This is a genomic window from Flavivirga algicola, assembly GCF_012910715.1.
Classification (GTDB): Bacteria; Bacteroidota; Bacteroidia; order Flavobacteriales; family Flavobacteriaceae; genus Flavivirga; species Flavivirga algicola.
In genome coordinates this window covers 581,714-633,157 of the sequence record NZ_JABBHF010000002.1, presented here as the reverse complement: position 1 = coordinate 633,157, position 51,444 = coordinate 581,714, and the positions used below count along the sequence as shown (strand labels likewise).

The window sequence follows — 51,444 nt, the reverse complement described above, 5'->3', positions numbered from 1 at the left end:
CCTACCGACCCCGATGCCAGGATCAGTGTCAAACCTGGTAAGGCGAGAAAACTAAATTACCTGAGCCAGCTTAGTGTGGATACAGCTCACCATGTAATCACGGATATTCAGGCCTATCATGCCGAGGGAAAGGACAATCAATATTTAGAAGATATTAGTAACCGATTAAAAAAACGATTGCATGGCCAAGGGCTGATATGGCGAAATTGTTTAGCAGATACAGGTTATAGCAGTGGCGAGAACTATGCTTTTTTAGAGTCAGAGGGTTTACGAAGTTTTATACCTCCCCATGGGACTTACAAGGGTGGTCCAGATGGATTTACATATGATAAGTCACAAGATTATTACACCTGTCCACAAGGCAAAATCATTCCCTTTAAAAAAGAGTTTATAGAGAAAAAGAACAATACTAGGAAAAAGGAATATAGGGCATCAAAGCGGGTTTGTATAGGTTGTCCCATTCGCTCCGAATGTTTAGGTAAATCGGCACAGGAAAAGAAATTTACAGTGACGTTTTATCGAGCGGAGTATGAGCGTAACAATGTTCGTGTAAACAGCTCGGAGGGGCGTTATATGAAAAGTAAACGTCAAAGTACGGTAGAACCGGTATTTGGTACCCTTACCCAATTTATGGGGCTTAGAAAGATAAATACCATTGGTATTGCACAGGCCAATAAGGTGATGCATCTATCGGCTATGGCATATAACCTTAAAAAATATTTGAAATTTATTGGTAAAACCGTGAAAAGTGATGCCCAAGGGATGCATCATTTTGTTTTAGAGTTAAAAGCCTCAATATCACTTCAGATAAGACCTTTAACAGCTTTGAATATTTAGTGGAAAAAAATGCCTTTAAAAACAAAAGCCCTTTAGAAAGGAGCTTTTGGATTCAATTCTACGATTTTTTAATGCTTTGTGCAACGATTACCAATGTTAGCAAAAGTAATTTTCCATTAATATTCAGCCGTAACACTAAATCCGATTCCAACGCTACCTAATTTTTTCCATTCCGCTTGACTGGTCAAACGTGTCACAGTAGCATTTCCTAAAAGTCCTGCTGAAAAGAAAACCTCATTTTCTTTATTTCCTTTGTTTTCCACCAATTCTATGGTCAAAAAGAAATCATCTTCAACGATAATGTTATATTCGGAAAGGTTTAAGGTGAATCCACCTTCTTTGGCATCAACGCTGAAAATAATATTTTGATTTGTTAATTTATTGTTCGGCAATCCCTTTTCTATATCGTACAAATTAAGTCGAAATTTCATTTTCTCTCCTGTATTTGATGTAACGTTTGCGTGAAATTTTGTTAAGTGAATTGGACTCTTTTTTACTTTAATCTTAATTCCAAGTTCATTTCCAAGTTCAGCATTTCTAAAACCGCCTCTCATCATTTTTGACTTGGTTTTATTACCTATAACCTTTTCTTTCAGTTTTTTATTTGAAACTACAACTTCATTCAATTCAATTACTTTTTCTAAAAGCGAAATATTCTTGTTTTCTTTTAATGTTTTGATAAATTCGTTTGCAATAAAAATCCTTGATTCATATCCAATAGATGAAATTTTTATTGTGTCATTTATGAATTCGTTTGGTATTTTGAGAGTAAATTCCCCATTTTCATTAGAAACAGTTCCTTTGTCTCTATTTAGAATTCCAATATTAATATATGGAATTGGTTCATTAGTTTGAGCATTTTTGACTACTCCGTCTGCTGTATTTTGTCCAAATGTAACTAATGTAGTAAATAAGAATAATGCAACAAGTAATACTTTTTTCATCGTTTTAAAATTATCGTCTATGATAATCGTTTTAAAAAATTTAGTATGTTAAAAGTTATTTAATTAATAAACAATTATGAATAATTCTTAAAATTTTCAAAAGATTAATTTAATTCTGAATATTGTCGTTTTTTATGTTCGTTAAGATACATAGTTTACACAAGTTAAAGCTTATGTGTTTACACTAAATTAGTTTCTAACCTTGTCGATTGTTGTTTGTTTCTTAATTGTTTTTCATTAAAGTATCCTAAAAGTACATTTCTGTAATATACTTTCCAAATCCCCTGACCTAGTTCATGAATTCCTACATGTTTTCCTTTTAATGCAGCTGTTAAATATACCCAATAATATGATTTCCATCTAATGGATCCACTTTTAGTTACTTTAAGTACTTTATAGCTACTATCATAATCAAAATGAGGTATTCTTTCAGGGAAGGGTCTACATGAAAAATCATGTATATCAGCAGGTGTTCGCATATCCAAAGCTTCGTGTGGGCGTATATGATTATATTCCTTTACAAAGTGATTTAAACGTCTTTGCTGGGCTTTTAAATCATAGGTAGCAGGTTTAGCACAAGCGGCTTTTAAATCGCGATGCATGCGTTCATGTCTACCGTTTTATTCAGGATGAGCTGGGTCAGAAAATACAGGGGTAATTCCTAGTTCTATAAACCAGTAAGAGAGTTGAGTATAACGTTGTATAGCTCGTACCGATCCAAAAGGACTTCCATTATCAGTATGTATTTGTTTAGGGATGCCATAGACTCTAAAAACCTTTGTAAACTCAGCCTTTGCAGCTTTTAAGGTTTCTTTATAATGCCCTTTGGCAGTGAATAAAAATCGACTTTTAGAGTCTGCGATTGTAAGCGGATGACAGTATATTTTATTGCCCATAAGGAACTTACCTTTATAGTCCGCACTCCACACTTCATTACACGATTTGGGGTCAAAAATAGGATATACAGGTTTTACTCTACGCATTCGTTTTTGAGGGCATACTAAACCGTTTTTTCGAAGAATATTATGAACAGTCACCACCGAGGGTATTTGATCTTTAGTAAACTCTTTAAACAATAAAATTCTTATTTTTTTTGCTCCCCAGAGCTTATGTTTTTCTTTTAACCTTAGAATACTTTTTATAATTTTTTCATTTGTGGTTTTGGGATGTTTTCCAGGTTTTCTAGATTGCTCTTTTAGTCCCTCATAGCCTTGATTTTCGAAGCGATCAATCAATTTATAAGCGGTGGGTCTAGAAATTCCAAAACTCTTGCATAATTCTGTAATGGTATATTTTCCTGTTCGCCATTCACAGATAAATTCAATTTTTTGTTCCATAGTTGTTGTCGTTTTCCAAGGCATGATAATTTGATTTTTCCTTCAAATTATACCTTAAAAAGTGTAAACTATGTTTCTTTAACTTTGTTAAAGGATGTTTGTTTAACGTACCAATTCTGATACCTCGTCAGCTTGCTGCGGGGTAGTTCATTAATCGATTGATTTATTAGCTACAGTTTTAATAGAACTAATCCTCGTACGTCAATTCCTTCCAAAGTTCTAACCCAGAAGCAGTAGGTTGTTTTTTTATAAGATCCATAATTAATTCTTTATTCTCTTTACTAGAAACGTATTCTTTTACTATCTTTTTTAGAATTTTAGAGTTTGGAGTATACCTGCCAAAGTAATTACCATGAAATGTAGGTTTTTGATTAGTCTCATCTATATTCATACCAATTTTCAAATTTTCAGAAAAATAAGCACTTAATTTCACATCTTTTTTCAGGTTAATTACGACTTTTGCCATTACTATAGATAACATTAAATATCCTATATCATTTACCGTTTGATCCTCATCATCAAACGGTATACTAATATAATAATCTATAGCTGCTTCTTCATAAGATTTATTAATCCATTCCTCTATATTATGCAAAGAAAGGCTTTCATTTTCTTTGTAATCACACCAACATGTCAACGCATCTTGACTATAAAAAAGAATTAGTCCATGTACTTTATTCTCCTTAGTCATTATGAAATCCTTGCAACTATTGGTAAGTTTATATTCCATTAACTCCATCCATCCCATTTTGGAAGTGTCAATTTTATTAGATTCTAACATTCCTAATTTTTCTAGTAATATATTACCTAGCTCTGCATATGCATATGCATCTGATTTAGAAAGTCTTTTTGCCCATTTTACAATAGGATGGCTTTTCGATAAATTAGGCTTAAAATCATTATGATGTAACAACCAATTTGTTACTTTGGTATAGAACTCTAGATAATCGGTTTCTTCAGGGTCATCAATAAAGTGATTAGCATCAGGACTTAATTCTCCTTCATAGCTCATCCAGTAACTTATAAATGGCTTTATAGGGATGTCATTATAATTTTCTACGTGTTCGATGTTAATATCTTCATTAAGCACTATTAGATGTTGTGTTTTTTTCTTGAAATTTTTGAAATCTTCGTATTCGTAAAGTTCACAAGCAAAATCAGAAATCTCCGTATATAAGTACGTATTTGTTTTCTTTTTAAGAATTTCTACAAATTCTTTTTCAGTACAATTTTCTGCTAATGCTATATCCAAAAACGATAGGTTTTTATATCTAGAATTGGATTTTTCCGAAAACATTTGCAGACATTTTTTTACTTTATTCATGATATTTATAATTATAATGACCTAATACATTGCTTATAACGTTTAGTATAACCGTCAGTTACGGGTTAATATGCGTTAATTTTCGGTTTGACACAGACTTTAGCAATTCCGAGTGGATTCGGACGTAGTCGAATCCGCCGTAATTGTGGTTATACATTGTTACCACACGTTTTTTATGTTAGTAAGTTTTTTCCAAATTCAATAATTTGAGAAACACTTTCCTTTACTATTTGCTTGTTTCCCTCGTTCACAAAATCTTTCATAAGTTTAGGGCCAAGTTTAGTCATTTTAGCCCATATCCAAGAAACTTTATTAGCAATCCATAATTTTGTCTTACTGGATAAATTATCTCTTAATTCAGTAATGTCATTTTTAATTTCGTCAATTTCTGCTGAATTAGATTCTGTTATATGTTTATCAAGTTTCTTAGTGACTTTTTCAAAATAGTCATCTAGTAAAAGAATATGCTTAGGTTTTAATGGTTTATCTTTTTCTTCATCAACAATTTCAAACTCCGTATAATAGTCATCTCTAAATGATTCTATAATTGGGTCTTCAAATATAGATTTTACAGTATCATACATTTTTAAATACTTAATCCAAGCATTGAAATATTTGCTGATTTCCGTCCCTTGTATCCATAATTCTCTTTTGTCAGTTGTTAATTCAGAATGCGGTGTGTATTCTATTAAAACCTGAAATTGACCTTTAACTCTATATTCTTTAATATAAAAATGGAAATCAGATTCGGTGTCAATATCTGAGAATCGAATTAAATCTTTTCCAGAATCAACATTGATGAAATTTTCTCCGACTTTATTGATGTATGGCTCAAGTGCTTTGAGAACGATTAAAGGTGTTTGTTTTGTTTTATTCACTTTATTTGTCAAATGTGTGGTAACGGTCTAGTATAAGAATAGTAGCGGATTTTTATGCGCTTATTTTTCTGTTTGTTACTGACGTTTGATTTATAATATTCATTTCGTTTAAGCACTTAGACCGCTATTATTTTTATACAATGTTGTGGTTAGTGCTTTTTTCATTTGCTTAATTTCAAAATCCGAAATGCACCTTGGATTACCAACGCAAAAACGATTATTCCGATAATCAAATCAGGTTTATTCGAACTCAACCAATTTACCAAAACTCCTGCTGTTATAACTCCCAAATTGATAATCACGTCATTCGAGGTAAAAATCATACTCGCTTTCATATGAGCCTCGTTTTTGCTCTTTGATTTTTGTAAAATGTAAAGGCAAATTCCGTTTGCAATAAGTGCAAAAATCGAAACGATTATCATTGTCGAAAAGTCGGGAAGTTTCTCGGCTCCGAAAAATCTTCTTAATACTTCCACGAATCCGATTATCGCAAGTGTTATTTGAAAATATCCCGCAATTTTGGCAATTCGTTTTTTTCTAATCAACGTTCCGCCAACTGCAAACAGACTTATTCCGTAAACGAAACTGTCTGCAAGCATATCCAAACTGTCGGCAACCAATCCTATTGATTTTGAAATCAGTCCTGTTGTCATTTCGATAATGAAAAAGGCAAAATTTATGGAAAGTACAGACCAAAGTAGCTTTTTTTGGTTTGCGTTTTCTTTAAATTCCGTTTGGTCGGTTTGTTCGGTCGAGATTTTCTTTCCACCTAAATTCAGTTCGAGAACGGACTTTTCAATTTGGTCAATTTGTCCGCTGTGGAAAACGGTCAGTTTTCGGTTCTGAATGTCGAAGTCCAAATTCGCGATACTTGAAATTCCGTCCAATTTCATTCGGATTAGGTTTTCCTCGGAAGGACAATCCATTTTGGTAATTTCAAATATCGTTTTGTTCATTCAATTTTGTTGGTTTTTCGCATTAACCACAACGTTAAGTATAAGAAATGTAGGGCAGGTGATAAGCACTTTCGTTTCGTTTTATTACTTAGCTAAATATAAATATTTTGCTTTTATCTTTTCTACTATAAACGCCAAATTTTATATTTAGCGGACTTCATTAATATACACAGACCTTTCGGTTTAGCACAAACGCCCTATGTTTTTTATACATTGTTGTGCTTTAGTGCTTTTCTACAATGTTTAAATCTAATGCCATTTTTATAAAATCAGAAATGCTTTTTCCTAAAATAGCCATTCCAGCATCGTGTGGATTTTCTAATTTATATCTTCCTTTAGCAGAACCATTCAGAGCGTAATCAAATCCATCAATTGTTACTATGCACCAATGTTTTTGTCTACATTCAATAATTATTTCGTCAGCGTAAAAAGGCCATCCTCCATCATATTCCGATTTCTTTATTTTTTTTGATTTAAAATCTGGATTTACATTTCGTTGAACTTCATCAATTATTGTTCGTTTATGTACTTTCTTAGGCGTTTCTTGATATTTTGTTGTTTGATTTCTGTAGTCTTTTTTTCCAAAATCCTTTTCGTAAAGCATACCAAAATCATAAGCAGTTGTTGCTGATAATTGCAAACCTTTTTGACCTAAACATTTAAAAATAAACTGTCTTGATAATGCGGAGATAAACTTTTCAAAAACAATAATAATTTGATGACTTATTTTTTGATAAACTTCGTGACTTAAATCGAAGTCCATTAATTTTTCATAATCGTTTTTGTTGAGAATTGTGTTTTCAAACTCCTCCCAAAGTTTTTTAGTGTCAACTCCAATTTTGGTATTGTCAGTAATTAAATCAAAGTTGTGATATCTTGATAATTTACCAAACTCTGAAAGAATAAAGAGTAGTCTCTTTAAATCCGAGTCAGATTGAATAAAATCGTTATCTAAATCAAATTGTGGTCTATTAAAATTTGTATAATAATTTTGAATTATTTCGTTAAGTAATTTTTCTAAATCGTGCCCAAGTTTTCTTAGGTATTTGAAGTTTGGAAGTTTTCCGTGTTTATGAAAATGAGCTGTACAAATGTAGGCTTTCATAAATCTCTCAAATCCTTGTGACAAAAGTTGAAAAGGGAGAAAGTAAAAATCGTTATTGAGATTTATATTTTGTAGTTCGCCAAAACCTAATTTAATAAGCTTGTCAGAGGTTTCAAATTCCTCTAAAAGCGCGAAATATTTTATATTCTCAATTTCTGGCATTCTGTTTTTTATTTCGAATTCAATTCTTTAATACCAAAGTAACATCTTTCACAGACTAACTTAATTTGAGCAAACTCCATAGAATAATCATTCCAACCATCAGTTTTAAGTCTTTCTTTTTCGCATTCAGAACACCAAGCTTGAAAATCGTCATCTTCATCCAATTCCATTCCACGATATGTTTCGAAAGCTTCTTCAAATCCAGTTTTGGATTCTGTATTCAAGTGTTGACAGATAAAAGCTTTTCTTATTTTTCCGTGAATGCTACATTCAATTAATTCGCTCTCAATTTTTTCGGCTTCTTCTTTTGTTATCTGTTCAGTTAAAAGAAAATATTTTTCCAAATGTTCAGAAATTACTCGATAAGTTCCAATTCCACCAATTATGTCAAATGCAATAGAAGTTAATTCCCAACCTGTGTATTTGTCTCCGTCAAAATGTGCATTAGTCAGATTGTCGTATTTCTTTTTTTCTCCGAATTCCTTGACTTTTAAAGTTCGAAATTTTCTCGGTTCAACAGAATCTTTATTAGCCCAAGCCCACATCCAAGTATTTGTCTTTTGCGAAAATGTGCCGACAGGAATGTATTTGAAATAAACCTCTTTATCGTCCGAGTAAAGTCTTAATGTTTCACTCGATTGATTGTAGAACCAATTGGCATAATTGTCAATATCATATTCTTTCTTGAAGCCGTCTTGAAATTCAGTTAATTTTCGACAAATTTTGTCAGCGTATTTTTCGTATTTCAGAGGTTTAAATATCAATTCAGTTCTTTTTTTGCATTAAGCACAACAATAATATAAAGGATATATGTCCTTTATATTCCATGTATGTTTATTTACAAATCTAGGGGATTTCGTATTAACTTAAAATTATTTACGGTAACTTGCGTGTATATTTCTGTCCTAGAAGATTTTGTATATATCTTAGATCTGCCCCATTTTATAAAAGATGAGTTGCAAAGGAATGGCTTAGCATATGAGGAGTCCAATGATGCAACGATGTTTTATATTGTTGGTATTGACTAAGGTATAATTAAAATATCATTGTCGCTTTAAAGTTCCGAATTGATGTTCAATGATTTATTCTTTTCATTTTTTTCAACTCCAATTTTCTTTAATGTTTATTAATAGTAGGCGGTTTTAAGATTTCATCCTTATCAAATATTACAAATTTTGATGCAGAGCAGAAAAACTTAATTTAACACCATTTTGCTATTAGTTATATGGCGTATTTGCAAATGTTGTTGCTTTAGTGCTTAACGAGTTTAATATTACGATTTCCGATTTTTAAAATATAAATTCCGCTTGAAAAATGACCTATATTTATCTTATTATCACTACCATTATATAATATATTCCCCTTAATATCATATATTGTCTTTTCTAAATTGTTATTCAAATCTTCGTTTTTTATGTAAATTATATCTTTCGTAGGATTTGGATAGATACTAGTGTCATTCAATATTGCTTCGGTTTCAGAAATACTTAGTGATGTATCAGTAATTCCTGTTCTTGAATAGTTAGTTACAATTTCCCAAATTATATTTTGTAAATAAGCTGAAAGTTCAGGAGATGGCGTTTGAAAACCTGAAGGAGGGTTGGCCATCAAATCGTTAGGTAAGCCAACAGGGCTTTGATTATAAACACAAGCATAATGAATCATAGTAATAGCATAGGCTCCCAATGAGTTTGGATGTATATTATCACTAAATAATTGGTTGATGTTAGTAATCCCAGGAACTAAATTGAGCTGAATATCATCGTAAATACGAGCCATCATTCTATGACCAGGAATTAAATAAACGGGAGTCGATCCATTTGGTCTGTTTGCATTTGCATAATCCTGCATTTCTTCCCAAAGTGATTCATAATCATCAAGCGTTTGTCTCCACGGTCCATCGCTATCGTCAATATTGGTCCAGGTTGTCCATAAAAGAGTGGCGGCTCCATTACCATTATTGCCATTATTCCATGCGTTATTCACATATAGAGAAAGGTGTTCGTTTGAATTTGTAATTTGTGTAAGAGGAACTGCTTCTGTAATGACTAGTAATTCAAAGTCATCGATATTATATCTTGCAGAAGGAGAAAGGTCATTTTCATGATCCCAGCGCCAAAACATACCTGATCCAGGAATCGTAGCTTTTACAATTTCATCACCAGCCCAAGTACTCCTCAATTCACTTATTAGCTCCACGTATTGGCCAGGCCAAGGTCCAAACAAAGGATCGGTTAAACTATGCCCGCTATGTATCTGTTTAACATCGAGAGGATAGGCCTGTTTTGGTGGAAGTGTTTGTCCGTATGCACTCCCAAAACTAAAAATTAATAAAATAATTGCTTTAATTTTCGTCATATTATTTATGGTTATCATATTTATTGTTTATAATTAAAGTTATGTTTTCAATGGTTTGCTAACACTTGAAATAAAAAGCCGTTTTAATGCTTCATCTTTTTGTGTTAACCATTGTTTTCTGGTTAAAAGATTCTTTATTCTATTAAATTTAATTGTTTATTACATTTAATCTACCTGACAAAGTAAAGTAATCTCTAATACTTTCATTACACTGTTTTCAGTGAAATTAGCTAGGTTATTTATCATGATTTTGATTATATAGCAGCAACGATTTATAATTTAAAGAAGCACCTAAAGTTTACCCTGGATTATGTATTAGAATATACAAAAGGCGGACTTAGATTTTTGATTTGCCTAAATAATCCGTCCATCCAAGGTCTTTTTTTAACGGGTAAAGCTATCTTCAAAACTTTTCTGTTGGTGTTTTCATTGTATCAATTTTTATAGATTAATAAAGTCCAACTCCATAAAAATTAAAAGGTTTTAACACTTATAAATCCTGTCATTCAAACGAAATAAGATTTAATCAAATGGTTATTTTAAAATCTTATGGTCAATCTCGGTTTAAAGTATTGTCATAAATCCCAAATAACATAAATAAGGAGATATCAACTCTTTCTCCTAAATTTTTACGAAGTGTAGAAAAAGCCTTTGTGATATGAGCTTCTACACTTTTAATAGACAAGTTTAAATAATTAGAAATTTCAATATTAGTAAGGCCTTCTTTTCTACTTAAAATAAAAACTTCTCTGCATTTAGGAGGCAACCTCTGAATTTCCTCAGTAATATGTTCTATGATTTTTGCAAATGAATTTTCATCCTTAATTTCAATTGCATTATCTAAGGCTTTAAAATAGGAATGCTCTAAGCGCATTGTTGCCCTTTTTTTATTGTATTGATTTACAAACTCGTTGTAAATTGACCTAAACAAATAATTTTGTAACGAAGTTGAAATATTGATTTTGTTCCTCTTTTCCCAAGTTTTTAAAAATACATTTTGAAGGATGTCTTGAGAAATGTCTTTGTCGTTTGTTAGAGTAAGAGCATAAGCAAATAACCTTTGACTGAATTTATCAACTAAATAAATAAAAGCTTTTTCTTCTCCTTTTTTAAGTGAATGGATTAATGTTTTATTATCAGAATAATTCATGAGTATTTTTGATATATTCTTAAAATTGAGAGATTATAATGCAAATATCAAAAAAAAATAGTTAAAAACTTAGGGTATTTTAAAATTGCTTTGTCTATTAAAAAAAGAAAAACGATTAATGAAACCCAAAGACATAGAAAAAATCATAGTAAAATACCTTACTAATGAGGCAGATTCAAATGATTTGGATGATCTATCTGATTGGATTTCGGATTCAAAAAATGAAAAATATTTCGAGTCATATGTCAAAACACATTATCAATTAAGGGTAGCTATGAATGAACCAGATATTGAAACTATAAAGAAGAATTTGTCTAAAAAGATAAAAAAAGATAAAAATCCATTTCATAAATATAAAAACAAATCTGTTCTTAAATACGCAGCTTTAGTTGCTGTTCTTTTAAGTGTTGGCTATTGGTATAAATGGAGTAACACTATAAATACTAATGAAAATGAAATTCCAACCTCAAATATTTTGATTTCAAAAGAAGCGTCAATTACTATAAAACTAGATGATGGAACTTTAAAAGTAATAAACCCAAAAGAAGTTAAGCAGATAAAAGATAAAAATGGGAATCTAATTGGAAATCAAAGCCAAACAGAACTTAGTTATTTGGAAACTTCTAACCCTGAAAAATTAGTTTATAATACTCTAAACATACCTTATGGAAAGAAGTTTAATCTTATTTTATCAGATGGAACAAATGTTTACTTAAATTCTGGAACTTCTATAAGATATCCAGTAAAATTTCTTAAAGGTCTTAATAGAGAAGTTTTCATAAGAGGAGAAGCCTATTTTGATGTTACTAAAGATAAAGAGCATCCTTTCATTGTTCATGCAGATGATATAAATGTAAGAGTTTTAGGTACGAAGTTCAATATCTCACATTATGCAGAAAATAATAATAGCAACACAGTTTTGGTTGAAGGCTCAGTTGAACTTTATAATAAAGGTGAAGACAATGAGAAAACAAATAACTCAACTATGCTAAAGCCTGGCTATAAAGCAGAATGGGATAAATCCAGTAATGATATATCCATTGAGAATGTAGACACAAGAATTTATACCGCTTGGATAGACGGTAAGTTGATATTTAGAAATACCACATTTAAACAAATAAGGCAGACTTTAGAAAGACAATACAATGTTGTAATTAAAAATAGCAATAAAGAATTAGAAGTACAATTATTTGATGCCACTTTTGATGTGGAAAATATTAATGAAATAATAGAAACCTTCAGTAGAAGCTATGCTATTCAATACGAAATTGTTAATAATGAAGTCTTGATTCACTAACTAATAAAAACGAGAAGTATATGAAAAAAACTAACTAAAAAATTAACCACAATTGATTTGCTTTTAAAAGAAAATCGGAAAATGTTGGCCCATTTCCCGATTTATAAAAAGTGATTTAAAACGAATTTTAAACCAAATACAAAACTAAATTATGAAAAAAATCTTTAACTCATGGAGTATAGATAATCCTGTTCTGAAATTTGATCTTAAAATGAAACTAACATTGTTTTTATTGGTATGCTCTCTATTCCAATTAAGTGCAAATAATTCGTATTCTCAGAATACTAAATTAACGCTGGATATGAATGAAGTTACTGTAAATGATGTTATTAGAGAAATAGAATCATTGTCTAAGTTTAAATTTTTATATAATCGAAGAGAAATTGACTTAAATAGAGTTGTTTCAGTTAAAGTAAAGAAAAAAAGAATCTCAAAAATACTGAAGACTCTTTTTTTTGAAACAAGCACAAGCTTTGAAGTTTTCAAAGAACAGATTATACTAAAAAGAGATATAGCTAAGGAACTGCCTAATGTATCTAACGAGGCTATAATACTTCAATCTTCGGTATCTGGTACTGTTACAGATGCAGCAGGTGTTCCTCTTCCTGGAGCAAGTATTCTAGAAAAAGGAACAGCTAATGGAACATCAACAGACTTTGATGGAAAATACGATATTGAAGGTGTAAAACCAGATGGTGTGCTAGTATTTAGTTACCTAGGCTATAAAAGTCAAGAGGTGTTAGTGGACAACCAATCCATTATTAATGTAGTGATGGAAGAAGATGCATCCTCTTTAAGTGAAGTCGTAGTGATAGGTTATGGGGTGCAGAGAAAATCAGATCTTACGGGAGCTATAACATCAGTAAAAGCTGAAGATTTCACCCAAGGAGCCAATTACGATGCTTCACAGTTATTAAACGGAGCCGCTTCTGGTGTAAATGTAAGTCAAGTAAGTTCTGCACCTGGAGCCGCTTTAAAGATACAAGTGCGTGGTGCTGGTTCAATAAATAGTGATAATTCAGTACTCTTTGTAGTTGATGGCTTGCCAGGAGTAGATCCTCAATCTTTGAGTCCAGGAGACATAGAATCAATAGATATCTTAAAAGATGCATCTTCTGCAGCAATTTATGGAACAAGGGCAGCTAATGGGGTTGTTTTGATTACTACCAAAAAAGGGAAGGCAGGAAAAACCTCTTTAACTTATAGTGTATATACAGGTTTTCAGTCCGTTGCAAAAGATTTGGACGTCTTAAGAGCCCAAGACTATGCCGATTTGGTCAATTTTAGAGCACCAGGCACCTATACAGCAGAACAGATTGCAGGGTTTGGGCAAGGTACTAATTGGCAAGATCAAATCTTTCAAAATGCTACAGTACAGAATCATCAAATCTCATTATCAGGGGGGAGTGAAAAAGGGAATTACTACTTAGGTCTAAATTATTTCGATCAAGGAGGTATTGTAAAAAGTTCTTCGAGTAAAAAATATAATATACGCCTTAACCTACAATCAAGACCCGTTGATAAACTCTTACTTTCTGTCAATGCAAATTTTACAAGGCAAACAAACAACGATATTCTTTTTTCCAATGGAGCCAATGAGGGAGCAGGCCCTATCAATTCCGCCATTCAATTTGACCCGACTCTATCTTCAGGTTTAGATGAAAACGGTAAGTACTTTTTAAACCCAGCCATTGCTTTAGATAACCCTTTGGCATTAATTAATGGAATAGATAATCAAACGGTTTTCAGTAGATTTTATGCTTCATTAAATGTAGATTATGAAGTTGTTGATAACGTTACAGCAACACTTCGTTTAGGAGGTGAATCTAACTCAGCACGAACAGATTTATATAAAAACCGATTAACCATAGAAGGTCTTGGTAATGGAGGCTCAGCAGAAGTAAGCACTAATGAGTACACACATTGGCTGGTAGAAGCTTTGTTAAAGTATAGTAATACATGGAATGATAAACATAATTTTTCAATTTTAGGAGGTATTACTTTAGAGGAGTTTTTAACACGAGGTTTACGAGCGGAGGCTGGAGGTTTTCTTACCGATGGTACAGGAACTAATCTGTTACAAGCTGGTAATGGCGAACTAAATGATAATGTGTTTAGTAGTAAATTTAAAAATCAACTTAACGGTTTTATTGCCAGAGCGACCTATGACTATGAGGGAAAATATTTTTTAACAGCCTCATTTAGAGTAGATGGTTCTTCAAGATTTGCACCCGATAATAAATATGCCTTTTTCCCTTCTGGCGCTATTGGTTGGAGATTGAGTAAGGAAAGTTTTCTAGAAGACAACAAAGTTATAAATGATTTAAAACTGCGTATTGGCTATGGTGAATTAGGAAATCAGGGAATCAATAATTTTGAAACACGACAAACGCTGGTGTCCTCTGGCAGTAATTCTGTTTTTGGAGGCGCAGTAGCCCAAGGGGTTGTTGCAGCACGTTTACCAAATCCCGATTTGAAGTGGGAAACTACGAAAGAGATAAACGTGGGTATCGATTATGCTCTAGTGAACAATAGAATTTCTGGTTCAATAGATTATTTCAACAGAAAGACCTCAGATCAACTTTTTATTAAACCGCTACCAGCAGTAGTTGGTTTTAGTGAAGTTCGTACTAATATTGGAGAAGTGCGTAACACAGGGATTGATTTTAGTTTAAGAACTTACAATATTGATAAGGAAGATTTTAAATGGAACTCAAACCTTACATTATCCTTCTTAAAGAACGAAGTTACTGAATTACCTGATTTCACCCAAGAGATCGTAGGAGGTAGAATAGGAACTTTTATTAGCCAGTATTCTTTGGTACGAGAAGGAGAGGCTTTACAATCGTTCTACGGTTATGAGATTGACGGAATTTTTCAAACAGGCGATGACATAGCAGGGTCGGCTACACCTACTTTTTCTCCTGGGATGCCTCGTTTTGTAGATCAAGATGGTGATGGTGATGTAGATGGAGATGATCGTGTAGTCTTAGGAGACCCTTTCCCTGATTTTACGTTTGGATTCAACAATTCATTTAAATATAAAAACTTTTCATTAGAAATATTTCTACAAGGAGTTCAAGGTATTGAGACCTTAGATGCAAACGTTACAGAAGCATTATACCCTACCAACGATTTTAGAAACTCAATTTCTAAATATTATACAGAACGCTGGACAGCTTCTAATCCATCAAATACATTCCCTTCTGGAGAAAACCCAAGTTTGTACGGAGGAGCAAGGGCTATTAATTCCCTAACCATAGTAGATGCTTCCTTTATAAGGCTAAAAAACATTACTCTAGGATATAATGTGCCTGTAAAAGATACATGGGGAATTTCATCACTGGGGCTATTTATTGCTGCCGATAACTTATTTACTATTACTGATTTTGATGGGTATGATCCCGATGCAAGTTCTGAAGGTTTAGACCCCAATGAGGGTTCTGGTGGAGGAACTTTTGCTGTTGCCCGAGCTTCATTTAACAGCTATCCATTGGCAAGAACAATTCGTCTAGGTTTTGATATTAAATTTTAAAAGAAATAGCAATGAAAAAATATATAATAATAACACTAACAATTTTTCTGTTTTTTAATTGTGAAGACTTTCTGGAAGAAGAGGTTTTTACAGAAAATGATCCTTCTGTTTTCTTAACAAATAAAGAGGGGGTAGATGCACTCTTAACAGGAGCATATAGCAAATTTGTACTTACTAATTTTCCAGGTAATGATTATTTCTGGTTACAAGAAGTAAACACAGATATTACATGGGAGACTGGTGGAGGTATCAACAGGGTATTATTCCCTTTGATAGAATTCACTTGGGATCCCAATCAACCTTATTTCGAATGGCAGTATGTGAAATTTTATGAAGCTATCGCTGCTTCTAATAATGTTCTTTCGGTTATAAAAGGGCTTGATAATCTCGATGATGCAACAACACGTCAAATAGAAGCCGAAGCCAGATTTATAAGGGGAACATCATATTACATACTTCATGATTTTTTTGGCCCAACACCAATTATTGAAGTGCCAGAGGGAGCTAGCTTAGATGAAATTGAAGCCATTGGTAAAGAAACACCAAAGGCAACTGAAGAGCAATATCGTACTTATGTACAAGGAGACTTAATGTTTGCCGCCGAAAATTTGGAATTTGGAGGCGTTTCAAGTAGAGCAAATCGAGGAAGTGCGCTTGCTGTATTAACGAAATTCTACTTAAACAATAAACAATGGACTGAAGCTGCAACTAATGCGCAATTAGTGATTCAAGGAGGAGGCTATGAACTTTATGATGATTTTGTAAATCTTTTCTCGGTTGCAGGAGAAGGTAATAATGAGTACATATACCGTTTCGAAAATTTGGTTGGGTCAAATCAACAGCATCCGTATATGCCGTTGGCCTTTCCTCCTAATTATCCGATTCAGAGTAATTGGGCAAATTTTGGAGCACAAGCACGAACTTATACAGCATTTTATGAGACTTTTGATTTAAATGATGTTAGAAGAAATAGTTTTATACGTGAGTATACACCAACTACTACAGGAGTACTAACTCCTTTAGATAGAGACACCAATGGTAATGCCCTAGATGACGTTAGGAGTTTTAAATATGTACCAGACCCCAATGCAGCAGGTCTTTGGAATGGGAATGATGTTCCTTTTGTTCGATTGGCTGATATTATACTCTCTAGGGCTGAGGCATTGAATGAGCTGGATGGACCGACCCAAGAAAGTATTGATTTAATTAATGAGATTCGTAATCGTGCTCAGGCCAATGAGGTTCTTTTAACCGATTTTGCAGACAAAGAGGCTTTGCGTGATTTTATACTTGCTGAACGGGGTAGAGAATTCTTTACTGAAAGTTTGCGAAGACAAGATTTGATACGTCATGGAAAGTTTATAGAAAGAGCAATTGCAAGAGGGAAACCAGCTCAGGCTTTTCATGTGCTTTATCCTTTTTCACAAGCTCAGGTTGACAACAACCCAAATTTGGAACAGAACCCAGGATATTAGTATAAATGGTAGTACTTAAAATAAAACTACATCCAATCAAGTGAGAAAGAATATTGGAGTATTGAAAATTATGCTCCAATATTCTATTCACGTAATGATTTTCACATAACCGTGCATGGAAGCACACTTAAATGATATCACGAATGCATTTGCAATTCATCAAAATCTAGATAAAATGAATAGGACAACACGAAGTATTATATTTTTATGCCTCTTCATATGGGGATGTAAACATAAAGAAAAGGAAAAAGAGACTCATGTTATTCCATCTCAAGGAAAAACAAATGTCGTTTTCATTTTGGTAGATGATTTAGGGTGGAAAGATTTGGGTTGCTATGGCAGTACATTTTATGAAACACCGAATATAGATAAATTAGCATCAAAAAGTGCCGTTTTTGTAAATGCATATACTCCAAATCCAGTGTGTTCGCCAACACGAGCTGCTATTATGACAGGTAAATATCCTTCGCGAGTTGGTATTACAGATTGGCTTCCTGGTCATGATCCTAAGGATAAACCTTTATTAGGTCCGCAAGACCTAAACCAATTACCTTTAGAAGAAGTAACATTTGCAGAAGTATTAAAAGAAGCAGAATATAAAACCTTTTTTGCAGGGAAATGGCATTTGGGTGATGTTGGCTTTTTTCCAGAAGATCAAGGTTTTGATATTAATAAAGGAGGTCATCACATGGGGCATCCCTCAGGGGGTTATTATTCACCATATAATAACCCAAAACTAACTGATGGTCCTGAAGGAGAATATCTTACAGATAGATTAACCATTGAAGCAATGTCTTTTATAGATACTAATAAGGATAACCCATTTTTAGTCTATTTGGCATATTATACTGTTCACACACCTATAGAAGCCAATAAAAAATATCTTAAAAAGTTTGAGGACAAAAGAAAAAACTTAAAGGACACGCTTATCATCAAACAAAAAGAAGGGCCTAGTAAAACCATTATGAATCAATATAATGCAGAGTATGCTTCAATGATATATGCTTTAGATGTTAATGTTGGAAAACTTATTAAAAAGTTGGAAGATTTAGATTTAATGGATAATACGTTAATTGTATTTACATCTGATAATGGAGGATTAACAACTACGGAGAAAAATTATAATCCCCCAACGAGTGTACGTCCTTTAAGGGCAGGAAAAGGTTGGGTATATGAAGGAGGTATAAAAGTCCCGCTAATTATTAAAAAACCAGGAAAAACAGAGATGAAAAAAATAGAAAGTGATGTGATAAGTATGGACTTATTCCCGACAATTTTGGATGTTTTAGAGCTACCACAACGCCCAGATTTGCATATAGACGGTTTAAATTTAAATGTTATCATGGGGGACGAAGATTTTGATATACATGATGCGCTGTTTTGGGATTATCCTCATTACCATTCTAGTGGTTGGACACCAGGTCAGGCCATAAAAAAAGGAGATTGGAAACTCATTTATTTTTTTGAAACGAATACCTGTGAACTTTATAATGTAAAGGAAGATATTTCTGAAAGTAATAATCTAATTAATCAATATCCTATGAAACTAGAAGAGTTGAAACAAAAATTGGAGACTTTCAATAAGAGAATGAAAACAAAATCACCAAAAGAAAATAGTGTAAAATAAGCTCTTTGAGAAGTTTATATAACCATTTAAGTAGTTAGTTTAATTTTAGTTTAACAGGAAAGGGTAGTCATTATAGGAGTTTTGGCTACCCTTACCTTAAAATACTTAGCCAAGAACAATCATGAAATTAGCGGATAATTATATGAAATGTTTACAGGGTATTTTCCTTCTTATAATAAGTGTATTTGGATTATTTTGCAATGATAGCTATTCTCAAAGTGTCCCCAAATACTATCAAAACCCAATATTATCAGGGTTTTATCCAGACCCCAGTATTTGCAGAGTTGGAGATGACTACTATATGGTAAATTCTTCTTTTGAGTGGTTTCCAGCCATTCCAATTCACCATAGTAAAGATTTGGTAAATTGGAAACTAATTGGTCATGGTCTCACAAATAAAACCCAGATAAATATTCATTCTAACGTCAATAATTCTCGAGGTATTTATGCCCCAACAATTCGATATCATTCAGGAATTTTCTATATTATTTCTACTTGTGTAGAATGTGGTGGTAATTTTTATATCACCTCTAAATCTCCAACAGGACCTTGGTCTCATCCAATTTGGTTAGAAGAAGCACCTGGGATAGACCCTTCTCTTTTTTGGGATGATGATGGACAATGTTATTACATAGGAAATGAAAACGTAAGTGAGAATACCAGAAGATGGATTGGAGAATCATTCATTTGGATGCAAGAAATTGATTTGGAAAAAGGGAAACTTATTGGAGAAAGAAAAACACTAACCTATGGTCACGCTATAAATGCACGTTGGACAGAGGCACCACACTTATACAAAATCAATGGTAAATATTTGCTTATGGTTGCAGAAGGAGGATCTTCACATAATCATGCTACTACAGTTTTTCATAGCGATAATTTATGGGGGCCATACATAGCAGATCAAGCAAACCCTGTGTTTACACATCGACATTTAGGAAAAAACTACCCTCTTTGGGCTGTAGGTCATACAGATTTGGTGCAAACTCAAAAAGGAGATTGGTGGGCGGTGTTACATGCTAAACATAGAGTTGATGGGTATTCTATTTTAGCAAGAGAAACTTATTTGGTATCAGTTACTTTTCAAGAGCAAACCCCTTTATTCAATCCAGAAATCGGCATTTTAGAAAGTAAAAATATGTGCCCTGATTTACCATGGTCTCCGAATAAATTAAATAACACTATTGATAATTTTCAATCTAATGAGTTAAATTCTGAATGGAACTTTTTAAGAACGCCCCAATATAAATGGTATAGTTTCAAGGAAGACGAATTAGTTTTAGATGTTCGACCCAAAAAAATAGAGCGTTTATCTAATCCAAGTTTCATAGCTAAACGTGTTACTAATCATGAATTTATTGCAAAAACAACAATGAAGTTTAAGCCCAAAAATAAACATGAAAAAGCTGGAATTGTGTTGTACAGAAATGCAAATTCTAACTTCCAGTTTTTAAAGCAAAAAGATTCCATAGTATTAATAAAAAATACAATTGAAGGAAAAAAGACTATTGCTAAAATAAAATTTAAAAGTACACGTGTTATCCTTAAAATAGAAGCGTATAAACCTAACCTAGCTACATTTAGTTTTAGTGAAGATGGTTTGAAATTTGAGCAGGTAGGAGAATCCCAAGACCTTTCAAACCTAGCTGATGAAATAGGAGTAAGGTTTAATGGTTTATATATTGGAATGTATGCAACTAGCTCAAATAAACTGTCAAAAAATAAAGCTTATTTTGATTGGTTTGTGTACAAATAAGAGAACAATCAAAATGATTATTATGTAATTATCACTAATAATATTAGATGACGGGCTATAGATTTAGTTCTGTCACCCCGTCTAAATCAGGTAAAATAAAAATTTCGATAATTATTTGATTGTCAGTTTTTTTAATATTTATTCATGTCATTTTGTTTGATGTCAAACAATAGTTTTTTAAAACACGATTTGTACATTTTGCTTTTAGAAAAAAACACTCATTTTCTAATTAGGTAAAGATACGGTTTGATCTTGAGCGTAATAATCATGAGCACTTGTAACACTCACCCACCAGTAGTAAATTTATAGATTCAACTTTATAGCCATTAATAGGTGATAAAGAGGTGTTTATGGGTAAGTGTTCAACTTCTCCACAAGTTCAGAAAGTAATGCTTCAACAGCTTGTATTTTCCTAATAATACCCATAGAACAAATTTATTACAACTTTGTTGCAATAACAAATGTTATATTTATATTTGCAACTAAGTTGCGTTAAAAAGCATTTAATGAGATTAATTACTAAAAAACCCGATACCTTAGGAGCAATAGCAAGTACTTTATGTATGGTACATTGTATAGCCACCCCATTACTATTTATAGCACATACTTGTGCCGAACATGGTTGCTCTACAACTCCTACTTGGTGGAAAAGTTTAGATTATTTTTTCTTATTCATTTCTTTCTTTGCAGTATATAGATCTACCAAAACCACCTCTAAAAACTTTATGAAACCTTTATTGTGGTTGAGCTGGAGTGCTTTATTTCTAGTTATTTTAAATGAAATGTTAGGCATTTATCACGTACCAGAGGGTCTTACATATACACCTGCACTAGCATTAGTAGCTCTGCATTTGTACAACTTGAAGTATTGTCAATGTAAAACAGAAAATTGTTGTATAAATCATGGATAAAGAACACATAGAAATAATAGGCAATAATCATATGGCTTCGAGTGTTGAAACGCCTTTACGCTTAGACGCTTTTGATAAATCTGATAATGAAAAAATTAAAAATATTGAACATCATTTTGAAATAATAATGAAAGAGTTGGGCCTTGATTTAACAGATGATAGTTTATCAGGCACACCTTATAGAGTAGCCAAAATGTATGTTAAGGAATTATTCTATGGCTTAGATCCTAAAAATAAACCCAAACTATCAACTTTTGAAAACAAATATGGTTATAATAAGATGTTGGTGGAACAAAATATAACCATAGACTCTGCTTGCGAACATCATTTTTTACCAATAACTGGTCATGCTCACATTGCTTATTTACCTAAAGACAAAGTTGTGGGACTTTCAAAAATAAACAGGTTGGTAGATTATTATGCGCATCGTCCTCAAGTTCAGGAACGCTTATCATTACAAATCTTAAGAGACCTTCAAAATGTTTTAGAAACTAAAGATGTGATGGTCATGATTTCAGCAAAACACTTATGTGTGTCTTCAAGAGGTATAAAAGACAAAGATAGCTTTACTACCACTGTAGAATATGGAGGTTGCTTTGAAAACAAAGTATATCGTGATGAATTTTTAAATGTTATTAATAATCAAACACTATAATAATGATAACAAAAAAACAGGTAATAGATGCCCAAATTACTTGAGGAGAAGGCGTTGTTAAAATTGGTTCACTTAAAGAAACTAGGTTAGAATGTGAAGTATTCACCAATGTATTTTTAGATAAACTTTATGCTTTTAAAGAAGGAGCTATATCGTTTAAACTTGAATGCTCAGGTAAGGAAAACAATAAACTAAAATAAAAGTAAAGACAAATAATTATGTCAACAATAAAAATAGGAATCATTACCGTAAGCGATAGAGCAAGTGCCGGGGTTTACGAAGATGTAAGCGGAAAAGCCATCATAAATACGTTAAACGATTATTTGATTTCAGATTGGGACGATGTTTATAAAATAGTTCCTGATGAACAAGACATTATTGAAAAGGCGATTATCAATATGGCCGATAATGAAAAATGTTGCTTGATAGTTACAACAGGAGGCACTGGACCTGCAAAAAGAGGTGTGACACCAGAGGCTACCGAAGCTGTATGCGATCGCATGATACCAGGGTTTGGTGAGCTTATGAGAGTTGAATCTTTAAAGTACGTACCTACGGCTATTCTATCTAGACAAACCGCTGGACTAAGAGGAAGTAGTCTAATTATCAATTTACCAGGAAAACCAAAGTCAATTAGAGAATGTTTAGATGCTGTTTTTCCTGCTGTTCCTTATTGCATTGACCTTATGGATGGGCCATTTCTAAAATGCGATGAAAACGTCATAAAGCCATTTAGACCAAAGAAAAAATAAAAGACCCAAACCAAAATTATGGAAGCAATCATTACCATTGTAGGTTTTTTAGGAGCTGGAAAAACGACACTTTTAAAGTACTTAATTGATGATTTTAGTGATAAAGGTTGGCATCCATTTATTATTCTCAATGATTATGAAAATGCCAATATGGATACGCAACAGTTTACCAAACAAATTGAGCAAAAGACTATTAAGGCCTTAAGTGGTAGTTGTATTTGTTGTAGTGGCATTATGGAGCTTAGAAATATAGTGAATAGAATTCCTGAACGAAAAAAAGGCATCACCCTTATTGAAGCCAATGGTACCTTTGATGCGTGCTCACTTATTGAATTTCTTGGTGTTGGTCTTAACGATAGGTTTCTTCCTCCTATTCAAATATCTGTAGTTGATGTAAAAAATTGGCAACAACGTGGAAAGCATAACGAACTTGAATCTAATCAAATTCAAGTATCATCACTTATTGTTTTAACGCATCTAGAAAATATACCATTAGATAGGAAATCTAAAGTTATTCAAGAACTTAAAGTACTCAATCCAACATCTAAAATCATTGAAATAGATGACATCGAAGTAGAGCTGCTTCCTAAGCTTTTACCATCTACCAATACCGCTAAAGAATTCGAACATTTAAAAGCACATTGGGCTTCTTGTTCAACAGATTTACCCAATCTACCTCATAGAGACAGTATTTATAAAATTTGTGCTTCGCTACCAAAAAGTATACTTCGAGTTAAAGGTTGTACCAAAATTGGGCACGATGAAAATTATACTTATTTTGAACGAAAGCCTGATGGAGAAATACATATTAGGCCATTCAATGGTATTCCTGTAACTGGTGCAAAACTTTTAACCATTGGTCCAGGAAGTACACCTTTTATACTTAAAAAGGCTATAAAAGTAAGTTTAGTATAAGGAAATCAAGAAGTAGATTCTTGTGCTTTTTCCGCATTTTTAGAAAAAATGAGCTTTGGTTTAAACCACTGAAGCTAAATTAAAGACAACGAATTTATTTTAATAAGGAAGAACTCCAATGTGCTAATCTTTATTAAGTCGTATTATCGATTTTGTAGCTATTACAAATAGTATTTGCACTGCTTGTAGTTAACGAGTATTTACAAATAGAGACTTAAAATTTACAAAACAAAACACCTTTTTTTTTAATAATCATTTACTTGCCATCAAACTTTAAGCTTCAATTTTTAATTTAAAATGAATATTAAGATTTGTTTATCGGAATTTTAGAACAAAAATTAACATGCTTTTTAATAATATATAGACAAATATCAGCTTATAAATTGAAGCGTTAATTATAGAAAAAAGAATTTTATGAGAAAAAGAATTACGCTAATACTTGGAATTTTATTGCTTTTTTTGGCAAGCCAATTAAGTATGGGCCAAGTTAGGATACCAAAAATTGACATAGAAGATTTTACAGGTACCGAAGAACAAGCCATGGAAAAGATGGCAACCTTACAAGAACTAATAACCCAAGCAGAGAATGAAGGGTTTGATGCTACTAAGGAAAAAATGGCAATAAGTTTAGCAGAGGTATTCCTCTTTTATGCCAAATGGGATGAAGATAACAAATCTTCATTAGTATCAATGTTTGATGGTTTACATAACTTTCATGAAACGACTCCAGAAAAGTTAGCCGAGAATTTAGCAACTTATGAGAGAAGTGCAGTAATCACAGTTTTAGATGAATCGATTGCTACGTTAACTGGTATTATTAATGGAGATATAGTCAGAAACCCTATTCCTAATATCGATTGGTCACAAATATCTTATAATGGAAATCAAATGATATTTGATGGTAAACCTATTTATCTGGCTGATTATAGTGGAAAGCAAGGGACAGCAGGACCACATAAACTTACAGATTTTTTTGGATCTTACGGAGGAGATTACGTAGACCCTAGACATGTCTCAAAAGAAGACGGAACCATTGTACCATGGTTAAGAAACGAACTAACAACCAAGCCAAGCGGTAATTTTGGAACTTTCTTTTTTGGTCATAGAAGAACGCCAGATTGGTTGCTTCAAAAATATCCAGAGATAGAAACAGGACGTGCATATTATACTGCTTATGATATAAGCCATCCAGGAGCAAGAGAAGTTGTAGGAAAACTTTGCGCGGGCATTGTGCCTCTTACAAAAGGTAAAAATTACACCAAGCAAGGTTATATGTTAACTAACGAGCCACATTGGAATTTATCTGGTACTTGGCAAGTGGTTGAATTTTCAGAACATGCTAAAGATAGTTTGAGGAATTGGTTAGAAAATAAACATACAGATATTGCTAACCTAAATACATTATGGGGCAAAAACTTCGCAAGTTTTGATGCTGTAGAAATAGATGATTTTCCAATGCCAACCAGCGAAAGAGGAAAGCCCATCTGGTACGATATCATGAAATTTAACCAAGATAGAGTTACAAGTTGGTTCAAATTTTTTAATAATGAAGTATTAAAACATGACCCAGATGCAAAAACACATATTAAGCTAATACCTGGTATGTGGTCTGGAAATGGTAGACACAATGGTTTAGATTTTGAGGCATTGACAGATATGACTGTAAATATTGGTAATGATGCTGGTGCCAAAAATTCATTAAGATGGGGAGCGCCAAAGCCTTGGCAAGATCGTTATCATTATTCATGGAGTGATTTTGCAATGTCTTATGACTTCTTTAGATCCGTATCCCCTAACAAAGTTAATTATAACTCTGAAAGTCATTTTATACAGTCAGGAGGTTTTACAGACCTGTTTTTAGACCCGTCATATGTGCGCTCTGTAAATTGGCATGCTATACTTCAAGGTATGAATTCAGCTAAAACATGGTACTGGCCAAGAACCACAGATGGTGGGTATAATAGCAATGAATTTGAAGTGGCAGGTTCTATAGTTCAGCAACCAAGAGCCGTCTTTGAATTGCATTCAACATTTATGGATCTCAATGCAAATTCAGAGCATATATCAGCCTTACAACATATAAAACAACACATTCGCTTATTTTACTCAGAAACCTCGGCTATAAATAAGTCCGATCATATGAGTGGTTTGTTCGAACTTTATGAGTCCTTATATTTTGAAGGACAATCTATAGGATTTGCTACAGAGAACATTATTAAAAAACAACCAAATTCAAATTGGGATGTGATTGCTGTATTCCAAACAGAATATGTTACCGAAACAGAACTCGATGCATTACAATTGTATTTGGATAATGGAGGTACAGTAATTATAGATGCCATAAGTTTAAAAAAGGACGAATACGGAAGGAGTTTGACTAAGACCCTAAATACAAACAATGGAGGTGTTTTACTCTCTGCATCGTCAACGGAAGATTTTACAACAAAAACATTAAACTTAGTAAATGATAAGGGACATTCACCAATTTTTACATTGGCAGAAACCAATGATATTGGCAAAAAAGGGTGTGTATGGAGAAGTTATGTTAGTAATGAAGGCGAAAACATTATAAATATTATTAACATAGGAAAAACAGAAGCTACATTAGAATTAGGTTTAAAAGGAAATAGTAATACTTTGATCTGTACTAACTTATTAACAGGGGAGAAATTGGATGATAATTTCACCATGCAACCAGAAGTGGTCTACTTGTTTTCAGTAAGAGAGCGCACGGTAGAGGACAATCGATTTACTATTACCACAGCAGGTGAAACCTGTCCAGATCAAGATAATGGTAAGATAAATATAGTTGCAGATATAGAGCAGGATTACGTAGTAACCTTTGATGGCACAGATACAAGTTTTACAAAAGATATTGCTCTAGAAGGGATACAACCAGGGACATACGAATTATGCATCAAGGTAGAAGGGTCTGCAGTTATTAAATGTTATAATTTAGAGATAAAAGCCGCTACATCTGTATCGGGTACTTCAAAAGTTGATAATAAGTCTGGAACCATGTCTGTTGAAGTAGAGGAAGGTACGGCACCTTACACAGTTTTAATAAACGATGCGGTTGCTTACCAAACCAGTGCAACATCATTTAGTGTGCAGGTAAGCCAAGGTGACGAAGTACAAATAAAAACAGACGTAGAATGCGAGGGGCTTATGCTAAAACGTGTAGACTTTCTAGATAATATAAAAGCATACCCTAATCCAACAACAGGAGTTATCGAGTTAGATATACCCGTATTGGTAGAAAGTGTTTCAATAAATATTTATGGGTTGCAATCCCAGATTATTTCGTCTCAGGTATATCCTGTAGTTTCAGGAAAGGTACAAATAAATTTAGAAGACAAACCAGATGGTATTTACTTTGCAGAATTACTACTGGATAGACCTGTTAATGTAAAAATTGTAAAAAAATAAATTGACAAAGATGAAAAAGATAAGCATAATAAAAACCGTAGCATTAATATTTACCGTAGCACTTATATTTTCATGTAGCGGAGGAGGAGATGATGCATCACAAGACGATCAGGCACCAGGAAAGGTAACAACGTTAACTTACCCAACCAATAACTTACTGTGCATAGATAATACCATTGAATTTGAGTGGGGTGCATCTACCGATCCAAATGGAGATGTTGTATTTTATGTACTAGAGATAGCCACAAAGAATGATTTTTCAGATGCAGAGACATTTACGCTTAAAGAGGAAACAATAAAATCCGTAACGCTTGAAAGGGGCAGAGCTTATTTTTGGCGTGTATTGGCTAGAGATAGTAAAAACTTTAAAAGTGATTACTCAGAGGTTTATCAATTTTATACAGAAGGTGATGCAGAGGAGAATCACTTGCCTTTTTCGCCAGTATTGGTAGCGCCAGCGAAAGGGTCTGGTGTATCAGTGGCTTCAATAGATTTAGAGTGGAAAGCAACAGATGTAGATGATGATGATTTAACATTTGACGTGTATTTCGACACTGCAAATCCACCAGTTTCTAAAGTGGGAGATAATCAATCTGATAACAAAAAAAATGTTTCCCTAAGTGCGTCAACTACATATTATTGGAAAGTTGTCGCAAAAGATGGAAAAGGAGGTGAATCCATAGGACAAATATGGAGTTTTAATACCGATTGATTAGTAGTATTTTGTTAATTATTTAGTAGTTGCAGTAAGATAGGTGCTTTTTTAAGCACCTATTTTAATTAACAAAGCAGTAAATATTGCAGATTATCTTTTGTTAAGTTTTTTTAACGATTCATAGAGTTCTTGCCTAGTTTGAGGTTTAATCTTATTTGCTTTTATAGATACAAGTATTACCTCACTATCTTTTGCCTTTTTTATCTTTTTTAAAATGTCCTCCTCAGAATCTTCGGGATTGCGATACCATTTTGAAGCCACATGTTCTTTTTTGAATATTTTGAGAGCCTTTTTTACCATTTCAGGTTTAAAATGAGCAATATTTATAGAACAGCCGATATCTTTTGATAGATCATAAATTTTAACAGGTTTATCATAACCTTCTCTATAGGCAAAAATATCACCTATTCTTGTAGATTGCATTTCTCGGGACGAAGATCCATTTTCCCAATAAAGGTATTTGTGGATGGTTCTATTCTTTCCTTTAAGAATAGGTAAAAAACTTTTTCCATCAGTTTTTGGAGGCCTGATATTGGCAATGTCACAATAAGTAGCAAAAATATCATATAATGCTATTATTTCATTGCTTTTAGTTCCAGGTTCTATCTCATCTGGCCAATTAGCAAAAAACTGTATTCTAGAACCTCCATCGGAAGCTGTAGATTTACCTCTGTCCCAAGGCCCTTTGTGCTTAAATAATTTATCATCAGTGTATTGGGCTCTTCCTGTGTACCCATGTTGAGAATAGCCATTGTCTGTACTAAACATAATTAATGTATTATCTCTTATGTTGTTTTCTTCTAAATATTTGACTATCTGTCCAACGTGTTTGTCTAGAAGTTCTACCATTGCTGCCCATTCTTTTTGCTGTATACTCCAGTTTTTATCTTTGAATTTTGAAATGTCCGGAATAATTAGTGGACCATGGGGTAGCTGTGTTGGGTAATAAAGAAAGAACGGTTTTGATTTGTTCTCTTGAATAAAAGATAGCACTTTCTCTTGAATAAGATCTTGAGAGTAGGTCGCGTTTGGCAGCGTTTTATTATTGTCTCTTTTGGGTTTAAGTTTACCGTATTTATCATATATATGGATGCCTTTTTCACCTTGCCCATTATAAAACCGATGAGCATATGTGTTGGTCATATCAAATCCATAATTCTGTGTTAGTGGAACAACATTTCCATTCTCCATTAAGTAATTTGGGAAATATCCATGAGCTCTTGTTTGGTCATAATAACCAAATGAATAATCGAATCCTTGTTTGTCGGGAGTTCCTGGAGTTCCTGGTAAGCCAATCCCCCATTTACCAAACATGCCAGTCGTGTATCCTGCTTTTTTTAACATTTCTGCTATGGTTATATCATCTTTTTCAAGATATTCTTGACCACGATAAGATTCGTTCCTCCTTATACGGCAGTGTCCCATGTGCATACCCGTGAGAAGACTTGCTCGAGATGGAGCACATTCTGATGAGCCAGAATAAGCTTGACTAAAAAACATACCTTGATTCATAAGGCTGTCTAAATTAGGTGTGTCAAAATGCTTTTGACCAAGGCCACTTAAATCAAAATAGCTCATGTCGTCAGCAAGTATGTAGATAATATTTGGTAGCTTTCTCTTTTTTGATATAGATTGAGAAATTATGTGGTTGCTTGATACAAATATTAAAACTAAAATCAGTAATAATCTTTTCATGGTTTTCTTGTATAGGTTTAAAAGTTTACAACTTTCTACTTAAAAAACAGTAATAATTAAGGATAACACCCTATAGGAATCATTTTCAATTATACCTACCTGGTTTCACTAGATTACTTCTAGTTTTTAGTAAACAATTAAAATTTAATAAAGTAGCTCCTGTTTTTATAAATTTAACATTTATTAAAGTGATAGGATGGTTTAATAAAATCTAAATTACTTTAAGAGACTTATTATTTATTAGCACAGACAATGGAGAGATTTTGTTTTGATAATTTGGTGATCTAAAATCCTTATATTTTAGATAAATCGTTTATATCTAAGTGTATTAAATATAATGTCAATATTAAAAATAAAGTTTCAGATTTGATAATCAACTAAGCATGGTAAAATATATTTCGTTTTTTTTTCTCTTGTTTCTTAGCTGTTCAGATGTAAATAAAAGTAATAGCGTTGTTATTGTACAAGATACTTCAATTCCACCCAATATCATATTATTTGTAGCAGACGACCATGGTACAGATGCTTTGGGTTCGTATGGGAATCCCATAATTAAAACACCCAATTTAGACAAATTAGCTTCGAACGGTGTTAGATTTACCAATGCGTATTGTACCAGCGCAAGTTGTGCAGCCAGTAGATCTGTAATCCTTTCAGGACTCTATGGCCATGCCACAGGCTCTTATGGTCATGTACATGATTACCATCATTTTAGTACTTATAATGAAGTAAAATCGCTTTCAAACAGACTTTCAGAAGCTGGTTATGTGACAGCAAGAATTGGTAAGTATCATGTAGCACCAGAAAGTGTTTATAAATTTGATGAGGTTTTAAAGGCTAACCCAAGAAATACGGTTGAAATGGCTAATGTCAGCTCGGGTATTTTAAATTCAGATAAACCATTCTTTCTATACTTCTGTACAGATGATCCTCATCGTGGTCAACCTTTTAGTCCAGAACCTTGGGATACGCCAAATTCCTTTGGAAATAAAGCTCAAGGTTATGATGATGTTAATCAGGTTATATATGCTCCTGATGATGTTTTAGTGCCAGAATTTTTACCAGATACGAAACAAACGAGAGAAGAAATTGCACAGTATTATCAAAGTGTATCTAGAATAGATCAAGGTTTTGGGAAGTTAATGAGCCATTTAAAGAGCTCTGGAAAAATGGACAACACCATTATATTCTATATTTCAGATAATGGTATGGCTTTTCCAGGAGCTAAGACTACTGTTTATGAACCAGGAATTAAATTGCCATGCATAATTAAAGACCCAAAATCTTCAAAAAAGGGAATCGTGAACCAGTCAAGGATTTCTTGGGTAGATCTCGCTCCTACAATTTTAGATATGGCGGATGTAGATTATGATACAAAGGATTTTCATGGTAAATCATTCAAAGGAATATTACACCAAGAAGAAGCGAGTGAATGGCAGACTATTTATGCATCACATACCTTTCATGAAATAACAATGTATTACCCAATGCGTGTGATAATTGACGGTGATTATAAATTGATATGGAATATAGCGTATCCATTAGATTATCCCTTTGCTTCAGATTTATGGGCAGCTTCAACGTGGCAGGCTATTTATAGAAATGATGAGAAATATTTTGGAAAACGTACTGTAGCAGATTATATGCAAAGACCAGAATTTGAATTGTATAATGTATCAAAAGACCCTTCAGAAACAAATAATTTAACCCATCAAAATGAATATAAAGCTATTTTAGAATCTCTAAAATTGAAGTTAAAGACCTTTCAAATTAATACTAAAGACCCTTGGTTGATTATGTGGGATCATGATACTTCTTTGCAGGGATCTGGAGTTAATTTATGATTTTAATGACAAAAAAATTATTGTAAAGGTGTTTTCAATATAATATCAATAAACCTAAATGTGCCACACGGTACGTCTACTTTTATCTTTTTTTTATCAGATAGATCAAAAGATTTACCATCTAAAATATCAGTCATTTTTAAAGGATAGACGGTATTAAAAGATATTATTGCCTCTCTGTCATTTTGATTTAAGTAACCTCCATCAATGACTGTCAATCGTAATCTGATTGGGGAAATTTGAGACACTACCCAAGCTACCTTACCAGTGACGGTTAGTGGAATTAGTTTAGAACGTTCTTCGATGTCTTTTTCTATATTCATATAATAAGTACTGGCATCATATTTTTTAGTTCCATCTGCTGAATAATAGTATCTCCCATCAGAGTAATACTCTTTTAAAATATCTTTATACAAAGGATGTAAGTGATCTTGTAGCTTCCCTCTTGGTGCAGAAAGATCGGCACCAAAACCTAATTGTGGAGGTGTTATTAAAACAAGTCCATTAGAGTAATTAGGTAAATAGTTTTGCCTTCTATCTTTGGTTTTTGAAGTATAGCTTGAAAAGTCCCATTTATTAACTTTTGCTCCTAACCAATTAGCATTTTGTCTGCTAAAAACAAATGCATTGTTATTAAGAAAATCTTCATCATAATGTGTAGACCATTTTAAGCTACTACCTTCTTCAAGAAAAGCCTTATCTGGTTCAAGCATACTTAGATGCACAGGCGAAAAACTTACAATTTCATTTGGCTTAGGAACAAACAATACGCCTTTGGCGGTTAATTCCCAAACTAAACTCATATAATCTGGGTCTATAGGAAAGTTGTTTAAATAGCTGGCGCCATTAGCCATATGGTATATTAAGTGTCTTAGAAAGTGATTTGGTAATCTTTGATGGCTAAATTGTCTAGATCTATCAAAACTTGGGTTGTCTGGTACGGTGCGCGTTCCCCAGTTGTTCACCGCACCACTGGCCCAAATACCAACTCTACTGGCAATACTAATATCCATGGCCTTGTCTGATGTTTCTTCCATGGAAGGAACAAAAACATTGGAATACTCACCTGATGCCAAAGGTTTCCACATAGGCATATACGCATTGGCTTGCCAAAAATTATGCTTGGTTCTCACATAAATATTAGCATTTCTGGATTTAGCATATTCTGCTAATGGCAGAAATAAATCTTTCATGACCCAGGCAAAATCATCGGAATGGTCTTCTAACTCTGGATATATCAACACCGTTTTTTTCCCATTAGCCTTGTTTAGCACTTGTTTTGTTGTGCTTAACTGAAACATATAGGGGTCGTTACCATGTCCTCCCCAATAAGCTATACCAGTGTCACCGTCGGGTTTTTCATCATACCACTTCGTTATAAAATCTTGCGCTTGCTGTTGCGTTAAACTGTATTTTTTTCTCCGATCTCTTCTTTTTTTGTAAACGTTATTTTTCATTACAGATCTATCCCAATTTTCAACTTGTCGCATAAAACCTCCTCCTAGAAAAAGCGGAGAATCATAATTGGCTCTTATAGTATTAGCTAGGGTTTTAGCACTACCAGAATTGGTGTTCTCTGTCATAAAATATATGGGATATTGAGACCTCTGTTCTTTTGGTGCTTTGTAAGACTTTAATTTTTTTCTAATTCTTTCGGTATTTTCAATAATTTTTTGGAGTTTCCCTTTAGGTTTAAGATTTACATACTCTTCTTTCCATTTTGGGTTGCCAGTATCAATGATATGTATTTGACTTCCTCCACTTTGACAACTTGCCAATATAATTTTATTAGTTCCTGACACTTTCCTCATATCATAGTAAGCGTATTTTGAAACTAATTTCTTTTCACTTTTAGGATTTAAATCTGTGTTTACTAGTACAATATGGTTACCCACTAGAAACAAGTATTTTTGCTCTCCCTCATCTAAAATTAGTTCAGGTTGAGTTACAGAATATCCAAAACCTAATCGTTTTATATGGTATTGGTTTGTAGTGTTATCTTTTAAATTTAGACGTGAAACACCGCAATTATTTTGATGGTTTGAAACACCTTGTAAGATTTCAGGGAAGCCATCCTTGTTATAGTCTGAAATCTTTAATTCTCCTATGGGGCCTCTGCTTTTGGTTTCAACTCTAAGGTAAGGTTGCTCTGCTAAAGCTTCAAATAGGTAAATAGCGCCTCTGTCTTGTATATTATTATTGCTAGCATGCATCACCAAAACATCGTTGTTCGCATCTTTTTTTATATTTCTTAAGAAATTGGAGTAATGCATATAACTTTTTGCAGAGGTAGTGCCCCATGTTTTTTCTTGAGAGTAACTTGCAGATTTTAATTCTTTTACGAGCTTACCAGTAGCAGAAAGGTAATACACGTTAAGGTCTAAACTACCTGCTACAATGTAAGGGATACCATTTTTTTTAACGACACAAACCGAATACATTGGTGCTTCATTTTTAGTGTACTCCCAAAGTGTTTTGCCATGTTGATTCAAACAGTAGATGTTGCCATCGGCATTAGCCACCAAGACTTCTTCGTTACCATTACCAGTAATGTCTGCGCACCATATATCATGAATCATATACCCTGAAAGTTTGTTTTTCCATAGTATTGAACCATCAAATGATATTGCCATTACTGTTCCTTCATAAGACCCTCCTATTATATTGGTTTTTCCTTCAAATTGACAAGTTCTTACTTTTTGAATAGTATACCCAGTTTCAATACTGTATAGACCTTTATTGTTTATAGCAGAAGTGTTTTTTGTATTAGAGTCATTCGAATCTATAATGGTTAAATTCTTAACAGGGCTTTCAAAACTATATAGTTTTGATATTTGTGAAAAATATATGAAGCAGGTGAGAAATAGTGTTACTAACGATGATTTGTTCATGAATGCTTAGTTGTCAAGCTTTATTGTATAAGGAAATCCGTTAAATTGCTTTGCTTCTTTAGTAGTAACATCTACGTCTCTAGGCCAGCATTCAAAAGTTACTTCGCTATCTTTCTTGTTAAATCTAATTAATCCATAACCAGCACCATTAGATGGATTATCTGGGTTCACATACGCATGCATGGTGATTTTATTATTGAAGCCGTCTAAAAATTGTCCGTTCCATGGTAAACGCCCATTTGAATTTGCGCCTGGTTTTTCATCCTCAGGCCACCACCATCTGCTGTAATAATTATTAACGATTGCAGGAACAACAAATGCCCAGGGTCCATCATCAAATTCATCAATACCATGCTGAATCAAGGTCGCTAAATGTTGATCTCCAGCAATATGGATAGCATTTGCATTTTTAATGGCTTTAAGTGCTCTATTTCGTCCTTTTTGTGGCCAACCATTGGAATCCATATCGGCGTGAAGGCGATTGTCTTTTTTTCCATGAATATGGGCTCCGCCACAAAATCCAGTTTGGGATAAAACTACTTTTATATGATCGTTATTTTCTGTTCCCCACTGGTTTAAAAAATCCAGCTGCCTTTTTCCTAATAATTCAAGTCCGTCTAAATCCACACTAGAAGGGGCGTAATTGGGATCTCGAATATGGTCAGGTCTAGGACCTATTTGAGGAATTTTTCCTTTTGGGCCAGATTTGAATTTTCTGTCTTCTATGATGGAAAAATCAATATCTCCTAATGTCAGATTAGTATAGTAAACACCTATGCCTTGTTGGATAGGTGTAGCATCATAAGGGTCAGGTAAATGAGCGGTTTGGCATCTTTCAACCATTTTTACATATTCAGGATGGTAGAAGTAACCACCATCATCTCCAGCAATACTAGACGCTTTTTTTCCGTACTCTCCCCAAAGATTTCCTTGTCCTATGTCATGATCATCAGGAATGGTGATGCATGGCCTGTTCCTAAATACCTCTCTAAATTGCATTCCAAATTTTAACCATGCAGCGGTATGTTCTGAATGATCATAGGATTGATCTCCAGCAAAAAATATAATATCAGGATTCTGATGATTAATATTCTTTACATATTTATTTCTATCACCTCTATCCTTATTACTGTTACAGGATAAAGCTGCCATTACAATCTCTTCTTTGTGTTTTGGGTCTTTTCTAATCAATCCTTCAAAAGATGCTTTTTCACCATACAAAACCCTATAAGAAACATTTTTAGAATCATCCCAATTTTCTACTCTAAATAAAGCTGACCAACCCAAATCATTAACTTTTCTTTTTTGGATTAATTCCCATCCATTACCGTTTTTAATTTCTAATCGTACTTCTCTAGTCTCTTTTGGATAAAGCGGAAAAAGTTGAGCTGATAATTTTAGCGTTTTATCTTGAACAGTATATAAAGCAAAAGCTATCACGTTTTCTCGGTCTACGTTTACATCTATTATCTTATTAGGTTTTCTGTTCCACCAATCGTTTGTTGCAATCGTATCAATTCCATTAAATGGAGCAACAACAGGTTTAATTTGTGATAATTCTTTATTACCATCAGATTCTTTTTTGCAACTAAAGTATGTACAAAAAATTAGGGCAGTCATAAAAAAGTATGAGAGATGTTTCATAAGGCTGAATATTTGATTTTAGTTGTAATGGTTAACGTAATATTAGTTAAAAAAGTTGATTAAATCTCTGCTTTAAACGGTTTAAATCAATATAATATACTATGAGAAACATATAGTTAACTAGAAGATACATAAAGCTGCTTGCTATATAGTTATTTTGATCAAATACACTATAAATTATGGAATTTAACTATAAAATAATGCTAGCTAAAACATTAAAAAAAAGACTGCTTTTCGTTTTTTTACTATCAGTTACTATGATTAACGCTCAGTCATTAGGGAAACAGGCAAAAGAAAAAATCAAAACTCTTGAAAAACTAATTAAAGTAGCAGAGAAAAAGAGAATTAATGTTTTAAAAGAAAAAACTACTATAAGAACTGCAGAAATATTTTTAACCTATGCAGATTGGGATGAGAAGCATATTGATAAAAATGTGAGTTTTTTTGAAAAAGCACCTATATATAAAAAGGAGGCTTTAAAAATGGCAAAACACCTTCCAGAATTTGAGCGTAAAGATGTTTTTATAATGCTGGAAGAAGCGATAAAACATTTACAGTTAGTAATAGATGAAAAAGTATTTAGGCAATATGCACCTATGGTTGATTGGGGGGATGTTTCTTTAGTTGATGACCAGTTGATGTTTGAGGGTAAACCTGTTTTTTTAGCTGGTTATGTTTGGAAACCTAACACAAAAAAGCTAACAGAATATCATGGTAATTTAGATGGGTTTTTTATGACCCCCTCATATGTTGAAGAAAACGGAAATTTAATACCTAAAATTCATAATAAGTTAATTAACAAAGAAGACAAATCTGTAGGTTTTGTATTTATGAATCATAAATCGGTGCCTAAATGGGCTCTTGATGAATATGGAGATTCACTGGTTTTACCAACCGATAGATATACAGTTTATGATATTGATAACCCTGGAGCAAAAGCTTTTCAAAAAAAATTAATCAAAGCAACAGTACCATATACAGCAAACAAAAAGTTTTCTGAATTGGGATATATGTTATGTAATGAACCGCATTTCTATACTCAAAAAACAGGAGATAAATTGGCTTGGGCATCAGGACCTGTAACAGAATATACAAAAGCTAAATTTAGAGATTGGTTAAAGGAAAAGCATCAAGATATTGAAAAACTAAACAAGTTATGGAGCACCGATTTTTCAGATTTTAAAAGCGTAAAAATTGAAATTCCGATAGATACCAAGAATATGGGAACGCCTATGTGGTATGATTGGTCTGTATTTAATATGGATCGTGTGACAGCATGGTATCAATTTTTAAAATCTGAAATTTTAAAACACGATGAAGAGGCAAAAGTACACCTGAAGATAATGCCTAATCTTTGGACAGAGAACCAAAGAGTACACGGTATAGATTTAGAAGCCCTTACAGAATTAAGTGGTATAGTTGGAAACGATTCTGGAGCTACACATTCAAGAATGTGGGGGGCTCCGAAAGAATGGGAAGAACATTATGCATTTGAGTGGCGGGAATTATGTATGGGGTTTGATTTCATGAAATCTGTGAGTCCCAAAAAAATTAATTTTAATTCTGAGTTACATTATTTGTCTACAGGAAGTTCGAGAAATTTATATCTAGACCCACAATATGCCAGAGCCACCTTTTGGTTGGCTCATATTTATGGAATGACAGCAAGTCAGATATGGTTTTGGCCCAGACAGGAGGATGGATCAATACGCTATACGGGTAAAGGATATGCGGCCTCAAATAGTCAACAACCACGAGTAACTAATGAGGTAGCCACTACAATGATAGATTTAAATGCCAATGCAGATGTGATTATGGCCATGCAACGCCAAAGAAAACCAATCCGCATATATTATTCTAAAGCATCAGCAATTAATAAAAAAGAACATATGGACAATATATATCATTTATATGAATCCATGCATTTTGAAGGAGTGCCTTTAGGTTTCGCTACTAAAAGTATTTTACAAAAGCAAGATCATGATAATTGGGATGTGTTAATAATATATAAAACACCTTTTGTTACTCAAGAAGAGTTTGGTGAAATCCAAAAATATATCGATAGAGGCGGAATGGTAATTATAGATTCGGAGAGTCTAAAGTACAACGAATATGGAATTCCATTTGCTAAAACTTTAAAATCTGAAAAAAAGAACTTGATAATAATTGATTCACATAATGATATAAAAGATAAGGCATTAAGCTTGATAGAGGAAAAAGGATTAACCTCAGGCATAGTGGTTGAAGAAAAAAGTGCTATGGATAAAAAAGGATGTGTATGGAGAGTTGTGAAAAATAAAGACGGAAATGATGTTTTGTCTGTAGTAAATATTGGCAAATCAAATGCTGAGATATCTGTATTATCGAAACGTAAAAAGAGATTTATATGTAAGGATATCATTAATGGTATAGAAGTAAGCACTAACCCTAAATTAAAACCTCTTGAAGTATTTTTTGTTGAGATTGTTTATAAGTAAGTCCTCATTCAAGACTTTTTTAGGTAACCTACAGATTTTAAATGCTTTATTTTATAAATAGAGACATATTGTTTACATATTGAAACACTTCTAGACTTGATATATCATAGCTTTATCGGACATTAATTAAATAATCAAAATTTATAAGTTATGAAAAAAATTACTTTTTTATTTACCCTTTGTTTTGCGGTATTACAAATGCAAGCCCAAGTGGTTTCTACCGTTTTTGGTAGTACTGCTAATGAGGCAAAAGCAGAATGGACAGGTGCTGATTTTAACCAATTTGAACCAGAAACAAGCGCAACTGATGGTAAAATTCAAACTAAGACTAGTAGCATCCTAGGAGTGGCTTCTTATACAGGTGCGTACGCGAGAACTTTATTATCTACAGATGTCATTAGTTTTAAAATTAGGCATATAGATGCAACTGCTAGTGCTAACGATATTACTAAAGTTATATTTTCTTATAGACAGAATGGGGGGGGCAGTAGAATCGCATACTTTAGCTCTTGATAATACGATTACAACTATTCAAGATTTAAAAATAACTCCTGGTTTTACAGACGGAGCTACAATGTCTGATCTAACAATTAGTTTTTCAAACGAAGCAGATGCAAGTACATTTGATGTATTAAGGTATACCGAGTTTTTTGTAGGCCCAGATCCTACATTATCTACAAAATCTAATGTTATTGAAGGAGCAGTTGTTTTGGCTAATGACGGGAATATTACTGTGAAAGGTGCTAATTTAGAAAGCGTTTATGCTTTAACAGGGCAAAAAGTGGCGGCTACCAATCTTTCTAGTGGTGTATATTTAGTTAGAATATCGAAAGATGATAAGGTTGCAACGGTTAAAGTTGCTTTCTAAGAATATTAAAATCGTATTTCTTTTTTATAAATAGCCACACTATAATTAGTGTGGCTATTTATTTAAATGTATCTTTCAATAAAATAAGAGTATAAATGAATACTACAGAATTAAAACAATTATTTTTCATTGGTTTAGTTTTTCTAATGTTGGGTGTAGAAAAAAATCATGCGCAAAATATACTAAACGATTATAATATTACTTGGAAAACCCAAAGTGCTAATGTTTCTGAGTCTATGCCAGTAGGCGGACATAGTATAGGTTGTAATGTATGGGTAGAAGATGGCGATATTTTGTTCTATGCCCAGCGAAGTGGAAGCTTTACAGAAAATAATGAATATCATAAACTGGGGCGTTTCCGTTTAAGGCTTTCTCCAAATCCTTTTATCGATAATGAAAATTTTCATCAAGAACTTAAATTAAAAGAAGGGTATGTTGAAATAAAAGGTGGGATTAATAATTCAAAAGTGAAAATAAATCTTTGGGTTGAAACTAAACGTCCGGTAATACATTTGGATATTGATAGTGAAGAAAAAATTAAAGCAAAAGTTAGTTATGAAAATTGGCGGTATAAAACTAAATATTACAATACAAAACAAAATTACGGGGAGGCTTTCGGCTCTTTTAGTTGGATGTGTTATCCAGATTCAATTTATAGATATCATGATGAAATAGCCTACAAAGACAATGGTGTTCTGTTTTATCATCGTAATAGAGATGATAAACTCTTGATAGATTATATGATTGAACAACAAGGGTTACAAGATGTAGAAAATAAAATAATTAATACCCAAAAAGGGAGGGCTTTTGGGGGATTGATGGTTGGAGAAGGTTTCATTCCTACAGAAATAGCATCAGGAAAATACCTCGAGGCAGATTATAAATCATGGTCCATAGAATCAGAATCACCAAAGAAAAGGCATGCAGTTAAAATTTACACGCATATCAGTCAAACAGAAAGCCATCAAGAATGGGAACAGAACTTAAATAAATTAGTTGAAGAAAATATATCAGATAAAAACGCTAAGAAAAAAACTCTAAAATGGTGGGAAGATTTTTGGAATAGAAGTTGGATTAAAATCAACCCTAATAATAAAGAAAAAGACACTTTAGCATGGGAAATTGCAAGGAATTATCAAATTTTCAGATATCAGTTAGGCTGTAATTTTTATGGAGAGTACCCAACAAAATTTAATGGAGGGAATTTTACATTCGATCCAAGTGTGGTTTTAAAAAATGGAAACCCTAGAAAAAAACCTTCCTTTTACCCAGGAAAGACACCAGACTGGCGCGCTTGGGGAGGCGGTAGTTTTACAGCCCAAAACCAACGTTTGGTATATTGGCCTCTTTTAAAAACAGGAGATTTTGAAGGGATGCTTCCTCAGTTTGATTTTTACAATAGAGCATTACCCGCGGCTAAAGCACGTGTAAAAGAGTATTGGGGGCATGAAGGTTGCTGCTTTACAGAACAAATGGAAAACTTTGGTTTACCCATAGCGGCAGGTTGGGGCTGGACACAACCGAATGCAACGCAAAGGCGTAGGCATGAAGATACACCACATGGAGTTATGGTAAATGGAGCAATAAAATATCATTATGAAAGCCAATTAGAATTTTCATTTATGATATTGGAGTATCATCGCTTTACAGGTAGGGATATTTCAAAGTATATGGATTTTATAAAAGCGTCCATTCGATTTTATGATGAACATTATCAAATGCGTCAAACCCAGTTAACAGGGAATCCTTTAGATAAAAATGGTAAACTGGTTATTACACCTTCAACAGCTTGCGAAAGTTATAAAGGAGCAGTGAACCCTATTGATGCTACAGCAGGGTTAAAAGCTTGTGTGAAAAGCATTCTAGAGCTTCCAGAGAAATATATCAACGAGTTAGATAAACAGTATTTTAAACAATTGCAAAAACGTTTACCAGACTTTTATTATGATATTATAGATGAAGATAAAATTATAAATCCAGCAAAATCCTGGACAGAATATAAAAATGTTGAATGTCCTCAATTCTATCCTCTTTTTCCCTTTAACCTTTTTGAAATGCATCAGGATGATGAACAGATTCAAATTTTTAAAAATACATGGAAACACGGGGAGTTTCCCAAAAAGTATATTTGGAGCTGGCATCAAGATGGCATTTTTTATGCTCGTATGGGTATGACTGAAAAAGCCAAATGGTATAATACCGAAAAATTAAAAGATAGTGGTCAACGATTCCCTACCTTTTGGGGGCCAGGACATGATTGGGTACCAGACCACAACTGGGGAGGTTCGGGTATGATTGGTCTACATGAAATGCTTATGCAGACAAACGGTGATAGAATCTTGTTGTTTCCTGCGTGGCCTAAAGATTGGAATGTTGACTTTAAACTGCATGCGCCACAAAACACTATTGTAGAAGGGGAGTTGGTTAACGGCGAAATACAAAAATTAAAGATTACTCCTAAAACCCGGGAAAAAGATCTTATAATATGTAATTTTAAAAACACTTTATAACTGATTTGAACCGATAATTTTTCTTCTTAAGAAAGAATGGATGGTAATATTATCTTTGCAGTGTATTTGAATAGATTTCTGGCTATATGAAAACAATATATTGGACAACTACAATTTTACTATCCATCTTTCTTTTATGGAGTGCTTGGACATATCTTTATAGTAAACCGACGATAGAAGGCGTAAAAGAATTAGGTTTTCCCGATCATTTCAGAATTCAACTTGCTGTATTAAAAATAATAGCAATATTTATATTATTAATACCGCAATTTCCAATTCAGATAAAAGAATGGGCCTATACAGGAATAGGATTGTTTTTTATTACAGCGATAGTAGCACATATAGTTCATAAAGACTCGTTTATTATTACTATTATAAACCTTGTCTTTATGGGGCTATTGATTACTTCAAATATATATCTACATAAAATATTTAATTCAGCTAACTTATAAATAGAAGTGGTTTAAACTTTTTTTAATTTACTTTAAATGTGGTTTGTAGACTTTACGGGTATGTCATGCAACCCATTAATATTACCCATAGAGACATCTAATTAACTTAAATGGACTCAAGTGAGGGAGATTCATTTTATTTTTAGGTTTAATTTCAAAGAGAGCGTATAAATAACAAACTATCCTGCTGTACAAAATTTCATTTTTAAACAAAATTTGTACAGTTCTTAAAGGCATTAATTTTAATATCACTTATCAAGTGTAATAATGCTTTGTAAAGAATAAGGTACTAAGTGGTTATTTAATAGATAAAAAATAATAAAAGGTCAAAATTTTTTGGAGGCATGGTATTAATTAGAAGGTGCATATTTTCCAGATTAAATAGCAAGGCCATTAGCAATAGAATAATACTAATATATAGGGACAACATAAAAAAATAATAACCAAAAACACTATGAAGTTTACTTTTTTTAAAAAGTTGGCAATTTGCTTATTGGGGGGCATATTGACATTTAACGCTCAATCTTGTAATGGAGAAGATACTATTAATGCTAAAATAAACTTTAATTCAGATTGGAAATTTTATAGATCTGATAAATCATTAGATTCAGATAAAAAATATATTGATTTGGAGTTTGACGATTCTAATTGGGAAGAGGTAAGCCTTCCGCACACATCAAATATAGAACCTTTAGTTGTTAATAACCAATGGCAAGGTATATGTTGGTATCGTAAATCTTTTACATTGCCAAAACTAAGTAGTAGCAAAAAAGTGATTATAGAACTTGAAGCAGCAATGAACCATTCCATGATTTGGATAAATGGTGAAGAGGTCGCAGTGCACCAGGGAGGCTACCTTCCAGTTGTAGTTGATATTACTGATTACGTTGAAGGAGGCAAAAAGAATGTTATTGCGGTACGACTAAACAATACTGATAACCCAATTACAGGGCCAAAACCTCTTAAGGTTTTAGATTATAATATGTATGGTGGACTTTACCGAAATGCTTGGTTATCAATAAAGGAAAACGTATATATTTCGCACCCAATTTTAGCAGATAAAGTTGCTGGTGGAGGTGTATTTGTTACCACACCAAAAGTTTCTGATGAAAAATCTTTGGTGAGAGTTAAAACTCATATTGTTAACGAGAGTAAGGAGGCAAAATCGATACAGATTGTACAATCCATTTTTTATAAAAATACACTTGTAAAAGAGCATAAATCAGATAAAATTGTGCTCGAACCTGAAAGCGAACAGAATGTAATTGAACGTTATTCTTTAATACAGCCCCAATTGTGGTCTCCTAAAGCACCAAATTTGTATAAGTTAGAAACGAAAATTTTAGTTAATGGAAGTGTGGTAGATCAAGATTTGACTCGATTTGGAATTAGAGAATTTACGTTTAAAAATAATCAACTTTATATAAATGGGAATAAAACTTTTTTAAGAGGAGTAAATCGTCATCAAGAATATCCTTTTATCGGCTATGCGCTTTCAGACAATGCTCAATATCGTGATGCTAAAAAAATAAAAGAAGCAGGTTTTGATTATATAAGATTGTCACATTACCCGCATTCACCAGCATTTATGGATGCCTGTGATGAATTAGGTTTGGTGGTTATAGATGCCATATCGGGATGGCAATACTATTTAGACAATGATGCTTTTAGGGCATATTGCTATAGTAGCGCTACAAACTTAATACGAAGAGATAGAAATCATCCTTGTGTTATGGCCTGGGAAGTATCACTTAACGAAACTACAATGCCGATTTTCTTTATGGAAGAACTGGATAAAATAGTGCACCAAGAATATCCAGGTGAAAATGTGTATTCTTGTGGGTGGATGGATGATGTTTATGATATTTATCTACAAGCGCGCCAGCATCGTATTTTAAGGCCTCATGAGCTGAAAGACAAGCCCTATTCGGTTTCAGAATATGGCGATTGGGAATACTACTCTAAAAATGCTGGACTAAATCAAGATAAATTGCCAAATGATTTGCGAGATGAAATGAGTAGCAGGCAGGCCAGAGGTTTTGGAGAAGAACGTATGTTGAGACAAGTTAAAAATGTACAAGAAGCTCATAACGATAATTTAACCACACCAGCATATTCGGATAGTTATTGGGTAATGTATGATTATAATAGAGGCTATGATACCTGGATTGCAAGATGTGGCGTGATGGATATTTTTAGATTGCCAAAATTAGCCTATTATTTTTATCAGAGTCAGCGTGATACTCAAGAAGATACTATTATAAAAATAGGAAGTTATTGGAATGAAAAATCACCACTAAACGTAAAAGTGTTTAGTAACTGTGATGAGGTTAAACTGTTTTTGGATGATAACCTAATCGCCACTCAAAAGCCTGATAAGAATGAAATTTCAGCACATTTAAACCATCCGCCATTCACCTTTAAAATGTCATCTTTTAAACCAGGTACGTTAAAAGCGGTAGGTTTTATTAATGGTAAAGAAGCTGTTGAAGATGTGGTTAAAACACCACAAAAACCAACAAAATTTAAGATAAGGTTAGATGAGAGTGGTAAGGTTGCGCAATCTGGAGTAAACGATGTGTTGTTTCTTTATATCGAAGCAGTAGACGATAATGGTACAGTTAATCCAGATTTTTCAGAAGAAGTAAAACTAAGCTCGACTGGAGATTGTAAAATTATGAATATAGATCCAATTACAGCTGAAGCTGGTGTTGCAACCGCTTTGATTAGAATTGGAAACAAGAAAGATAAGATAAGCTTTTCAGCGCAATCAGCTAGTCTTTCAGGAAGTTTTGAATTTGAAACCGAATAATATAAAAGTATCATTTTTTATTTGAGAATGTAAACATGGCAAAGAATTTATAATTAGTGCCCCAAGCATTAAAATGAAAAGATTACTTTATGGATTGGAGAAAAGCAAATAACCATGGATTTTTACAGAGAGTATATATTTAAGTAAACCTATGGAAATCAAATGATTTTAAGAGTTGTTGTAATAAAAATGTAAGAAGATTTCAGCAAAAAGGAATAATACTCTAGGGCTATAGTTCTTTAGGCTGGTCATTTGTAAAATAATTGCTAAATTAGACATGTATAATCCCTATTTCTATTTTATTAAGCCTACTATTCTAATACTTTTATGAGTAAAAAGGTGCAAATAAAACTAGAGGAACTGTTTCTAAATCATTATAATGAATGGTGCATGCTCTCTTACTCCTATGTTAAAAATATTTCAGAGGCAGAAGAAGTCGTTCAAGATGTTTGTGTCAATATTCTTTTAAGAGAAAATGAATCAGATATTTTAAACCTTAAAGCTTATATAGGTTCGTCGATACGTAAAAGGAGCATTAATAGGTTGAAGCAGCTAAAAAAAACGGAATCGCTTTCAGAAGCTAACATACAGTTAGCACCTTCCTTTGAAGAAGATTTAATTAAAAAAGAAGATAAACAATATTTAATCAACGCACTAGAGTCTTTACCTGAACCCTGTAAAAAGGTATTCATTCTTTGTGTTGTAGAAGGGCAAAAATATAAGAACGTAGCACAAACTATGGGCATATCTGTAAATACAGTGAAATACCACGTTAAAAACGCCTATAAACAACTTCGGATGGCTACATTAGAATCTTATTTTTGGCTCTTGATTTTTGCTGAATTCTTATTTTTTTAAGCCAGTTTTTAAATTTTTATCATTTTTTGACTACCCTGTTTGATAGTTCGTTTGTCTAAAAGTTAAAGACAGGGATCTCATTACTATTTTATGGATATAAATAAACTTATTTTTAAAAAGTTAAACAACAAACTTTCGGTTAAGGAAGCGATCGTTTTTAACAATTGGTACAAACACCAAGAGAATAAAGAACTGTATGTTCGGTTGAAAGAACTTAAAGCTAGTGGAGAGGACATTTCTGTTTTAATTAATCTAGATGCCAATACTGCTTGGGATCAAGTATTAAAAAGTTATGAATCTAGAAGGATTAATAAGTCTAAAAGTGCTAATGTTATACGACCTATGTTAAGGTATGCAGCAGTATTTTTAGCTTTGGTTACCATAAGTTACGGTTCCTATAGGTATATTTTTATCGGTTCTCAGAATAAAGAGATAGACCCTACAGCCATAACATTACAATTGGATGATGGGAAGGTTATCGTTATAAACTCTAATGATACAGAAAGTATAACAGATAATAAAGGGAACATACTGGGACTAAAAGAAGGAAGCAAACTGAATTATAAGGATACAGGAGTAGAGGAAAAGCTGATTTATAATACTTTAGTGATACCCTACGGCAAAAGGTTTGAGATTGCACTATCTGACGGTACTTTGGTACATTTAAATGCAGGTTCATCATTAAAATATCCAGTTAAGTTTTTAAACGGAAAAAAACGAAAAGTTTATTTAGAAGGAGAAGCTTTTTTTGACGTAAGTAAGGATAAGGAACATCCTTTTATTGTGAATACTTCGAATATGGATGTTAGGGTATTGGGAACTAGGTTTAATGTTTCTGCTTTTCCTGAAGATAAAACAATTAGTACTGTATTAGTAGAAGGTGCGGTTAATTTATCGAGTATTTCTGGTGATAAAGTATTAGAACTGAAACCTAACTATAAAGCAGAATGGGATATAACAAATAGTGAAACCCAAATCAAACGAGTAGATACTGATATTTATACAAGTTGGATTAACGGTAGGTTGGTTCTTAAAAATTTACCATTTAAAAACATCGTAAAAAAATTAGAACGCCATTATAATGTTGAAATCATTAATAATTATGAAGCATTGAATAATCAAGTGTTTACTGCATCATTTGATATTGAGACTATTGAAGAGGTACTCAATTCTTTTGCAGATAATAAACCATTTGTTTTTAACATAAACAATAAAACAATAACAATAACTAAAACTTAATAAACAGTTTGCCTATGTAACAAAAAAGACTAAAAAAATCGGAAAATGCAGCCACATTTTCCGATTCAGAAAAAATGATTAAAAAATTAACCATTCTAAAAACTAAACAAAAATATGAAAAATATCATAAGGAATAAGTGTGTCTCGCTTTTTCCAATTAAATTCAATTTAGCAATGAAACTAACGGTTTTTCTTTTTCTAGTTTCAATATTTTCAATAAACGCTAATACTTACTCGCAGAATACTAAAATAACATGTAATCTAGAGAATGTTAAAATAACAAGGGTTTTTGAAATAATTGAGAAAGACACTAAGTTCAAGTTTCTCTATAATCACGATGAAATTGACGTTAATAGAGTTGTATCTGTGAAAGCTGAAAAAATTGCTTTAAAAGATGTATTAAACAATCTATTTGCAAATACTAATATTTCTTTTAAGGTTAGAAAAAAGCAAATCATTCTAAAAAAGAGTGAGGCAAAGCCTTTAAATATCCTTGATAAAGCTTTGAATATTCAAGATGAAATAGAGAAAATTCAAAATATAAAAATTACTGGTGTTGTAACTGGAGATGATGGCTTACCATTAATAGGCGCAAATGTGATTGTTAAAGGAACCTCTATTGGAGCAGTCACGGATTTTGATGGTAATTATCAACTTAATGATGTGCCGCCTACAGCAGAAACCCTTGTATTTTCATATTTGGGTTTTAAAACAAAAGAAGTTGCTATAAATGGCCAAACTGTCATTAATACTATTTTAGAAAGTGATGCCAGTGCATTAGATGAAGTGGTGGTCATTGGTTACGGTACTACAACCAAGAGAAAAATGGTAGGTGCCATATCAAGTTTAGATACAGAAGCTTTAGAAGAAACACCTTTCGCTAATGTTTCACAGGCTTTACAAGGTCAGGTTTCAGGTCTTATGGTACAAAATAGTGGTGGTGGCCTAGATAAAGCTCCAAATATTTCGATTCGGGGTGCTGGTAAACCATTATTTATTATTGATGGGGTTATCATTGATCCTGAAGACGATTTTTCTTTCACCTCACTTAATGCAGACGATATAGAATCGATGAGCTTTTTAAAAGATGCATCTGCTACTGCTGTATATGGTTCTAGAGCAGGTAACGGTATTGTATTGGTGAAAACCAAAAGAGGAAAAGAAGGAAAACTAAAAGTTAATTATTCATATAATTATCAATTGAGTCAGCCTACGGTTCTGCCTGAGCGTAATAGCACTTATGAATATGCACTCATACAAAATGCAGCAGCAGCAATGGATGGGATTGCTCCTTTCTTTACAGATAGTGAAATTGAAGGTATGCGTTTGGGAACAAACAGAGATTTATTTCCCGATTCTGATTGGGTAGCATTAAGTCTTAAGGATTTTGCAAGCGAGAGCAGACATAATATATCTGCATCTGGTGGTAGTAAGTCTACAAATTATTTTGTGTCGATGGGATATTTTGACCAAGGCGGTATTTTAAAGTCTGATGCTATTGGTCTCGATAGGTTGAATATAAGAAGTAATTTAACGACCAGATTTGATGAAATTGGTCTAGAAATAGGTTTTAATGTCAATTCGAGTTTACAGAATTATAGAGCGCCTGCACTTGGGGAATATACGATATGGAACAATATGTTTAGAAAAGACCCATTACTTGCTGCATTTAATGAAGATGGTACATTTGGTGAAGGTGTAAACCATCCTTTAGCTCAAAATTCTAAGGATGCGGGGTACTTAAAGCAAAGAGAAAAATTTGTGAATACACAGTTGATTTTAAATTGGAAAGTGCCTGGAATAGAAGGGCTTTCTGCTGGTGCTATGGTAAATTATAGAGATGGTGATAGTTATGAGAAGAAATGGGAAGTTTTAGCACCACAGTTTAATAGTGATGGTTCGGTATACCCAGTTTCAAAGCCCAGATTAGATATTGAATCTGGTTTTACAAAGAAAACAGATATTGAAGCTAATATTAACTATGCAAAAACTTTTGGTGTGCACGGTTTAGATGTGACATTTGCCTATAACAGAATTGAAGCAGAAGGAGAAGGCGTTAGCGCTTCAAGAAGAGAGTTTCCTTCTAGAGCTATTGATCAAATTTTTGCTGGGCCTTCAGACGGGCAGCTTACAGATGGTTATGCGTGGCAATCTGCAAATGAAGGGTATGTAGGAAGGTTTAAATACGATTATGCATCAAAGTACATACTGGAGTTTAGCTTTAGATATGATGGGAACGACAATTTTGCTAAAGATCAGAGATGGGGACTTTTTCCAGCAACTTCCTTTGCGTGGATTGCTTCAGATGAAGGTTTTATGAAACCATTGAAAGATAAAGGTATTATTAACTATTTAAAGTTAAGGGCGTCTTATGGTGAAACGGGTTTATCAGATGGAGCCATTAGACTAGGCTACATCCCTTCTTATAATTTAAATCCAAATGCTTATAACATAGGTAATGTTTTAGTTAATGGTTTTTCAGAAGGGCCTCTAGTAAATCCAAATGCCTTAACATGGTTTACTAGAACATCATTAAACCTTGGATTCGATTTTAATGCATTAAAAAATAAATTAAGCGGTAGTTTTGATTATTTCTATTATGAAACGGATGGCTTCTTACAGAGTCCGTTAGATCAATATATAACTCCATTAGGTAAAGATCTTCCTCAAATAAAATCTAACTCCATACAACGTAGAGCAGGTTTTGAGCTGGGACTTCGCTATAAAAATAAGGTTAATGATTTTTCATACGAAATTGGAGCTAATTACTCTCGTTTCGACCAATTATGGGAACGCTTAGATACAGAGGATGAAGTCACTTTAAAGAACCCATATATTCGTGTAACCCATGAGACGAATTTTTTCCAAAGAACACCAAATTCTACTGCAGGACTACTTGTTTCCAATGGTTTATTCCAAAATGGTCAAGACATATTAAACGCACCTAGACCTGTGGCTTCAGTTGAAACCCAACCTGGAGATGTTAGATACGTAGATGTAAATGGAGACGGTAAAATTGATGTTGAAGATCAAAGACGGTTTGGTAAACCAACATTCCCAAGTTCTATATATGGTATAGATTTTAAATTAGGCTACAAAGCTTGGTCTTTAATGGGACTTATCCAAGGAACTGGAGATCGCTACGTCGCTATGGGAAATGGCTATCAGAATGGACAAGCTAGAACACATACATTAACATTTCAACAAGATTATTGGTCTCCAACGAATACAAACGCTTTTTTTCCACGTGTGTCTCACACAGCTGGATATAATGGAGGGAATAATCAATTACAGTCAGATTATTTTGTGCTTAATGCAAAATATATACGTCTTAAGACGTTGCAATTAGGCTATGATTTAAAAAGTACATTATTTAAAAATCAAGATTATATTTCTGGATGTAAACTGTTTTTAAGTGGAGTTAATCTATTTACAATTTCAGATGTGTTAGATTATTTTGACCCAGAAGATGTTGTCAATCAGGATAATAGTGTTAATGGTTATACAGGAGCCGCTTACCCATTACAAAGAACCTATTCTTTAGGGGTGAATGTACAATTTTAAAAAAAAGAAATAATGAGAAAAAAAATTAAATATATAGTATTGGTTTTGTCATGCATCGCTATGTTTTCATGTGATGAAGACTTTTTGGAAAACAAACCACTTGACAAATTTTCGGAAGAAGATGTATGGAACGATGTGAACTTAGCCCAAGGTTTTATTTATAGAACTTATGGACAAGTGATGATAGAAATGGTTAAAAACCCATTAGGACAATGGAATGCACCAGGGAGTTTTAGTGATGATTTCACAGATAATGTAGCCATCAGTAATAATAATATCGTTGCAAAAGATCTTTTGGATAAGAATTTTGATGCAGGTTGGGATGTTTTTGAAATTATAAGAAATACCAATCTAATTATTGATAGAGTAGCAGCTTCAGAAGGAATAACAGAGGCTCTTAAAGGCGATTTAATAGCTCAGGGAAAAGTGCTTAGGGCCATGATTTATTATTCTAGAGCAAGGTTATTTGGTA

General features: G+C 33.1%; 35 protein-coding genes and 1 pseudogene (1 of these 36 running past the window's edge). 23 read left to right on the top strand and 13 right to left on the bottom strand.

Annotated features, from left to right (window positions below):
• The coding region (locus tag HHX25_RS05300; RefSeq protein ID WP_240964251.1) for a transposase at nucleotides 1-837 on the top strand (837 nt) is incomplete at its 5' end.
• 116 nt (nucleotides 838-953) lie between these two features.
• Here the strand turns inward: HHX25_RS05300 and HHX25_RS05295 are convergent.
• The 10 genes and pseudogenes from HHX25_RS05295 to HHX25_RS05250 all read right to left on the bottom strand — a co-directional run bounded on the left by HHX25_RS05295 (nucleotide 954) and on the right by HHX25_RS05250 (nucleotide 11,051).
• Complete coding sequence (locus HHX25_RS05295) at nucleotides 954-1,781, bottom strand: carboxypeptidase-like regulatory domain-containing protein (RefSeq protein WP_169670891.1); 828 nt, start codon at nucleotides 1,779-1,781, stop codon at nucleotides 954-956.
• 179 nt (nucleotides 1,782-1,960) lie between these two features.
• Nucleotides 1,961-2,389 (bottom strand): annotated as a pseudogene (locus HHX25_RS05290) (integrase core domain-containing protein); the annotation flags it as partial.
• A gap of 12 nt (nucleotides 2,390-2,401) precedes the next feature.
• Nucleotides 2,402-3,142, bottom strand: a complete 741-nt coding sequence (locus tag HHX25_RS05285; RefSeq protein WP_169670887.1) for a helix-turn-helix domain-containing protein — start codon at nucleotides 3,140-3,142, stop codon at nucleotides 2,402-2,404.
• A gap of 163 nt (nucleotides 3,143-3,305) precedes the next feature.
• The gene (locus tag HHX25_RS05280) at nucleotides 3,306-4,442 is read right to left on the bottom strand and encodes a hypothetical protein (protein ID WP_169670885.1); all 1,137 of its coding nucleotides are present in this window, start codon (nucleotides 4,440-4,442) and stop codon (nucleotides 3,306-3,308) included.
• Nucleotides 4,443-4,615: 173 nt separating this feature from the next.
• Complete coding sequence (locus HHX25_RS05275) at nucleotides 4,616-5,320, bottom strand: hypothetical protein (RefSeq protein ID WP_169670883.1); 705 nt, start codon at nucleotides 5,318-5,320, stop codon at nucleotides 4,616-4,618.
• Between the two features lie 161 nt (nucleotides 5,321-5,481).
• On the bottom strand, nucleotides 5,482-6,276 hold the full coding sequence (locus HHX25_RS05270; protein ID WP_169670881.1) for a cation transporter: 795 nt from the start codon (nucleotides 6,274-6,276) through the stop codon (nucleotides 5,482-5,484).
• Between the two features lie 223 nt (nucleotides 6,277-6,499).
• Nucleotides 6,500-7,543 (bottom strand): hypothetical protein, encoded by a 1,044-nt coding sequence (locus HHX25_RS05265; RefSeq protein ID WP_169670879.1) that lies wholly within the window; start codon nucleotides 7,541-7,543, stop codon nucleotides 6,500-6,502.
• An 8-nt stretch (nucleotides 7,544-7,551) separates the two neighbouring features.
• Nucleotides 7,552-8,307: a DUF6882 domain-containing protein gene (locus tag HHX25_RS05260; RefSeq protein WP_169670877.1), complete on the bottom strand. Its 756-nt coding sequence runs from the start codon at nucleotides 8,305-8,307 to the stop codon at nucleotides 7,552-7,554.
• Nucleotides 8,308-8,794: 487 nt separating this feature from the next.
• Nucleotides 8,795-9,901: a T9SS type A sorting domain-containing protein gene (locus HHX25_RS05255; protein WP_169670875.1), complete on the bottom strand. Its 1,107-nt coding sequence runs from the start codon at nucleotides 9,899-9,901 to the stop codon at nucleotides 8,795-8,797.
• A gap of 553 nt (nucleotides 9,902-10,454) precedes the next feature.
• The gene (locus tag HHX25_RS05250) at nucleotides 10,455-11,051 is read right to left on the bottom strand and encodes an RNA polymerase sigma factor (protein WP_169670873.1); all 597 of its coding nucleotides are present in this window, start codon (nucleotides 11,049-11,051) and stop codon (nucleotides 10,455-10,457) included.
• A 118-nt stretch (nucleotides 11,052-11,169) separates the two neighbouring features.
• Here HHX25_RS05250 and HHX25_RS05245 point away from each other — a divergent pair, with 118 nt between their 5' ends.
• The 11 genes from HHX25_RS05245 to HHX25_RS05195 all read left to right on the top strand — a co-directional run bounded on the left by HHX25_RS05245 (nucleotide 11,170) and on the right by HHX25_RS05195 (nucleotide 28,115).
• Nucleotides 11,170-12,348: a FecR family protein gene (locus tag HHX25_RS05245; protein WP_169670871.1), complete on the top strand. Its 1,179-nt coding sequence runs from the start codon at nucleotides 11,170-11,172 to the stop codon at nucleotides 12,346-12,348.
• Nucleotides 12,349-12,499: 151 nt separating this feature from the next.
• Nucleotides 12,500-15,883: a SusC/RagA family TonB-linked outer membrane protein gene (locus tag HHX25_RS05240; RefSeq protein ID WP_169670869.1), complete on the top strand. Its 3,384-nt coding sequence runs from the start codon at nucleotides 12,500-12,502 to the stop codon at nucleotides 15,881-15,883.
• Nucleotides 15,884-15,894: 11 nt separating this feature from the next.
• A complete protein-coding gene (locus HHX25_RS05235; RefSeq protein WP_169670866.1) occupies nucleotides 15,895-17,358 on the top strand; it encodes a RagB/SusD family nutrient uptake outer membrane protein in 1,464 nt (487 codons plus the stop codon).
• A gap of 115 nt (nucleotides 17,359-17,473) precedes the next feature.
• On the top strand, nucleotides 17,474-18,985 hold the full coding sequence (locus HHX25_RS05230; RefSeq protein ID WP_205957994.1) for a sulfatase: 1,512 nt from the start codon (nucleotides 17,474-17,476) through the stop codon (nucleotides 18,983-18,985).
• A 121-nt stretch (nucleotides 18,986-19,106) separates the two neighbouring features.
• Entirely contained in the window at nucleotides 19,107-20,741 is a 1,635-nt protein-coding gene (locus tag HHX25_RS05225) for a glycoside hydrolase family 43 protein (protein WP_205957993.1), read from the top strand.
• A 506-nt stretch (nucleotides 20,742-21,247) separates the two neighbouring features.
• Nucleotides 21,248-21,652 carry a MerC domain-containing protein gene (locus tag HHX25_RS05220; protein WP_169670864.1) on the top strand — a complete coding sequence of 135 codons (405 nt, stop codon included), beginning with the start codon at nucleotides 21,248-21,250 and terminating at the stop codon, nucleotides 21,650-21,652.
• Nucleotides 21,645-22,307: a GTP cyclohydrolase I FolE gene (gene folE / locus HHX25_RS05215; protein WP_205957992.1), complete on the top strand. Its 663-nt coding sequence runs from the start codon at nucleotides 21,645-21,647 to the stop codon at nucleotides 22,305-22,307. The genes HHX25_RS05220 and folE overlap by 8 nt, the downstream gene beginning before the upstream one ends.
• A gap of 218 nt (nucleotides 22,308-22,525) precedes the next feature.
• Nucleotides 22,526-23,059 carry a molybdopterin adenylyltransferase gene (gene mog / locus HHX25_RS05210; protein ID WP_169670862.1) on the top strand — a complete coding sequence of 178 codons (534 nt, stop codon included), beginning with the start codon at nucleotides 22,526-22,528 and terminating at the stop codon, nucleotides 23,057-23,059.
• Nucleotides 23,060-23,077: 18 nt separating this feature from the next.
• Complete coding sequence (locus tag HHX25_RS05205; protein WP_169670860.1) at nucleotides 23,078-23,974, top strand: GTP-binding protein; 897 nt, start codon at nucleotides 23,078-23,080, stop codon at nucleotides 23,972-23,974.
• A 414-nt stretch (nucleotides 23,975-24,388) separates the two neighbouring features.
• Complete coding sequence (locus HHX25_RS05200; RefSeq protein ID WP_169670858.1) at nucleotides 24,389-27,403, top strand: beta-galactosidase; 3,015 nt, start codon at nucleotides 24,389-24,391, stop codon at nucleotides 27,401-27,403.
• A gap of 10 nt (nucleotides 27,404-27,413) precedes the next feature.
• The gene (locus HHX25_RS05195; RefSeq protein ID WP_169670856.1) at nucleotides 27,414-28,115 is read left to right on the top strand and encodes a fibronectin type III domain-containing protein; all 702 of its coding nucleotides are present in this window, start codon (nucleotides 27,414-27,416) and stop codon (nucleotides 28,113-28,115) included.
• Between the two features lie 93 nt (nucleotides 28,116-28,208).
• Here HHX25_RS05195 and HHX25_RS05190 read toward each other — a convergent pair whose 3' ends face one another.
• Nucleotides 28,209-29,813, bottom strand: a complete 1,605-nt coding sequence (locus HHX25_RS05190) for an arylsulfatase (RefSeq protein WP_169670854.1) — start codon at nucleotides 29,811-29,813, stop codon at nucleotides 28,209-28,211.
• Nucleotides 29,814-30,196: 383 nt separating this feature from the next.
• Between HHX25_RS05190 and HHX25_RS05185 the strand changes: the two genes are divergently transcribed.
• Nucleotides 30,197-31,657: a sulfatase family protein gene (locus HHX25_RS05185; protein WP_169670852.1), complete on the top strand. Its 1,461-nt coding sequence runs from the start codon at nucleotides 30,197-30,199 to the stop codon at nucleotides 31,655-31,657.
• Nucleotides 31,658-31,674: 17 nt separating this feature from the next.
• On the opposite strand, the gene HHX25_RS05180 is transcribed toward HHX25_RS05185, so the two are convergent.
• Nucleotides 31,675-34,548 carry an outer membrane protein assembly factor BamB family protein gene (locus HHX25_RS05180; RefSeq protein ID WP_169670849.1) on the bottom strand — a complete coding sequence of 958 codons (2,874 nt, stop codon included), beginning with the start codon at nucleotides 34,546-34,548 and terminating at the stop codon, nucleotides 31,675-31,677.
• Between the two features lie 6 nt (nucleotides 34,549-34,554).
• Complete coding sequence (locus HHX25_RS05175; protein WP_240964249.1) at nucleotides 34,555-36,192, bottom strand: alkaline phosphatase D family protein; 1,638 nt, start codon at nucleotides 36,190-36,192, stop codon at nucleotides 34,555-34,557.
• A 257-nt stretch (nucleotides 36,193-36,449) separates the two neighbouring features.
• Between HHX25_RS05175 and HHX25_RS05170 the strand changes: the two genes are divergently transcribed.
• The 10 genes from HHX25_RS05170 to HHX25_RS05125 form a co-directional block, all read left to right on the top strand.
• Nucleotides 36,450-38,669, top strand: a complete 2,220-nt coding sequence (locus tag HHX25_RS05170; protein ID WP_169670847.1) for a beta-galactosidase — start codon at nucleotides 36,450-36,452, stop codon at nucleotides 38,667-38,669.
• Between the two features lie 150 nt (nucleotides 38,670-38,819).
• Entirely contained in the window at nucleotides 38,820-39,182 is a 363-nt protein-coding gene (locus HHX25_RS05165; protein WP_169670845.1) for a hypothetical protein, read from the top strand.
• Nucleotides 39,145-39,537, top strand: coding sequence for a T9SS type A sorting domain-containing protein (locus HHX25_RS05160; protein ID WP_169670843.1), 393 nt, complete (start codon nucleotides 39,145-39,147; stop codon nucleotides 39,535-39,537). Before HHX25_RS05165 ends, HHX25_RS05160 begins: the two co-directional genes overlap by 38 nt.
• A 95-nt stretch (nucleotides 39,538-39,632) precedes the next feature.
• Nucleotides 39,633-42,047 (top strand): DUF5703 domain-containing protein, encoded by a 2,415-nt coding sequence (locus HHX25_RS05155; protein WP_169670841.1) that lies wholly within the window; start codon nucleotides 39,633-39,635, stop codon nucleotides 42,045-42,047.
• Nucleotides 42,048-42,133: 86 nt separating this feature from the next.
• Nucleotides 42,134-42,499, top strand: a complete 366-nt coding sequence (locus tag HHX25_RS05150) for a DoxX family protein (protein ID WP_169670839.1) — start codon at nucleotides 42,134-42,136, stop codon at nucleotides 42,497-42,499.
• A gap of 454 nt (nucleotides 42,500-42,953) precedes the next feature.
• Nucleotides 42,954-45,311 carry a glycoside hydrolase family 2 TIM barrel-domain containing protein gene (locus tag HHX25_RS05145; protein WP_169670837.1) on the top strand — a complete coding sequence of 786 codons (2,358 nt, stop codon included), beginning with the start codon at nucleotides 42,954-42,956 and terminating at the stop codon, nucleotides 45,309-45,311.
• A gap of 327 nt (nucleotides 45,312-45,638) precedes the next feature.
• Nucleotides 45,639-46,169 (top strand): RNA polymerase sigma factor, encoded by a 531-nt coding sequence (locus HHX25_RS05140; RefSeq protein ID WP_169670835.1) that lies wholly within the window; start codon nucleotides 45,639-45,641, stop codon nucleotides 46,167-46,169.
• A 90-nt stretch (nucleotides 46,170-46,259) separates the two neighbouring features.
• Nucleotides 46,260-47,408, top strand: coding sequence for a FecR family protein (locus tag HHX25_RS05135; RefSeq protein WP_169670833.1), 1,149 nt, complete (start codon nucleotides 46,260-46,262; stop codon nucleotides 47,406-47,408).
• A 174-nt stretch (nucleotides 47,409-47,582) separates the two neighbouring features.
• Nucleotides 47,583-50,972 carry a TonB-dependent receptor gene (locus tag HHX25_RS05130; RefSeq protein WP_169670831.1) on the top strand — a complete coding sequence of 1,130 codons (3,390 nt, stop codon included), beginning with the start codon at nucleotides 47,583-47,585 and terminating at the stop codon, nucleotides 50,970-50,972.
• Between the two features lie 12 nt (nucleotides 50,973-50,984).
• Nucleotides 50,985-51,444 carry the start of a RagB/SusD family nutrient uptake outer membrane protein gene (locus tag HHX25_RS05125; RefSeq protein WP_169670829.1) on the top strand. 1,271 nt of this gene lie beyond the right edge of the window, so only the first 460 of its 1,731 coding nucleotides appear in the window; it begins with the start codon at nucleotides 50,985-50,987; its stop codon lies off the right edge, out of view.

Coding starts and splice junctions, on each gene's coding strand:
- HHX25_RS05295 (WP_169670891.1), bottom strand. CDS start 1,781: ATGAAAAAAGTATTACTTGTTGCATTATTCTTATTTACTACATTAGTT.
- HHX25_RS05285 (WP_169670887.1), bottom strand. CDS start 3,142: ATGCCTTGGAAAACGACAACAACTATGGAACAAAAAATTGAATTTATC.
- HHX25_RS05280 (WP_169670885.1), bottom strand. CDS start 4,442: ATGAATAAAGTAAAAAAATGTCTGCAAATGTTTTCGGAAAAATCCAAT.
- HHX25_RS05270 (WP_169670881.1), bottom strand. CDS start 6,276: ATGAACAAAACGATATTTGAAATTACCAAAATGGATTGTCCTTCCGAG.
- HHX25_RS05265 (WP_169670879.1), bottom strand. CDS start 7,543: ATGCCAGAAATTGAGAATATAAAATATTTCGCGCTTTTAGAGGAATTT.
- HHX25_RS05255 (WP_169670875.1), bottom strand. CDS start 9,901: ATGACGAAAATTAAAGCAATTATTTTATTAATTTTTAGTTTTGGGAGT.
- HHX25_RS05250 (WP_169670873.1), bottom strand. CDS start 11,051: ATGAATTATTCTGATAATAAAACATTAATCCATTCACTTAAAAAAGGA.
- HHX25_RS05245 (WP_169670871.1), top strand. CDS start 11,170: ATGAAACCCAAAGACATAGAAAAAATCATAGTAAAATACCTTACTAAT.
- HHX25_RS05240 (WP_169670869.1), top strand. CDS start 12,500: ATGAAAAAAATCTTTAACTCATGGAGTATAGATAATCCTGTTCTGAAA.
- HHX25_RS05235 (WP_169670866.1), top strand. CDS start 15,895: ATGAAAAAATATATAATAATAACACTAACAATTTTTCTGTTTTTTAAT.
- HHX25_RS05230 (WP_205957994.1), top strand. CDS start 17,474: ATGGAAGCACACTTAAATGATATCACGAATGCATTTGCAATTCATCAA.
- HHX25_RS05225 (WP_205957993.1), top strand. CDS start 19,107: ATGAAATTAGCGGATAATTATATGAAATGTTTACAGGGTATTTTCCTT.
- HHX25_RS05220 (WP_169670864.1), top strand. CDS start 21,248: ATGAGATTAATTACTAAAAAACCCGATACCTTAGGAGCAATAGCAAGT.
- folE (WP_205957992.1), top strand. CDS start 21,645: ATGGATAAAGAACACATAGAAATAATAGGCAATAATCATATGGCTTCG.
- mog (WP_169670862.1), top strand. CDS start 22,526: ATGTCAACAATAAAAATAGGAATCATTACCGTAAGCGATAGAGCAAGT.
- HHX25_RS05205 (WP_169670860.1), top strand. CDS start 23,078: ATGGAAGCAATCATTACCATTGTAGGTTTTTTAGGAGCTGGAAAAACG.
- HHX25_RS05200 (WP_169670858.1), top strand. CDS start 24,389: ATGAGAAAAAGAATTACGCTAATACTTGGAATTTTATTGCTTTTTTTG.
- HHX25_RS05195 (WP_169670856.1), top strand. CDS start 27,414: ATGAAAAAGATAAGCATAATAAAAACCGTAGCATTAATATTTACCGTA.
- HHX25_RS05190 (WP_169670854.1), bottom strand. CDS start 29,813: ATGAAAAGATTATTACTGATTTTAGTTTTAATATTTGTATCAAGCAAC.
- HHX25_RS05185 (WP_169670852.1), top strand. CDS start 30,197: ATGGTAAAATATATTTCGTTTTTTTTTCTCTTGTTTCTTAGCTGTTCA.
- HHX25_RS05180 (WP_169670849.1), bottom strand. CDS start 34,548: ATGAACAAATCATCGTTAGTAACACTATTTCTCACCTGCTTCATATAT.
- HHX25_RS05175 (WP_240964249.1), bottom strand. CDS start 36,192: ATGAAACATCTCTCATACTTTTTTATGACTGCCCTAATTTTTTGTACA.
- HHX25_RS05170 (WP_169670847.1), top strand. CDS start 36,450: ATGATTAACGCTCAGTCATTAGGGAAACAGGCAAAAGAAAAAATCAAA.
- HHX25_RS05165 (WP_169670845.1), top strand. CDS start 38,820: ATGAAAAAAATTACTTTTTTATTTACCCTTTGTTTTGCGGTATTACAA.
- HHX25_RS05160 (WP_169670843.1), top strand. CDS start 39,145: ATGGGGGGGGCAGTAGAATCGCATACTTTAGCTCTTGATAATACGATT.
- HHX25_RS05155 (WP_169670841.1), top strand. CDS start 39,633: ATGAATACTACAGAATTAAAACAATTATTTTTCATTGGTTTAGTTTTT.
- HHX25_RS05150 (WP_169670839.1), top strand. CDS start 42,134: ATGAAAACAATATATTGGACAACTACAATTTTACTATCCATCTTTCTT.
- HHX25_RS05145 (WP_169670837.1), top strand. CDS start 42,954: ATGAAGTTTACTTTTTTTAAAAAGTTGGCAATTTGCTTATTGGGGGGC.
- HHX25_RS05140 (WP_169670835.1), top strand. CDS start 45,639: ATGAGTAAAAAGGTGCAAATAAAACTAGAGGAACTGTTTCTAAATCAT.
- HHX25_RS05135 (WP_169670833.1), top strand. CDS start 46,260: ATGGATATAAATAAACTTATTTTTAAAAAGTTAAACAACAAACTTTCG.
- HHX25_RS05130 (WP_169670831.1), top strand. CDS start 47,583: ATGAAACTAACGGTTTTTCTTTTTCTAGTTTCAATATTTTCAATAAAC.